At 62.1% G+C, this 57,671-nt stretch carries 50 protein-coding genes, 1 rRNA gene and 1 riboswitch (1 of these 52 running past the window's edge); of the genes, 30 read left to right on the top strand and 21 right to left on the bottom strand.

The window, feature by feature from the left end:
• Positions 1-8 precede the first annotated feature (8 nt).
• Positions 9-125 (top strand): 5S ribosomal RNA (gene rrf, locus G9U53_RS08030).
• A gap of 310 nt (positions 126-435) precedes the next feature.
• On the opposite strand, the gene G9U53_RS08035 is transcribed toward rrf, so the two are convergent.
• Complete coding sequence (locus G9U53_RS08035; RefSeq protein WP_082661499.1) at positions 436-1,830, bottom strand: PLP-dependent aminotransferase family protein; 1,395 nt, start codon at positions 1,828-1,830, stop codon at positions 436-438.
• A 47-nt stretch (positions 1,831-1,877) separates the two neighbouring features.
• Here G9U53_RS08035 and G9U53_RS08040 point away from each other — a divergent pair, with 47 nt between their 5' ends.
• The 4 genes from G9U53_RS08040 (at position 1,878) to G9U53_RS08055 (ending at position 6,114) form a co-directional block, all read left to right on the top strand.
• Positions 1,878-2,336: a carboxymuconolactone decarboxylase family protein gene (locus G9U53_RS08040; protein WP_007727180.1), complete on the top strand. Its 459-nt coding sequence runs from the start codon at positions 1,878-1,880 to the stop codon at positions 2,334-2,336.
• A 620-nt stretch (positions 2,337-2,956) separates the two neighbouring features.
• The gene (locus G9U53_RS08045; protein WP_242692479.1) at positions 2,957-4,411 is read left to right on the top strand and encodes a hypothetical protein; all 1,455 of its coding nucleotides are present in this window, start codon (positions 2,957-2,959) and stop codon (positions 4,409-4,411) included.
• A gap of 129 nt (positions 4,412-4,540) precedes the next feature.
• Complete coding sequence (locus tag G9U53_RS08050) at positions 4,541-5,239, top strand: class F sortase (RefSeq protein WP_165638570.1); 699 nt, start codon at positions 4,541-4,543, stop codon at positions 5,237-5,239.
• A gap of 77 nt (positions 5,240-5,316) precedes the next feature.
• Positions 5,317-6,114, top strand: coding sequence for an SDR family oxidoreductase (locus G9U53_RS08055; RefSeq protein ID WP_047269707.1), 798 nt, complete (start codon positions 5,317-5,319; stop codon positions 6,112-6,114).
• Between the two features lie 14 nt (positions 6,115-6,128).
• Here the strand turns inward: G9U53_RS08055 and G9U53_RS08060 are convergent, their stop codons facing one another.
• The gene (locus G9U53_RS08060; protein WP_058039321.1) at positions 6,129-7,250 is read right to left on the bottom strand and encodes a GGDEF domain-containing protein; all 1,122 of its coding nucleotides are present in this window, start codon (positions 7,248-7,250) and stop codon (positions 6,129-6,131) included.
• A 175-nt stretch (positions 7,251-7,425) separates the two neighbouring features.
• Here G9U53_RS08060 and G9U53_RS08065 point away from each other — a divergent pair, with 175 nt between their 5' ends.
• On the top strand, positions 7,426-8,070 hold the full coding sequence (locus G9U53_RS08065) for a GntR family transcriptional regulator (RefSeq protein WP_007727164.1): 645 nt from the start codon (positions 7,426-7,428) through the stop codon (positions 8,068-8,070).
• Positions 8,070-9,344 (top strand): MFS transporter, encoded by a 1,275-nt coding sequence (locus G9U53_RS08070; protein ID WP_052959811.1) that lies wholly within the window; start codon positions 8,070-8,072, stop codon positions 9,342-9,344. Before G9U53_RS08065 ends, G9U53_RS08070 begins: the two co-directional genes overlap by 1 nt.
• A gap of 45 nt (positions 9,345-9,389) precedes the next feature.
• Here the strand turns inward: G9U53_RS08070 and G9U53_RS08075 are convergent, their stop codons facing one another.
• The 6 genes from G9U53_RS08075 to G9U53_RS08100 form a co-directional block, all read right to left on the bottom strand.
• Positions 9,390-10,961: a flotillin family protein gene (locus G9U53_RS08075; RefSeq protein WP_050655914.1), complete on the bottom strand. Its 1,572-nt coding sequence runs from the start codon at positions 10,959-10,961 to the stop codon at positions 9,390-9,392.
• An 11-nt stretch (positions 10,962-10,972) separates the two neighbouring features.
• Positions 10,973-11,461: a hypothetical protein gene (locus tag G9U53_RS08080; protein WP_172827109.1), complete on the bottom strand. Its 489-nt coding sequence runs from the start codon at positions 11,459-11,461 to the stop codon at positions 10,973-10,975.
• 175 nt (positions 11,462-11,636) lie between these two features.
• Positions 11,637-12,938 (bottom strand): M1 family metallopeptidase, encoded by a 1,302-nt coding sequence (locus G9U53_RS08085; protein ID WP_050655931.1) that lies wholly within the window; start codon positions 12,936-12,938, stop codon positions 11,637-11,639.
• An 11-nt stretch (positions 12,939-12,949) separates the two neighbouring features.
• The gene (locus G9U53_RS08090; RefSeq protein ID WP_165638654.1) at positions 12,950-16,843 is read right to left on the bottom strand and encodes a Pls/PosA family non-ribosomal peptide synthetase; all 3,894 of its coding nucleotides are present in this window, start codon (positions 16,841-16,843) and stop codon (positions 12,950-12,952) included.
• Positions 16,844-16,965: 122 nt separating this feature from the next.
• Positions 16,966-18,819 carry a BCCT family transporter gene (locus tag G9U53_RS08095; protein WP_058039290.1) on the bottom strand — a complete coding sequence of 618 codons (1,854 nt, stop codon included), beginning with the start codon at positions 18,817-18,819 and terminating at the stop codon, positions 16,966-16,968.
• Between the two features lie 428 nt (positions 18,820-19,247).
• Positions 19,248-19,550, bottom strand: coding sequence for a ribosomal protein L7/L12 (locus G9U53_RS08100; protein ID WP_232329970.1), 303 nt, complete (start codon positions 19,548-19,550; stop codon positions 19,248-19,250).
• 141 nt (positions 19,551-19,691) lie between these two features.
• Between G9U53_RS08100 and G9U53_RS08105 the strand changes: the two genes are divergently transcribed.
• Positions 19,692-20,018 (top strand): hypothetical protein, encoded by a 327-nt coding sequence (locus tag G9U53_RS08105; RefSeq protein WP_058039289.1) that lies wholly within the window; start codon positions 19,692-19,694, stop codon positions 20,016-20,018.
• On the opposite strand, the gene G9U53_RS08110 is transcribed toward G9U53_RS08105, so the two are convergent.
• Positions 20,006-20,146, bottom strand: coding sequence for a hypothetical protein (locus G9U53_RS08110; RefSeq protein ID WP_003941170.1), 141 nt, complete (start codon positions 20,144-20,146; stop codon positions 20,006-20,008). The genes G9U53_RS08105 and G9U53_RS08110 overlap by 13 nt on opposite strands.
• Positions 20,147-20,390: 244 nt before the next feature.
• Here G9U53_RS08110 and G9U53_RS08115 point away from each other — a divergent pair, with 244 nt between their 5' ends.
• The 8 genes from G9U53_RS08115 to G9U53_RS08150 all read left to right on the top strand — a co-directional run bounded on the left by G9U53_RS08115 (position 20,391) and on the right by G9U53_RS08150 (position 30,334).
• On the top strand, positions 20,391-21,122 hold the full coding sequence (locus G9U53_RS08115; RefSeq protein ID WP_054828021.1) for an SDR family oxidoreductase: 732 nt from the start codon (positions 20,391-20,393) through the stop codon (positions 21,120-21,122).
• A 151-nt stretch (positions 21,123-21,273) separates the two neighbouring features.
• Positions 21,274-22,641, top strand: coding sequence for a cytosine permease (locus tag G9U53_RS08120; protein ID WP_007727143.1), 1,368 nt, complete (start codon positions 21,274-21,276; stop codon positions 22,639-22,641).
• Positions 22,642-22,671: 30 nt separating this feature from the next.
• Complete coding sequence (locus tag G9U53_RS08125; RefSeq protein WP_058039288.1) at positions 22,672-24,252, top strand: hydantoinase/oxoprolinase family protein; 1,581 nt, start codon at positions 22,672-22,674, stop codon at positions 24,250-24,252.
• Positions 24,249-25,358: a DUF917 domain-containing protein gene (locus tag G9U53_RS08130; protein WP_058039287.1), complete on the top strand. Its 1,110-nt coding sequence runs from the start codon at positions 24,249-24,251 to the stop codon at positions 25,356-25,358. Before G9U53_RS08125 ends, G9U53_RS08130 begins: the two co-directional genes overlap by 4 nt.
• Positions 25,359-25,364: 6 nt before the next feature.
• Positions 25,365-26,423 carry a DUF917 domain-containing protein gene (locus G9U53_RS08135; protein ID WP_058039286.1) on the top strand — a complete coding sequence of 353 codons (1,059 nt, stop codon included), beginning with the start codon at positions 25,365-25,367 and terminating at the stop codon, positions 26,421-26,423.
• Complete coding sequence (locus G9U53_RS08140) at positions 26,420-27,955, top strand: helix-turn-helix domain-containing protein (RefSeq protein WP_054187864.1); 1,536 nt, start codon at positions 26,420-26,422, stop codon at positions 27,953-27,955. The genes G9U53_RS08135 and G9U53_RS08140 overlap by 4 nt, the downstream gene beginning before the upstream one ends.
• Before the next feature lie 60 nt (positions 27,956-28,015).
• Positions 28,016-28,130: riboswitch (SAM riboswitch) on the top strand.
• A 53-nt stretch (positions 28,131-28,183) separates the two neighbouring features.
• Complete coding sequence (locus G9U53_RS08145) at positions 28,184-29,509, top strand: aminotransferase class V-fold PLP-dependent enzyme (RefSeq protein WP_003941108.1); 1,326 nt, start codon at positions 28,184-28,186, stop codon at positions 29,507-29,509.
• Positions 29,510-29,719: 210 nt separating this feature from the next.
• Positions 29,720-30,334 carry a hypothetical protein gene (locus G9U53_RS08150; protein ID WP_058039285.1) on the top strand — a complete coding sequence of 205 codons (615 nt, stop codon included), beginning with the start codon at positions 29,720-29,722 and terminating at the stop codon, positions 30,332-30,334.
• Here G9U53_RS08150 and G9U53_RS08155 read toward each other — a convergent pair.
• A complete protein-coding gene (locus G9U53_RS08155; protein WP_058039320.1) occupies positions 30,313-31,191 on the bottom strand; it encodes a DNA-binding transcriptional regulator in 879 nt (292 codons plus the stop codon). The genes G9U53_RS08150 and G9U53_RS08155 overlap by 22 nt on opposite strands.
• A gap of 143 nt (positions 31,192-31,334) precedes the next feature.
• Between G9U53_RS08155 and G9U53_RS08160 the strand changes: the two genes are divergently transcribed.
• Both G9U53_RS08160 and G9U53_RS08165 read left to right on the top strand, forming a co-directional pair.
• Complete coding sequence (locus G9U53_RS08160; RefSeq protein ID WP_058039319.1) at positions 31,335-32,333, top strand: alpha/beta hydrolase; 999 nt, start codon at positions 31,335-31,337, stop codon at positions 32,331-32,333.
• On the top strand, positions 32,326-33,537 hold the full coding sequence (locus G9U53_RS08165; RefSeq protein WP_058039284.1) for a saccharopine dehydrogenase NADP-binding domain-containing protein: 1,212 nt from the start codon (positions 32,326-32,328) through the stop codon (positions 33,535-33,537). Before G9U53_RS08160 ends, G9U53_RS08165 begins: the two co-directional genes overlap by 8 nt.
• Here the strand turns inward: G9U53_RS08165 and G9U53_RS08170 are convergent, their stop codons facing one another.
• A complete protein-coding gene (locus tag G9U53_RS08170; protein ID WP_042450522.1) occupies positions 33,538-33,882 on the bottom strand; it encodes a hypothetical protein in 345 nt (114 codons plus the stop codon).
• A 93-nt stretch (positions 33,883-33,975) separates the two neighbouring features.
• Positions 33,976-34,353, bottom strand: a complete 378-nt coding sequence (locus tag G9U53_RS08175; protein WP_042450525.1) for a hypothetical protein — start codon at positions 34,351-34,353, stop codon at positions 33,976-33,978.
• A 63-nt stretch (positions 34,354-34,416) separates the two neighbouring features.
• Here G9U53_RS08175 and G9U53_RS08180 point away from each other — a divergent pair, with 63 nt between their 5' ends.
• Together G9U53_RS08180 and G9U53_RS08185 are read left to right on the top strand one after the other, a co-directional pair.
• The gene (locus tag G9U53_RS08180; protein ID WP_058039283.1) at positions 34,417-34,995 is read left to right on the top strand and encodes a CGNR zinc finger domain-containing protein; all 579 of its coding nucleotides are present in this window, start codon (positions 34,417-34,419) and stop codon (positions 34,993-34,995) included.
• 134 nt (positions 34,996-35,129) lie between these two features.
• Complete coding sequence (locus tag G9U53_RS08185) at positions 35,130-36,737, top strand: ABC transporter substrate-binding protein (RefSeq protein WP_165638571.1); 1,608 nt, start codon at positions 35,130-35,132, stop codon at positions 36,735-36,737.
• Positions 36,738-37,078: 341 nt separating this feature from the next.
• On the opposite strand, the gene G9U53_RS08190 is transcribed toward G9U53_RS08185, so the two are convergent.
• Positions 37,079-38,581 carry an MFS transporter gene (locus G9U53_RS08190; protein ID WP_058039282.1) on the bottom strand — a complete coding sequence of 501 codons (1,503 nt, stop codon included), beginning with the start codon at positions 38,579-38,581 and terminating at the stop codon, positions 37,079-37,081.
• Positions 38,582-38,739: 158 nt separating this feature from the next.
• On the opposite strand from G9U53_RS08190, the gene G9U53_RS08195 reads away from it, so the two are divergent.
• Positions 38,740-39,414, top strand: coding sequence for a TetR/AcrR family transcriptional regulator (locus G9U53_RS08195; protein WP_042450572.1), 675 nt, complete (start codon positions 38,740-38,742; stop codon positions 39,412-39,414).
• Here G9U53_RS08195 and G9U53_RS08200 read toward each other — a convergent pair.
• Positions 39,404-40,363, bottom strand: coding sequence for a DMT family transporter (locus G9U53_RS08200; protein WP_058039281.1), 960 nt, complete (start codon positions 40,361-40,363; stop codon positions 39,404-39,406). The genes G9U53_RS08195 and G9U53_RS08200 overlap by 11 nt on opposite strands.
• Before the next feature lie 269 nt (positions 40,364-40,632).
• Here G9U53_RS08200 and G9U53_RS08205 point away from each other — a divergent pair, with 269 nt between their 5' ends.
• Positions 40,633-40,911 (top strand): YHS domain-containing protein, encoded by a 279-nt coding sequence (locus tag G9U53_RS08205; protein WP_003941173.1) that lies wholly within the window; start codon positions 40,633-40,635, stop codon positions 40,909-40,911.
• Positions 40,912-40,989: 78 nt separating this feature from the next.
• Here the strand turns inward: G9U53_RS08205 and G9U53_RS08210 are convergent, their stop codons facing one another.
• The 3 genes from G9U53_RS08210 to G9U53_RS08220 form a co-directional block, all read right to left on the bottom strand.
• Positions 40,990-42,312, bottom strand: a complete 1,323-nt coding sequence (locus G9U53_RS08210) for an MFS transporter (RefSeq protein ID WP_172827108.1) — start codon at positions 42,310-42,312, stop codon at positions 40,990-40,992.
• Positions 42,296-42,823, bottom strand: coding sequence for a carboxymuconolactone decarboxylase family protein (locus G9U53_RS08215; protein WP_020906029.1), 528 nt, complete (start codon positions 42,821-42,823; stop codon positions 42,296-42,298). The genes G9U53_RS08210 and G9U53_RS08215 overlap by 17 nt, the downstream gene beginning before the upstream one ends.
• Positions 42,824-42,896: 73 nt before the next feature.
• Positions 42,897-44,327, bottom strand: coding sequence for an MFS transporter (locus G9U53_RS08220; protein ID WP_058039280.1), 1,431 nt, complete (start codon positions 44,325-44,327; stop codon positions 42,897-42,899).
• A gap of 251 nt (positions 44,328-44,578) precedes the next feature.
• Here G9U53_RS08220 and G9U53_RS08225 point away from each other — a divergent pair, with 251 nt between their 5' ends.
• From G9U53_RS08225 to G9U53_RS08235, 3 genes are all read left to right on the top strand, one after another.
• Positions 44,579-45,385 (top strand): hypothetical protein, encoded by an 807-nt coding sequence (locus G9U53_RS08225; RefSeq protein WP_058039279.1) that lies wholly within the window; start codon positions 44,579-44,581, stop codon positions 45,383-45,385.
• Between the two features lie 198 nt (positions 45,386-45,583).
• Positions 45,584-45,961, top strand: coding sequence for a metal-sensitive transcriptional regulator (locus G9U53_RS08230; RefSeq protein WP_020906032.1), 378 nt, complete (start codon positions 45,584-45,586; stop codon positions 45,959-45,961).
• A 7-nt stretch (positions 45,962-45,968) separates the two neighbouring features.
• Positions 45,969-46,373: a 6-carboxytetrahydropterin synthase gene (locus tag G9U53_RS08235; RefSeq protein ID WP_054187872.1), complete on the top strand. Its 405-nt coding sequence runs from the start codon at positions 45,969-45,971 to the stop codon at positions 46,371-46,373.
• A 41-nt stretch (positions 46,374-46,414) separates the two neighbouring features.
• Here the strand turns inward: G9U53_RS08235 and G9U53_RS08240 are convergent, their stop codons facing one another.
• Positions 46,415-48,016: an ABC transporter substrate-binding protein gene (locus G9U53_RS08240; RefSeq protein WP_165638572.1), complete on the bottom strand. Its 1,602-nt coding sequence runs from the start codon at positions 48,014-48,016 to the stop codon at positions 46,415-46,417.
• A gap of 163 nt (positions 48,017-48,179) precedes the next feature.
• Positions 48,180-48,617, bottom strand: a complete 438-nt coding sequence (locus tag G9U53_RS08245; protein WP_165638655.1) for a hypothetical protein — start codon at positions 48,615-48,617, stop codon at positions 48,180-48,182.
• A gap of 109 nt (positions 48,618-48,726) precedes the next feature.
• Between G9U53_RS08245 and G9U53_RS08250 the strand changes: the two genes are divergently transcribed.
• Positions 48,727-49,401: a class I SAM-dependent methyltransferase gene (locus G9U53_RS08250; protein ID WP_065352843.1), complete on the top strand. Its 675-nt coding sequence runs from the start codon at positions 48,727-48,729 to the stop codon at positions 49,399-49,401.
• Here G9U53_RS08250 and speB read toward each other — a convergent pair.
• On the bottom strand, positions 49,365-50,321 hold the full coding sequence (gene speB / locus G9U53_RS08255) for an agmatinase (protein WP_165638573.1): 957 nt from the start codon (positions 50,319-50,321) through the stop codon (positions 49,365-49,367). The genes G9U53_RS08250 and speB overlap by 37 nt on opposite strands.
• Positions 50,322-50,467: 146 nt before the next feature.
• On the opposite strand from speB, the gene G9U53_RS08260 reads away from it, so the two are divergent.
• The 4 genes from G9U53_RS08260 to G9U53_RS08275 all read left to right on the top strand — a co-directional run bounded on the left by G9U53_RS08260 (position 50,468) and on the right by G9U53_RS08275 (position 57,101).
• Positions 50,468-51,103 (top strand): XRE family transcriptional regulator, encoded by a 636-nt coding sequence (locus G9U53_RS08260; protein ID WP_003941130.1) that lies wholly within the window; start codon positions 50,468-50,470, stop codon positions 51,101-51,103.
• A 133-nt stretch (positions 51,104-51,236) separates the two neighbouring features.
• Positions 51,237-52,082 carry a carbon-nitrogen hydrolase family protein gene (locus G9U53_RS08265; RefSeq protein WP_065456200.1) on the top strand — a complete coding sequence of 282 codons (846 nt, stop codon included), beginning with the start codon at positions 51,237-51,239 and terminating at the stop codon, positions 52,080-52,082.
• A complete protein-coding gene (locus tag G9U53_RS08270) occupies positions 52,079-53,767 on the top strand; it encodes an NAD(P)/FAD-dependent oxidoreductase (protein WP_042452042.1) in 1,689 nt (562 codons plus the stop codon). Before G9U53_RS08265 ends, G9U53_RS08270 begins: the two co-directional genes overlap by 4 nt.
• Before the next feature lie 127 nt (positions 53,768-53,894).
• Positions 53,895-57,101 (top strand): NAD-glutamate dehydrogenase domain-containing protein, encoded by a 3,207-nt coding sequence (locus tag G9U53_RS08275; RefSeq protein WP_165638574.1) that lies wholly within the window; start codon positions 53,895-53,897, stop codon positions 57,099-57,101.
• Here G9U53_RS08275 and G9U53_RS08280 read toward each other — a convergent pair.
• A protein-coding gene (locus tag G9U53_RS08280; RefSeq protein WP_007727079.1) for a PucR family transcriptional regulator crosses the window boundary here: on the bottom strand, positions 57,078-57,671 show its 3' end. The gene runs 924 nt beyond the window's last position; only the last 594 of its 1,518 coding nucleotides appear in the window; its start codon lies beyond the right edge, outside the window; its stop codon occupies positions 57,078-57,080. The genes G9U53_RS08275 and G9U53_RS08280 overlap by 24 nt on opposite strands.

A 57,671-nucleotide genomic window follows, 5' to 3' on the forward strand; every position in this document is an offset into this window, starting at 1 on the left:
CATAGAGTTACGGCGGTCATAGCGAAGGGGAAACGCCCGGTCCCATTCCGAACCCGGAAGCTAAGCCCTTCAGCGCCGATGGTACTGCACTCGACAGGGTGTGGGAGAGTAGGACACCGCCGAACACACATTAGAGAAGCCCCCCAACCAGTACTGGTTGGGGGGCTTTCTCGTACCCAAAACACCCCACCCCGCCAACACCCGAAAGCACCGCCGCCGGCACCCCCGACTTCGAGCGAACGGCACGTTCGTCGCCTCAGATCGACCCAACGTACCGTTCGCACCATCAAGGGCGGGCACGCCGCCGGCACCCCGGCATGGAGTGAACGGCACTCTCACCCTCTTGGACGAGGGGAACGGTACGCTCACACCATCAGGGCAGGGCAGGGCAGGGCAGGGCAGGGCAGGTGAGCGGATGGGCAGATCCGACAGGCGTTATCGCAGAGTCGCCTGCAGCACCTCGCAGAGCACATCCAGCGTCCTCGAGTACTGCGACTGCGTCGGCGTGCTGTAGCCGACGACGATGCCGTCACCGCCGACTGACGACACGTCGGGATGTCGGAAGACCGACAGCCCTTCGAGCCCGAGGTCGCGCGCCTGGGCCGCTGCAAGAACAGATTGTTCGGTGCCGGAGGGCAGACGGATCACAGCGTGAAGTCCCGCGGAGATCCCCTCGACCCTGACCTGGGGTACTTGCTGCGCAAGTGTCGCAACCAGTTGATCGCGTCGTCGTCGGTACGAGGTGCGCATCTTTCGAATATGGCTGTCGAATCTTCCGGATTCGATGAAGTCCGCCAAGGTCAATTGATCCGTTGAACTTACCCAGCGTTCGTAGGGTCCCTTTGTCGCGAGGACAGGTTCGATCAGCCTGTCCGGCAACACCATCCATCCGATGCGAATGGCCGGCGACAGTGTCTTGCTGACAGTGCCCAGGTACGCAACGTGCTGCGGTGCGATTCCTTGGAGTGCACCGACAGGTTTTCTGTCGTAACGGAATTCGCCGTCGTAATCGTCCTCGATGATGACGCCACCCGTAGTCGTGGCCCATTCGAGAGCGGTCGCGCGCCTCGCCGGTGTGAGGGGACCGCCGAGAGGGAACTGATGGGTCGGCGTCAGCAGAACACTCTCAGCAGAAGTAGACGCCAATTCGTCTGTGCAAGTGCCTGATTCGTCAACCGATATGGGAACTGTCAGCAGCCCTTCGTCGGCGAGCAACTGCCGGTGCAGGTGAAGGCAGAAAGCGTCGACCGCAATCGTTCCTCCGAGTGCGCGGGCAAGGAGGGAGATCCCGTGACCCGAGCTGGCACTGATCACAATGCAGTTCGGATCGACGCGAACGCCTCTGGTGCGGCTCAGGTATGTGGTGAGGGCGTTTCGGAGTTCGACTCGGCCTCTGGGATCAGTAGTCGCGAACGCGTCGGTCGGCGCGGTGGTCAAAGCACGTCTGGCGGACGAAATCCATGCAGCGCGGGGAAACGCCGACGCGTCGGGCGATCCAGGGAGAAGGCTGTAGGTCCAGCGTCGTCGAGTCGGTGATGGCTCGACCTCGCGGGTGTGTGTGCTGGCGAGCGTGGCGACCAGGGTCCCGGAACCAGGCCGTGTGACAAGCCACCCAGCTGCGGCGAGTTCGGCATAGCAGTCCGCAACGGTGTTTCGGGCAACTCCGAGGTCGAGCGCGAGGGTGCGGGAAGGTGGGAGTCTGGTGCCGGGCTTCAGCAGTCCACTGTCGATCGCGTCGCGAAGGGTCTGAAGCAGTGCAGCGCGAACCCCGATTCCCTGTGGCAGCTCGATATGTAGATCGAACCCAAGATTGGCCCACGAATTCACCACCGGATTGAACCATGTTTCCGGGTCTTTCCGGGATTACCGTTTGAGTTATGACTACAGCAACAGGACAAAGACTGGATATCGCAAAGCTGGCGCCCGAGGTCTACAAGGCGATGATTGCGTTGGATGCCGCTGCACGCAAGGGGCTGGAGCCGACGCTCGTCGAGCTGGTCCTCACGCGTGCGTCGCAGCTGAATCATTGCGCATGGTGCCTGGACATGCACACTCGCGACGCACGAAAGGTCGGCGTGACGGAGCAGAAGCTCTACCTACTGAACGCATGGGAAGAAGCGCGAGGGATGTACTCCGATCGTGAACGTGCCGCGCTCGCCTTGACCGAGGCCGTGACAGTCCTCACCGACGGTTTCGTTCCGGACGAGGTGTACAGCGAGGCTGCCGGCGAATTCTCGGACGTGGAACTGGCTCAGCTCATCAGCGTCATTTTGACGATCAATGCGTGGAATCGCATTGCGGTTACCACGAGGAAGGCGCCTCCGGTCCGAGACTGATCCGAGGCTCGTGCTCCGCTCTCCGGCAGGGCAGGGTTCCGCCGTCGGAGATCTGGGTAATCGGCGCAAAGAGGACCAAAAGATTGGTTCAGGGTGTGAACAAAACCAACAGATTCTTTGAATGTGAGGCAAATCACATAATGTGAGTGGAGATTGTTCTGGGTCATCTACAAGTTGCCCGAATCCCGACAAAGCAGTCTCGGTCGGAAGTTTCCGGCGAAGGGGTCCGCATAGCGGGCCCCTTCTTTTGCGCGCGAGCTGAAAACGCCCCTTCCTGTGAGTTTCCCCAGAATGTCCAAGTTACCGACTGGCTAGCGTTGGCGAAATGTCGGGAACGTCGCGGTTGGATGAGCAGATTTTGGGGGGATCGCGATTGTTGTGCGGTTGGACAAAGGTTCAGTCACCTTCATGGCTAACTCGTCATCCGAATGTCCAAGCTGCGCCCTGGGTGCTCGACGATTGGGTGATCTTTCTTGAAACATGCACTACATTGCCATTCAGTAACTGGCTGATTGCCAAAAGTGATCGGCTGATCCTCTCGGAAGTGAGCGCTGGGTGGCGTGGTATTGGGAATCCAGGCAACCGTCCCGCTACCGAAATGTCTTGAAAGGGAAGCTTTGATGACTGTGTCTGGTTCACGGCGTAGGCCGCTTGTTCTCCGGCTCTCGCTAACTGCAGCTATTGCCGTAACGGTCGCCGGTAGTAGCGTTGCTTTTGCTTCGCCAGCTGTGTCCGCGCCGATGCCGGTGCGAACCGCGACCGCTCCGGCGTTCACCGCCGGGTTGTGTGAGGGCACCGAGTACACGCCCTCGGAGCAGATGCTCGACATCTCCGGCATTCGGCTGGATCACTACAACGACGGCAACATCGTGCCGATGTACGGCACCACCGATCGGGGTACCTCGGCCGCGGTGGATGCTCCGGTCTGCGGTGTCCGCGACGTCGACGGAATTGCGAAGTCGGAATGGATGTACTGCACGGACTTCGATCTCGATCCGTGTGCCGGTGTCGACGAGAACGGTTTGCCGGTTGACAAGCACAACGACGAGATGGGTGCGACGGTGCCGTCTTCGGGCAATCCCGATCTGTCAGCCGACGATCTCGCTGTCATCAGTTGGTTGCTGCAGAATCCCGCCAAACTCGACGGTGTCGTTTCGGGAAATGGCAGCGAGGATGCACGTTCGGCGCGGCAGACGCTTGTGTGGTGTGTCTCGGACTACGACAATCCGCTGATGGCCGATTTCAAAAGCCTGTGCGACAGGAACATCGGTGACGACGAGCGAGCTCGCATCGTCGAGATCATGAACGTCACGCAGACGCTCGACCTCGTTCGCAAGACACCCGCGACGGGGACTCTGAAGGCCGGCGAGACTGCCGTTTTCACCCTGAATACGAATATGTACCGGAAGCCGATCACTGTTCAGTCCTCGGCGGGCACCGAACTGACCGTCTGTGGTGACAATGCCAAGGCGACGTTGACTGCAAACCAACTGACGGTCGACGGCCGCGGCGACGCACCGACTGCTGTTGATCTTTGCCTCACCGCTGCGGCCGGCGGGGACTACTCGGTGACTGCAAGCGTCATTCCGGATTCGGTCGAGAACCTGCACTGGAACACGGCAGGCGCACAGTGCCAGATCTTCGCGTCGTTCGACACCGTTCGGCCGGCTTCGATGAATGCATCTGCCAGCGTCGGATATGCAGCAGCACCCACGACGACACCGGCAACGAGCACACCGGCAACAACCACACCGGCAACGACCACACCGGCCACCACGACGCCTGCAACCCCGGTCGTTCCGATCGTGCCGATTGTTCCGATCGTGCCCATCGTGCCGATTGTGCCGGTCGTGCCTGTAGTTCCGGGTGCACCTGTTCCGTCGCAGCCGGTTGCAACTCCCGCAACTCCGGCGCCGTCGGCTCCGAAGCCGGCCACTGGCCCCCGCCCGGTTGCCATCGACGGTGGTGCTGCTGAACAGAATTCAGGCCGCAACGTCGCCGTCGCAGTGACGGGCCTCGGGCTTGTCGGAATGGCTGCTGCCGGAGCAGTTGCTCTCCGCCGCAAGCGATCCTGACACCAGGCACGTGTAGTAGACGTCGGCACCGATCACGCTTCGTGTGATCGGTGCCGACATTGATCAGACGCAGGGGGCGTCAATTCGCACGAGGTGCCGGGGGCGCCTCATCCCTCAGGAGACAGTTCGATGACCATGTACGAGTCGGATCCCAATCCATCCAATCCATACGACGATCCCAACCACGATCAGCCCGCGAGTCCAGGCAAAGGGCGTCGTGTCGCGTTCATTCTGGCTCTCATCGCGGTGTTGGTCGCCGGTGCTTCCATGGCCTTCGTCGGCCTGCGATCCTCCGATGACGATGCTGCGATCCCGCCGAGTCCGGGAGTTGTCATGTCGCACTCCGCGAATCCGGCAACGCCTACGGATGCGTTGATGACTCCCAACACCCTTTCGCTCGACCCGGTCGGTGTTCAGACGCCGATCGTGGACGCCACCGTGCCGGAAGGAGTTCTCACTCCGCCGGAGAACGTCAAGAACGTCGGAATCTGGCTCGACGGTGCATCTCTCGATTCCGCCACCGGCACGACCTTGATTGCCGGACACGTCAATCTGACCGGCCAGGGTAACGGCGCGCTGTTCGACCTGGGCACGATCGAGCCGGGTGAAGTGATCCGTACATCCGACGCGACGGGTAAGAGCACGTCGTGGAAGGTGACTGCGGTGACGACGCGCCCGAAGGCCGATGGTGTGGAGGAAAGCGTGCTGGCCGGCCCGGAGGGCCCTCGTAAGTTGGCAGTCGTAACCTGCGGCGGCGAACTGCAATTCGCGGACGGGGTGGGCAACTACGCCGACAACGTCTACCTGTACGCGGATCTGATGCTCTGAGACACAGGAATGATTCCGACGGTCCCCGATCCCTCTTCGTAGCGATCGGGGATCGCCTGTTGGATAGTGTCGCAGGTATGGATCTTCACTTGTCTGGAAAGCGTGCGATCGTTGCCGGTGGTAGCAAGGGGATCGGTCTGGCAATCGCCAGAGGTCTGGCCGCTGAAGGGGTCGACATCGCGATACTCGCGCGCACTGAGCGAACCGTCGTAAGCGTTGCACGAGATTTGGTTTCGGAGTTCGGAATTCGTGCGATCGGAGTCGTGACGGATACGCGAGACGACGACGCGGTTCAGGCGTCGGTGCGGCAAGTGGTAGAGGAGTTCGGCGGTGTCGACATTCTTGTCAATTCGGCAGCGACGCCGTTCAGCGCCGGAAAGCCGACGGATTTCGAGGCGACCACCGACGACGTCGTGCGAGACGAAGTCGAAGTGAAAGTGCTGGGGTACCTGCGAACTGCGCGCGCTGTAGCGCCGTATCTGATCGATCAGGGTTGGGGTCGGATCATCAACATCAGCGGTTTGGGTGCCAGACAGGCAACTTCGATCGCCCACACGATCCGCAACGTCAGTGTGTCTGCACTGACCAAGAATCTTGCAGACGAGCTGGGCCCCAAGGGAATCAACGTCACCGTCGTCCATCCGGGCGTGACGAGGACCGAGAGGTTGACCGCGCGGATTGCGCGCGAGTCGGAAGAATCCGGCCGCTCGCAGGCGGAGGTGGAGCGGGGTATCGCGACGAATTCGATACACCGGATCATCGACGCCGAAGAGGTGGCTGATGTCGTGACCTTCCTGGCATCGCCGCGAAGCATCGCGATCACCGGTGACGCAGTGGCAGCGGGTGGAGGAGTGCCAGGGCCGGTCTACTACTGAAATTGTGCGTACTGCTACCTGCCGGCGGTGGTGACGATCGTGTGAACGCGTCCGCCGCCGAGTCTCTTGCTTTCGTACATCGCCGAATCGGCGACTTTCTGCATGTCCGTGAACGCTGCTGCGCGGTCTTCTCCGGCGACGAATTTGTGGGTACGCACGGCGATTCCGATGCTCGAAGTCGACGGTATCTCGTCGGTATTCGAGTGCATTGCCGGTCCGATCGAGTTGAGCATCGGTCCGATGGCTGGCACGGAAAGTCTTTGAACGAGGATGAATTCGTCGCCGCCGACCCGCGCGACGACAGCATCGGCGTGTGCCCAGGCGGATAACCGCTGCGATACCCGGAGAATGATGCGATCGCCGACGTCGTGGCCGTGCACGTCGTTGATCGTCTTGAACCGGTCGATGTCGATCGCGATCACGAGTAGTGCCGCAGATTCTTGACGCTGGAACCCCCCGAGTACCTTCTCGACGTGGCGGTCGAGGCCACGACGGTTCAAGAGGCCGGTGAGAGGATCGAGGTCGGAACTGGAAGCATCCATGCTGAGCATCGTCAGCACGATCTGCGAGATGAATGCGCAGACCACCAACGCGGTGATGACGACCAGTACTTTCGAAACACCAAGGGCTGGATCGCGATCCGGCCCGAACAGAATTGGCTGCGCAGCCACCGCGATCACAAGAAGCGAAAAAGCTATGTGCGCGATCTGCAACTTCGGGTTGTGGAAGTAGGCGATGTAGATGCCGACCAGAGCAAAAATGACACAGGTGAGCAATCGTGCGAGCTGGGAGGAATCTCCAACGACGGAGATCGTGACCGCGATGTCGCAGAAGACCACGAAACCGAACGAGCGACGCTTTGTGGGGCCGAAGACCCACCATGAGACTCCGACTACGAAGCACGAGATCACGACAACAGTATTGAAGAACAGCGCAATCGTGCTTGTCGGACCGGCAGGGCTGAATCTGTTCAGTAGTGCGCACACTCCCAGTCCGATGACAATGATGCCAAGTAATAGCCGGGTGGCGGTCGTGAGGCCGTTGTCGCGGAGATAGCGAGTGAAGCGGTCGTATTGATCGGGAAGAATCAACCACTCGCGGGTCAGCGTCCTCATCGACTTCATCTGCGATGTCATGAGTGCATCAGTCCTCGAAGGCTGGAGCGTGCGCCATTCATCGCGAACTGATTCCTCTTCTGTCTGGCACATTGCAATGCTAACTGGATCGATGCCGCATCGGACCGAGATGTTCGGATCGGCGACCCGGATGTCTGCGTTGCGCCAGCATGGAGTATAAATACATCTTGTGTCTATGTTGTATTCCGCTTCCGAAACCGTCTTCCGCGAAGTCAAGGAGCTGATCCTTTCCGGCGAGCTCGCCGGCGGGGAGCTGATCAGTGAGGGTGACATCGCTGCACGGACCAATGTGAGCCGAACGCCGGTGCGTGAGGCGTTTCTGCGTCTCGAATCGGAAGGTTGGATGCGCCTCTATCCGAAGAAGGGGGCGCTGATCGTCCCGGTCGCGGATGGGGAAGCGGAACACGTAGTCAGTGCCAGACAGCTCGTCGAGACTCAGAGCGTTCGAGTGGTGTCGGTCCGACCGCACGCACGGGAAGCGCTTGTCGCAGCGTTGCGCGCGAATCTGATCGAGCAACGTGAGATTGCTGATCGCGGGGACGTGGCCGCGTTCAGCGCAATCGATGCAGACTTCCACAAGATGATCGTTGCCGCCGGTGGGAACCCTTTGCTCGACTCGTTCTACGCGAGTCTGCGCGACAGGCAACGACGGATGACAGCCCGGTCGATCTCACGCGACCCCGGCCAACTCTCGCGCATCCTTGCCGATCACACCGCGCTTACCGACCTCGTCGACACAGGCGATGCCGACGGATACAACACTGCCGTCCTCACACACATGCGCCAGGTCCACGGCCTCGGCTTCGAAGGAACTCTGTGATGAGCACCCAAACGATCGGCGCTGGGACCGCGGCCGAAACTCGTCTCGAGGGTGAACGCCTCTCCGGCGGAAAGTGGCTGTGGCTGACCGTTGCCGCCAGTATGTTCGCCGCTGCCTGGGGCGGAAACGAATTCACCCCACTGCTGGTGATGTACCGACTCGACCACGGCTATTCGCCGGTGATGGTCGATTTCTTCCTCTTCGCCTACGTCGTCGGAATTGTGCCGGCCCTGCTGCTCGGCGGCCCGCTGTCCGATCGATTGGGTCGACGCCCGATCATGCTCCCCGCGCCGATCATCGCGATCGCCGGTTCGACGCTGCTCGCTTTCGGGGCGGACTCCGCCGCTGCTCTCATCCTGGGAAGAATCCTCTGTGGCATTGCCTTGGGGATCGGTATGGCCGTCGGCGGCTCCTGGGTCAAGGAGTTGTCCACGCAACCTTGGGACCCGACGGCGTCGGAAGGCGCAGGTGCTCGGCGAGCAGCGATGAGTCTGACCGCGGGCTTCGCCTTGGGAGCGGGTGCTGCGGGAATCTTGGCGCAGTGGGCGCCCATGCCGAGTGTGTTGGCGTACGTGCTGCACATCGCGATCACCGTCCTCGCCGCCATGGCGCTGTGGCGTGCGCCCGAAACACGACCGGCACAGGCGAAATCCGACCGTCGCAGGTTGATCGACGACCTCAAGATCCCCTCGGCAGGTCACCGCAGATTCCTCTACGTCGTCGTTCCGTTGGCGCCGTGGGTGTTCGGTGCCGCCAGTGTCGCGTATGCAGTTATTCCGGCGCTCATGACCGGGCACAGTGGCGATGCGCCCGTGGCCTTTTCGGCTCTGCTGTGCATGGTCGCGCTGACATGCGGATTCGCGATTCAGTCGTTGGGGCGCAAGATCGACACCGACCGCAGTGCTCGTGGCGCCGTTGTGGCTCTGGTGTTTCTGGTGGTCGGTATGGCCGGTGCTGCTCTGGTTGCGTCGACGCTGACCGTGGCGATCGCGATCGTGGCTGCAGCGATCCTCGGTTGCGGGTACGGCATGGCACTGGTGTCCGGGTTGCTGGAGATCCAGCGAATCGCGGGGCCGGACGATCTGGCAGGATTGACCGCGGTGTTCTACTCGATCACCTACATCGGGTTCGCGGTGCCTGCGTTGCTGGCGATGCTGTCGGAAAGCATTCCGGCACTGAGCTACACGGTGACTCTGCTGTTCGGATCAGCCGCCGCCGCTGCCTGCTTGATTCTGATTCTCTTCAAGTCGCGTTCACATCTTCCGAGCGCGTGAAGCCGGCCCGCCGACTCCTGCGAGAGTCGGCGGACCGGGGCGAAATCACGCGTCCACGGTTGCGGAACCGTTTTCCGAATTGTGGACCGAATTGTGTACCGAACCAGCCGGAACCGATGCGGTCTTGTTCAGGCCGTTGAGCAAACCGGTGATATCGACGCCTGAGCTTTCGAGAGTTTCGATGACACCGGCAATCACCTGGGGACTGATGCCCAGGATCGAGCCGATCGAACCCTGCGCCCCGTCGCTTCCGCCGACGATGGAGATCCGATCGATGTCGCCGACCGGCTTCGCTGCTGCTGCGGTGGCGTCGACCAGTGCTGCCAGAACGTCAGGCAGAGTGAGCAACTGCGCGGCCTGCGGGGTGTAGGAATTGAGCGCCTCGGCGATCTGACGCTTACCGGCAGCCTCGGCTTCGAGCTTGGCGCGCAAACCATCCGCTTCGGCCTGCTGTTCGGCGCGAACGGCGTCGGCCGCTACCTTGCGGCCGTCAGCTTCGGCTTCCAGACGTGCTCGAAGGCCGTCGGCATCAGCCTGCTGCTCGGAGCGAACAGCGTCGGCGACGAGCTTTCGTGCATCGGCCTGAGCCCCGCCGGCCTGCCTTGCTGACTCGGCCTGTGCCTGGGCGCGGAGGATCGCGGCCTGTCGCTCACCCTCTGCGCGTGCGATGGAGGCTTGGCGTTCGGCCTCGGCCGGTGCAATGACATCTGCCTGCAATGCCGCTTCCGATTGCTGGGCGCGACGACGCTCGACCTCGGTGCGAGCTTCGACGCGGGCCGCCTCGGCCTGCTCACGTGCGATGCCGACGGCCTTCTCGGCCGTTGCCTGCGCGAGTGGTCCGGCCTGGTCGGCTTCGGCGTTCTCGGCTTCGGTCTGTGCTCGAAGGCGAGCGAGTTCGACGTCGCGCTTCTGATTTGCACTCGCGATCGCAGTGTCGGCCTCGGCCTGTGCGACGGAGCCTGCCTGTCGCGCCTTTGCCGACTGGATCTGCGAATCACGCTCTGCTTCAGCAGTTCCGATCGCGGCATCACGTTTGACCTCGGCGATGCGGCGCTGACCGAGCGATTCGAGGTAGCCGTTGAAGTCGGAGATTCCCGCGATCTTGATGACATCGACTTCCATGCCGATGCGTGCGAGGTCGCCGCCTGCCTCCTCGACCACGCTGCGTGCGAGCGAATCGCGGTTGGAGTTCAGATCCTCGACCGTCATGGTCGCGGTGATTCCGCGCAGGCTGCCTGCGAGGATTTCGTTGATCTGCTGCTGGAGTTCGTCCAGGTCGGAGGTCAGGAATCGTTGCACCGCTGTCTGAACCGCTTCGTCGGCGGAACCGATTCGTACCAGGCCGACTGCCTCGACGTTGACCGGAACACCGTCGTTGGAGAGCGCATTCTTGAGATTGATGCTGACGTTGAACGGCTCGAGCGACATGATGTCGACGCGTTCGATTCCCGGAATCTTGAACCGGGCTCCGCCGCGGACGACTTTCGGCTTGCCTCGTCCGGTGAAAACCGCCACTTCGTTCGGCGGGACCTTGACGTAGTTCTTCACGTAGATCGCGGGGAGAACGATGAAGATGATTACTGCGACTACAACCGCAATGATGATGATTGGCAGCATGTATCGAGTCCTTAGATCGCGTCGTCAACCGTGACGACGTGAAGGTATTGATCGTCTACATCGGCGATGTAGACGGTGGTGCCGGTGGTGAGCGCCATCGGCTGTGCACTGACGGCCTTGGCCTGCACGCGATTGCCTTCGGCGTCGACGAACGAGACTTCTCCCCAACCTTCGGCTGCAATGGTGAGAGTGACGGTGCCCAACAGCCCGGAGTACGAAGCTCGTCCGATGTGCGAATTATCTTGTTGTTCAAGGAGATAGGGGAGAAGTAGGCCGCGCGTGACGACAACGAGAACGGCGGCGAGTGCGAGTGCTGCAATCGCCGCTACCAATGTCGGAGCGTCCGCGAGAGTGGCAGCTACGCCGCCGGCGCCGAAGCCGAAAAGTGCTGTGGCCAAGGTTGTCAGGCTCAGAAATGGCAGCCCGTCTGCGTGGCCGCCGCCCAGATCTGCAACCTCGCCGACGGCAAAGGCTCCGACCAGGGCCACGACCCCGGTCACGAAACATATTGTGAATACAACGAACATCGATCCCCCGATCTACCTGTCGAGGAAGCGCGCCCTGAGAATTGTGTTGTCGGGGTCGTCCCTCGGCCCACCTCTATAGTAAAGGTAAGACAAAGATAATCGGCGCATTCGGAATGTTTCGGCGTGGTGATATCGCGGTGAGAGAGCGTCAGAGACGAGGCAGGGAGCGCTGATTCAGCCATGCATCCCACAGTGGGCGCAATGGAGTGTCGGTGAAACGTGAAGCGAGATCGGTGAATTGCTCGGTACTGACCGTGCTGTGTCGATGCTTCGTGGTCCACTGACGGATCAGTTCGAAGAACTTCTCGTCTCCGAGAACGCCGCGCAGGGCGTGCAGAGTCAATGCGCCCCGCTTGTAGATTCGATCGTCGAACATCAGGGCAGGACCGGGATTGGCGACGATCAAGTCCTGAGATTTACGCCCGAGCCCTTGATAGGCGTTTGTCGCGAGTTGGTTCGAGGACGGGCCACCGGAATTCTCGGACCAGATCCACTCCGCGTAACAGGCAAAGCCTTCGTGCAGCCAGATGTCGCACCACTGCCCGAGAGTGAGGCTGTTGCCGAACCATTGATGGGCAAGCTCGTGTGCGACAAGACGTTCGGAACCGCGCCTGCCCGTGCAATGGTTGGCTCCGAAGATCGAGAGTCCCTGCGCTTCGATGGGGATTTCGAGTTCGTCGTCGGTGACCACAGCGGTGTAGTCGGCAAAGGGATACGGCCCGAACAGCTTTCCGAAGACCTCCAACATCTGGGGTTGGCGCCCGAAGTCGACGTCGAACGCTGCTCGCAGCCGAGGTGGGTGAACGGCGAAGACCGGTACCGGCCCGGCGCTCACCTGCCGGTGCTCGTACTGACCGATCTGAATGGTTGCCAGGTAGGTTGCCATCGGTTCGGTCTGCTCGTAGACCCACGTCGTCTGACTCGCACGGGTCTGCTTGCGGATCAGCTTGCCGTTGGCGAGGGCATAGAACGGGGAATCGGTGGTGATCGAGATTCGGTACGATGCTTTGGAAATCGGATGGTCGTCGCACGGGAACCAGGACGCCGCGCCGTTGGGCTGACTTGCGACCAAAGTTCCTTCGTCGAGTTCCTCCCAGCCGACTTCGCCCCACAGGCTCTTGATCGGCTCGGGGTTGCCGCTGTACGCGATGGTGACCGACAGGGCACCGCCCGCGGGGATCTTGGTAGACGGCGTGAGGATCAGCTTGTTGTTCAAGTGCGCGTACTTGGTGCCGCGGGCACCGTTGACGGACACCTTGGACACCTGCAGGTTCTGTGCGAGGTCGAAGCTGAACTTGGATCGGCTCTCGGTGGTGACAGCGGTGATGACAGCTTTGCCGGCGAGACGGTTGCTGAAGACCTTGTACGTCAGTTCCAGTTCGTACCGGGACACGCGGTACCCGCGGTTGCCGTTGAGCGGCAGGTACGGATCGATCGGCTCCTCGAGCATTCGGTTCGGCTTCACGACGCCACCCACGGTGCAATCGGGTTGCCCTGCCAGCGGGTGGAGGGCGGAACGGTGTCACCTCGCATCACCAGAGATGCAGGCCCTACCGTCGCTCCCGCGCCGATGCCGGCTGCGGGTAGCGCGACACAGTGCGGTCCCAGCGTTGCTCCTGCTCCCAAAGTGACGGTGTCCATGGACATGATCCGATCATGGAAGAGATGAGTTTGCACGACGCACCCCCGTTCCACTGTCGCTCCGTCGCCCAAAGTCACAAGATCTGCCTCGGGTAGCCAGTACGACTCACACCAAACGCCCTTACCGATCTTGGCCCCGAGTCCACGCAAGAAGATGTTCAGTACGGCCGTACCAGTCGCTGCGCGAGCGAACCACGGCGCCGCGACGGTTTCGACGAACGCGTCGGCTACCTCGTTGCGCCAGACGAACGAACTCCACAGCGGATGCTCGACCTTGGCGATGCGCCCGACGACGATCCACTTGGCGGCGATGGTGATCGCGCCCGCCACTGCTCCGGCGACGAGCAGAATTACGCCGCTCAACAGAGCCGCGAACCAGAATCCGACGGCGCCGACCAGTGCTTCGAGTGCAAACAGAACACCGAGACCTATGCCGAACGTGACCATCACGGGGATCAGTCGGCAGGTTTCGACCACTCCGCGGGCGATCTTGAGTCGCATCGGCGGATTGAACGTGCGGGCGGCGTCGGTGTCTCCGGCAGCCCTTCTCAGACGTACCGGTGGACTACCCAGCCACGATGATCCGGACTTGGCCTTGGACGGGGTAGCCGACAGAACCGCCACCAGACCGTTCTTGGGGACGCGTCGACCGGGGGCGGTCATACCGGAGTTGCCGAGGAACGCGCGCTTGCCGATCTTGGCCTGTTCGATGTGCATCCAGCCGCCGCCGAGGCCGTAGCTCGCAACCATGGTGTCGTCAGCGAGGAATGCACCGTCGGCGACCGTCGTGAACTTGGGAAGGAGGAGCACGGTGGATGCTTCGACGTTCTTGCCGATCTTGGCGCCGAGAAGGCGGAGCCATCCCGGCGTCAGCAGGCTCGCGTAGAGCGGGAAGAGGAAGGTTCTGGCCGAGTCGAGCAGGCGTTCGGTCGCCCACACCTGCCAGCCGATGCGGCTGCGGACAGGGTGGTAACCGGGGGTCAGCCCGATCGAGAGAAGACGAACGGCCACAAGGGTGACGACTGCGAAGACGAGCAAACTCAGGATGGTCGCGACGGGAAGCATGATCAGCGATTGGAGCACTGCGCTCGCGAGCGTGTCGGTGTCGCGAATCCACCAACCGATCAATGCGATCCCGGCCATCAGCGCGAAGATCGGCATACCGGCCAGGAAGACCGAGGTGACGCCGTATACCGGCACCCAGCCGGGTGCACGCTTCGGATGTTCGGCAGGCCAAGGATGATTCGCTTTCCCGACCTTGGTGGCGGGGGAGCCGGCCCACTGCTGGTTTGCCTTCACTCGGCCGAACACCGCAGATCCGGGTTCGACGACGGCGTCGCGACCGATACGCGCGCCGGGCAGAAGCGTCGAGCGTGAACCGACGGAGGCGCCGTCACCGATCTTGATCTCGCCGATGTGGATGACGTCGCCGTCGATCCAGTGGCCCGAGAGGTCGACTTCGGGTTCGACGGAGCAGCCGTCACCGAGTTCGAGCATGCCGGTGATGGGAGGAAGTGTGTGGAGATCGACGCCGCTGCCGATGTCGGCGCCGAGGGCGCGGGCGTAGTAGAGCATCCACGGTGCGCCCGAAAGGTTGGCTGCGCCACTGGCTTCGGTGAGTCGCAGCGCTATCCACAGACGCAGGTGTTCACTACCGCCTCGCGGATACGTGCCCGGTTCCAGCTTGCGTAGGAGCAGGCGCGCCCCGACGACGGCGATGGTCATACGGCCGATCGGTGTGATGAACAGGATGAACGCCAACAGGATCCACCACCACGAGACCGTGGGCGCCCAGCTGACGTCGACGAACCAGCCGAGGACGTTGTTCGCGATCGCCAGCCACGTCACCCACTGCAGTCCGGTGAGCGTCGTGAGTGGAACGGTGACGGCGATCTGCGCCAGCTGAGTTTTCAAGGGTGTCGGAGCGACGATGCGCGGCTCCACAGTTTCGGTGGGTGCCAATTCGTCGAGATATTCGGCGAGCGATCCCAACCGCGGATGGTCGTAGAGTTGTGCGACGGTCACTTCTGGGAACCGCTCGCGCAGGGCGGTCACCAACTGAGCAGCAGAGAGGGATCCGCCGCCCACTTCGAAGAAGTCGTCGTCGAGTCCGGTGATCTGGGCTCCCAGGATCGATCCCCACAGGCCGGCAACCCAGGCAGCGGTGCCGTCGAGGCCCAACGCGGCCCCGGCATCTTCACCGGCGCCGGGCAACGGCCACGGCAGCGCATTGCGGTCGACCTTGCCTGACGTACGCGTCGGAAGTTCGTCCATCAACGCCAGACGCGGCACGAGGGCTGCTGGTAGCTGCTCGCTGAGCAGTGCATGAGCGGCCTTGAGATCGAAGTCGGGATCCGTGCTGGCGACGTATCCGACGAGGAGCTGGTTGCCGGCTGCCGTCTTCTTCACGGCTGCGGCAGCGCCGCTCACACCCGGCAGGTTCTGCAAGGCGTTGTCGACCTCACCGAGTTCGATGCGCCTGCCGCCGAGCTTGACCTGATCGTCCGCGCGGCCCTGGAACATCAGGCCGGTGGTCTCGAGCCGGACTAGGTCGCCGCTTCGGTAGGCGCGATCCCACCCGAGCGAGGGCATCGACGCGTACTTCTCGGCGTCCTTCGCGGGATCGAGGTAACGGGCGAGGCCGACGCCGCCGATCACCAGCTCGCCCACCTCACCGACCGCGACGGGATTGCTCTGGGCGTCGACGACGGCAAGGTCCCAGCCGTCGAGGGGGAGGCCGATGCTGACGGGGCTCTTGCCGTCCATCAGTGCGCCGCAGGCGACGACGGTTGCCTCGGTGGGGCCGTAAGTGTTCCAGACCTCGCGGCCCTCGACGGCCAGGCGTTCGGCCAGTTCGGGTGGGCAGGCTTCGCCGCCGAAGATCAGGAGTCGAACGGCTTCGAGGGCCTCGGCCGGCCACAGAGACGCAAGCGTCGGCACAGTGGAGACGATGCTGACGTCACGCGAGACCAGCCACGGGCCGAGGTCCATGCCGCTGCGAACCAGCGAACGAGGAGCCGGGACGAGGCAGGCGCCGTGGCGCCACGCGAGCCACATCTCCTCGCAGGACGCGTCGAATGCCACGGAGAGTCCCGCGAGGACGCGGTCACCAGGCCCGATGGGCTCGTCCTGGAGGAACATGCGCGCCTCGGCGTCGACGAAGGCAGCGGCATTGAGGTGAGTGACCGCGACGCCCTTGGGGGTGCCCGTGGATCCTGAGGTGAAGATGATCCAGGCGTCGTCCTCGGGTTCGGGTTCGCGAACCGGTGGATGTTCGAGCCGCTTCGGCGCCGTCCCCGGCTGGATTCCGTCGCCGGTGATGATCGCCGCTACCTGCGCCTCGCCGAACACCAACTCGGCGCGCTCTTCCGGATCGTCGGCGTCGACGGGAACGTAGGCGGCGCCCGCCGCGAGGATCGACAGGATCGCGACGTACAGCGAACGCGAACCTGACGGCATCCTGATTCCGACGCGGTCACCTGCGCCGACGCCGGCATCACCGAGCCAGCGCGCACCGAGCTCGATCTCGTCGAGCAACTCCGAGTACGACAGTGTGGTGTCGCCGTCGTCGATGGCAGGTGCTTCCGGGTTGGCCTCGGCTGAGGCCCGCACGATGTCGATGAGCGTGCGCGGCGCAGGTGCATGCGCCGACCGTAGGAATACGGACGGAATCCCGAAAGATTGTTCCGTCTCCGACTGCGACTGGAGTGGCAAACCCGTTGGTCCTGTTCTACTCACGAAACTTAGAGTCCTGCGAACTGTCGAGTTGAAAGTCTCATGACAAGTTTGCGAGTTGGTGAACAGATATGCCTAATGCAACATGCCGAACGTGCCGGTCAGTCCGTACTGGCAGCTTGCGCGTGGCCTTCTGCCGAGTCGGCGAACTCGGGTGTGTCGAACACCTCTCCGCCCAGTGGATCGACGACCTTCGATTCCTCGGAGAAGTCGACGGCGCCGGTATCCGGGTCGATGTTGACCGCATGGGCGGGAACTTCGTGGACCGCGACGAGCATGTGGGCGTCGGAGGGATCCGTCATGATTCCGCTTTGTGACGGGGTCAGCCCGGCGAAGGTCGACGAGATCTTCAGATCGCGGAGCCGCTTTTCGGTGGGTTGCGGAACGTCGGTCGATGCCGAGGCATTTGTAGAAACCCGCAGGTAGCGTGGTGCTGAAGCGACCTCGTATCGGAACGCCTTCAGCATCGACAGACATGCCAGCACCATGATGACCGAGAACGGTACCGCCGTGGCGATGGCAACGGTTTGCAGCGCCGTGAGCGATCCACTGCCACCCACGATGAGGAGAACTGCGGCCGCGGCACCGGAGAGGAACGTCCAGTAGACACGCGTGATCTTGGAGGTCTCCAAGCTGCCACCGGTCGCGAGGATGTCGATGACGATCGAGCCGGAGTCCGCGGACGTGACGAAGAAGAACACGATCACGACGATCGCGAGAACACTCGAAATCGTTCCGAGCGGAAGTCCGTCGAGAAGCGTGAACAATGACGTGTTGGTGTCCACTGCGCCGGATGCGTCGAGCATCGTGCCCTCGTTGCGCTGACGCAGAATGCCGGAGTTACCGAAGATCGTGAACCACAACGAACCGACCAGCGTCGGGGCCAGCAGCACACCGAAGACGAATTCGCGGATGGTGCGGCCGCGTGAGATGCGCGCGATGAACATGCCGACGAACGGTGCCCAACTCATCCACCAACCCCAGTAGAAGATGGTCCATGCACCCTGCCAGCCGTCTTCGGCGAACGGGGACGTGCGCAGCATCAGCTCGGGCAAGGCCTGGACGTATCCGCCGAGGTTCTGCACCCACGACTGCATCAGGAACAATGTCGGTCCTAGAATCAGGACGAACAGGGCCAGCGCGGCAGCAAGCATCATGTTGATGTTGGAGAGCCACTTGAGGCCCTTCGTGACGCCGGAGACGACCGAGAAGGTGGCCATGCCCGTCACGATGACGATGATGGTGATGACCAACCAGTTGTCGGTCTCCACCCAGCCGAGGTAGTCGAGGCCGGCCGAGATCTGCTGGACACCGAAGCCCAGCGACGTCGCGACACCGAACAGCGTGCCGACGATGGCGACGACGTCGATGGCGTGGCCGATCTTTCCTTCGATGCGAGCCCGTCCGAGGAGCGGCTCGAGCAGCCACCGGATCGACAGCGGGCGACCCTTTCGGTAGGTCATGTACGCCAGACCAAGGCCGACGACGACGTAGATCGCCCATGCATGAAGGCCCCAGTGGAACAGCGTCAGTTCCATCGCTTGATTGGCTGCGGCGTCCGTGGATCCGGCGATCTGCCCGGCGACGGGTGGGGTCACGTAGTGCGAAAGGGGTTCGGCTACTCCGTAGAACACGAGGCCGATGCCCATCCCGGCGCTGAAGAGCATCGCGAACCACGAGAGCATGCCGAACTCGGGCTGCTCGTCGTCACGTCCCAATCGGATGTTGCCGATGCGGCTGATTCCGCAGTACAGCGCAAAGATCACGAAACCGGTAGCCGAGAGGATGTACCACCAGCCGACGCCGTCGCTGATCGCGTTGTTGAGAGTTTCGAAAGCATCCGCAGCGGTTCCCGCATAGATCACGGCAAAGGCGATCAGGGCAAAGATCACTATCGACGCGGGGATGAACACGGGTTTCCGTAGTTCACGCCACGCAGTTTTGACCGCAGTCATTCCACTCCTCGAACGTTCAGGCATTCACAGCGCCCATACGGGCAGCCACGTGTCACGCGTAGGTGGGCGTTGCGCTCACACCATCGCAGGTCAAGACCGGGCTATTGCTTTGAAATTCAACGTAACGTCAAGTTTCGGTCAACTCAACTGGACGAAAGATGCTGCACTGTCGCGAAAGTTCTCACTGGATACCGTAGTTCCGGTTGTAAATCGTTGGGTAATAGTGGCATTGGGCCATGAGTGGAATGCTGAACGGCGAATTCGATTGGTACGGTGAGTTGAATCGGTCGAGTCGACGCTCACCGATTGACCACATTTGTCAAACTCGGCGAAACAGCCTGTCTGTCAGGTGGTTAACTCCTGGTGTGCTTGCCCGATCGTGGCGGTCAGGTGTCGATACCTAACTGTGATTGTGATGGTCGCAACTATCAGTGATGCGGGCCCTGTTCGCCCCGCTGAGCGTCGATCAGATCCATCGCATCCTTCAGACCCAAGCCCGGATGCAGTTCGCGTAGTGCCTTGATTGCCGGAATACGGTCGTCAGTCGACGCGAGTGCGCTACGGACGTCGTCGGCGGGTATTTCGGTGGGGGCAGTCGTCCCTTCCCACCACACCGACTGAGGTTTGTTCCTGTTTCGCCAGGCTTGGACGGTGCCGTAGGCAAATCCGGCCGTCGCGAAAAGCCAGATTGCCAGGCGAACCCAATTACCGGTTGTCGGTTCCGTGGTCACTGTATGGATGGTGCTCGGACCGATTACGACTACGAGCAGGACGAGGCCAATCGTCTGCCACCATCGCTCGACGCGCCTGCTCGGATTCCACCACTCGGCCATCGATCGATACTCGCACAGGGCTGCTGTTTCGGTGCGACGATGGAGATCATGGAGATTCGTGATGCGGTGGAGCGACTTCGGGCGGATTCCGGGACCTCGATGATCTTCGGAGAACCGCACCAGACCAGCGACGGATCGACGATCATCACGGTTTCGCGTCTACACCGGCGGTGGCGGGGCGACCCGATACCGGTGCCAGTGGGAGTGTTCTCGATCCACGAGGGTGAGCCGTCGTGGTCACCGGCCGTCGATCACACCAGGGCGGCTTTGATGGGGGAGTTCATCGGGCTGGCGGCCGCGGTGATCGCAACCCTGGCAGTTCTACGTCGACCGCCCTGGCCTGATGTGACGATTCAGAAGGGGTGACCCAGAATTACGCCGATCAGTTGGAACGGCATCGCGAGGAACATCGATCCGACGTAGAGCGGATAGCGAATCGGATCGCCGGCGAGGTAACCCTCGGCGAGCCAGGCCATGACGTCTGCTGATCCCATAGTCGTTACTTCCCTTCGCTGTTGTGGTTCACCGACATTTTCGGTCGTGGGAGTTGTTTTGTTACAAGCGAACTCGAAGGAGGAGTACATGTGAAGGCAGTTTCGACGCAGCAAACGTCGTCAAGCGAGATCCCCGGGGGCGGTGTCCTCTACCAGCTAAGTCTCGATACTTAGCACTGTTCCGTAGTGAAATCTGTGCGTTCTGCACATGTCGGGACAATTCGGTGAGCCCTACAGTCGCTGCATGACAACGACACCTTCTCCTCTCTCAGGCAAGACCGTCGTACTGATCGGCGGCGGAACAGGCATCGGGCTGCGAGTGGCGCAGCTTGCCGTCGACGCCGGCGCGCAGGTAGTTCTCGGTGGCCGAACCGCATCCAAGCTCGAAGCAGCGGCCGCGCAGCTGGGTGAGGCTGCGCACTGGTTCACCGTCGACACCTCCGACGACGACTCGGTGAAAGAGTTCTTCACCAACATCCCCAGCGTCGATGCTCTCTTCACCACGGCTGCCGATTACCAGGTCGGCTCGTTCCGTGAACAGAGCGTCGAGGAAGCGGCGTCGCCGTTCACCTCCAAGTTCTGGGGGCAGTACCGCGTCGTGCACGCTGCGCTCGACAAGCTGACACCCACCGCATCGGTGGTCCTCATGTCCGGCGCTGCCAGTGTGCGGCCACCCGCAGCTGCCGCGGCATACGTTGCAGCCAACGCGGCAATCGAGGGGCTCGGGCGGGGGCTGGCGGTCGAACTGTCGCCGATCCGCGTCAACACTGTCGCTCCCGGAACCATCGACGGGCATCTGTGGGCTCAGCGCCCGGCGGAGGTTCGGGAGGCCGCGTTCACCTGGAGCGCCGAGAACAACGTGCTCGGCCGCGTCGGGAACGAAGACGAGATTGCACAAGCGGTGTTCTATCTCTTCACCAACACGTACACAACGGGTTCCACGCTGTACCCCGACGGCGGATACGCGTTGCGTTAGACCCGTGCCATTTGGCGACTGTGTGAAATGACGACTGTGCGAAATGCATTGTCGTAACACGAAGAAACGCCAATTCGCCCATAGGCGTGACCCTGGCCACATTCGTACCGTCTTCTCCGAGAACACTTCCCAACTATTCGAGGAGTCCGTCATGAAAAACACGTCAACGACCGCCGCCGGCGGTGAAGTGTCCGACGGTGACGACTACGCGCTCACCCGCGTTCCCGACGAAGCACGATATTCGTGGTTCTCGGTGGCAGTACAGCGATTCGGTCAGGTATCGGCACTCGCACAGTTCTTGCTCGGTGCGACGCTCGGCTACGGTATGACGTTCTGGAATGCCTTCTGGGCATTGACAGTCGGGGCGGTGATTCTCGAGGTCGTCTGTATTTTCATCGGCATCATCGGGGTTCGTGAAGGGCTCAACACATCGGTGGTCGCACGCTGGTGTGGATTCGGGCACGCAGGTTCCGCGGTGATCGGTTTGGTGATCGGGGTCAGCCTGATCGGTTGGTTCGGCATTCAATCTGCTGTCTCTGCATCAGGTTTGCACGGAATCATGCCGTTTCTGCCGCAGTGGGCGTGGGCTTTGGCCTTCGGTCTCCTGATCACCGCGATAGTCCTTCGCGGGTTCGGATCCATGCAACTGATCGCCAATATCACCGTTCCGCTGTTCCTGATCCTGGTCGGTTGGGCCGTCATCGCCGAACTGCGTAATCACTCGCTGTCAGATCTGATGACATCTGCTCCAGCCGGGCCGGAGCTCAGCTTCCTCGCCGGAACTACCATCGTCGCAGGCGGTTTCATTGCCGGAGCAGTGATCACACCTGACATGACGCGCTTCAACCGCACGGCAGGCGATGTCGTGAAGCAGACGCTCGTCGGAATAACGTTGGGCGAATACGTGATCGGGCTGACCGGTGTTCTCCTTGCCCATGCCGTTCGCAGTTCCGACATCGCCACGATCATTCTCTCGTCGGTCGGTTGGGTCGGCGTTCTGATCATCGTTCTCGGCACCTTCAAGATCAACGACTGGAACCTGTACAGCTCGGGGCTCGGCGTCGTGAACTTCATCGACGTCGTGTTCGGTCGACGGATCAATCGCGCAGTTGTCACAGCAGTTGTCGGCATCACCGGTTCGGTCCTCGCGGCAGCCGGAATCCTGAACTCGTTCACCGACTTCCTGATCCTGTTGGGCGTCGGATTCCCGCCGATCGCCGGGATCATGGTGGCGGAATACTTCATCGTCAAGACATGGCGCAAGGATCTGGAGGAGAGTCGAGCTGCGGGTACCCTCCCGAACTCGGCACCCACTTGGGTACCGGCCACGCTGGTGATCTGGATCGTCTCGGCGCTGATCGGTCATTACAGCACCTTCGGCCTGCCGTCGATCAACGCGGTGGCCTCGGCCTTCGTTCTCTACGTCGTCGCGGGTCGACTCGGCCTGATTCGCGGAGTCGGACGCACCGCAACCGAAGCGCCGCAAGAGACTTCGGGAAAATCTGCGCTCACGCACTAGCACGGCACACACTGTAGAAGGGAGTTCGCGATGCGAATCGGAATCGACGTCGGTGGTACGAACACCGATGCGGTCCTGATGGACGGGACCACCGTCATCGGGCATGTCAAACACTCGACCAGCAAGGACATCACCGGCGGAATCGGCGGAGCTCTGGCGGCGCTGCAGCAGCAGTACTCGTTCTCTCCCAGCGCTGTTCAAGCAGTGATGATCGGCACGACGCACTTTCTCAACGCTCTCATCGAGCAACGCGGACTTGCACCGACAGCGGCTCTGCGATTGGGGCTTCCGGCGACCGCCGCGCTTCCGCCGATGGTGGGGTGGCCGCGAGACCTGGTCTCCGCTGTGCAAGGAAGGCACTACCTCGCTCACGGTGGGCACGAGTTCGACGGTCGTCGTATCTCGCCGCTGGACCCCGACGAGATTCGCCGCCATGCCGCCGATATGGCTCGCAGCGGTACTCGTTCGGTCGCAATATCTTCGGTGTTCTCTCCGGTCAATCTCGAATGCGAAGCGGCCGCCGCGGAGATCGTGCGTGAGGAACTCGGCCCGGACGTCGCAATTTCGCTCTCGCACGAGATCGGTCGAGTGGGTCTACTCCAGCGGGAGAACGCGACCATCATCAATGCTGCGCTGCGCGAGCTCGCCGATCACATCGTCGACGGTCTTGCCCGATCTTTGGTCGAGCACGGCATTGTCGCGCCGCTGTACCTGAGCCAGAACGACGGAACCTTGATGGACATCGAGTACGCGAGGCGTTATCCGGTGGCGACTTTCGCTTCGGGGCCGACCAACTCCATGCGAGGCGCCGCTGTTCTGTCCGGTCTGGCCAGCTGTGCGGTGATCGACATCGGGGGCACCACTACCGACGTGGGCGTATTGACCAACGGTTTCCCCAGAGAAGCCACCACGGAGGTGACGGTCGCGGGGGTACGGACCAATTTCCGTATGCCGGACGTCTTCTCGATCGGTATCGGTGGTGGTTCGGTGGTGGATGCAGACGGACTCACAGTCGGACCCGAATCTGTGGGATACGAATTGGGTTCACGGGCACTCGTATTCGGCGGTGACACGTTGACGGCCACCGACATAGCCGTCGCGGCAGGCTTGGTCGACGTCGGAGATCGCAGTGCGGTGGCGCACCTCGACCGCGGCCTGGTGTCGACGGCACTCGACCGGATCTCGCGCCGAGTCGCCGACGCCGTGGAACAGATGCGGACCACGTCGGATCCACTTCCCGTTGTGGCGGTTGGCGGGGGATCGGTACTGCTGGAGCGTGAACTCCCGGGCCTGGGAACGGTGATTCGTCCTGAGCGCTTCGATGTTGCCAATGCGATCGGCGCTGCGATCGCGCAGGTCAGTGGTGAGGTAGATCGAGTCGAAGCGGTGCGGGACGGGCACCGGCAGGTTTTTGCCGACGATGCTCGCCAGGAGGCGATCGATCGGGCAGTCGCCGCAGGCGCACGGCCCGAGTCGGTGCAGATCGTGGAGTTCGACGAGGTCCCGATTCCGTATCTGCCGGGCAACGCAACACGTATTCGAGTGAAGGCAGTCGGTGACTTGGCACTGCACAGTGGTTTGGTCTCCACCGGTCAGGAGGGCTCACGATGAGTTGGACACTACGAACGGCGGATCTCGACGACCTCGCCAGGGGCGCAGCCTTGTTGGGCACCGGCGGCGGGGGAGATCCGTTCGTCGGCAAGATGTTGGTCACGCAGGCGCTCGGTGAGGCCGGTGAAATCACAATTCTCGATCCGGAGGAGCTTGACGACGACGCGTGGGTGATTCCCGTCGCGCAGATGGGTGCCCCGACCGTCGTGGTCGAAAAGATGCCGCGCGGAACCGAACCCGAGCTGGCGCTGATCACGTTGGAGAAGCACACGGGTCGAACTGCAGATGCCACGATGCCGATGGAGTGCGGCGGAATCAATTCGATGATTCCGTTGCTGGTGGCCGCACGGCGCGGCCTGCCGGTTGTCGACGCCGACGGGATGGGACGAGCCTTTCCTCAGCTCGAGATGGAAACCTTCTCGGTGTACGGGATTTCGGCGAGTCCGCTCGCCATGGCGAACGAGCACGACGAGGTGGCGATCTTCGACACCGGAAGTGACAACAGCAGATTGGAGGGCCTCGCCCGCGGGGTGACGTCGAGGTTCGGTGGGATGGCGCACATCGCGCAGTACTCGATGACGGGTGCAGATGTGAAGCGGACGGCGATCCCACGGACTCTGTCGTTGGCCATGACCATCGGCCGGTCCATCAGACTTTCACGTGAGCAGCGGGTGGACCCGGTGCAGGCGCTTGTCGACAGTCTCGCCGACACGCTCTACGGATACGGGCGAGTTCTCTTTCACGGCAAGGTGATCGATGTCGACCGGCGAACCGATGAGGGGTTCGCTCGGGGTTCGGTGCGGATCGCCGGCGTCGGAGACGAAGAGCTGGAAGTTCAGTTCCAGAACGAAAATCTGATCGCCGTCCAATCCGGAGTGATGGTGGCGATCGTGCCAGACCTGATCTGCATCGTCGAGGCCGATACCGCCGAACCCGTCACCACCGAGGGCTTGCGGTACGGGCAGCGCGTTGCGGTCATCGGGATCGCGACCCCACCCATCATGAGAACCCCGGAGGCACTGGCGGTCTTCGGCCCGGCTAGCTTCGGGCTCGATCGCCCGTTCCTGCCGGTGGAGACACTCGAGCAACCTGTACTGGCAGAATAGCGAGCCGTGAGCAGGCTGCACGCGGTCCGGGAGGCCGACCTCGACGCGATCGCAGCGGGGGCGGTGGTCCTGGGCTGCGGCGGGGGCGGCGATCCACGCTTGTTCGTGGAATTGCTGCGTCCACTGATGACGTCTACTTCGGTGGAGGTCATCGCGCCGGACCAGTTGCCGGAGGAGGCATTGGTGATGCCGGTGGGAATCGTCGGATCGGCCCTGGCCTTGGAGGAGCAATTGCCCTCCGGGCGTGAGTTTGCAGATACTGCAGCAGCTTTGACGCGCTGGACCGGGAAGCGTCCGACCGCGGTGATGACTTTCGAAGGCGGTGGACTCAACGCTCTCTCCGGCATTGCTGCGGCGTTGGCGTTGGGAATTCCCGTGGTCGACGCGGACCTGCTGGGTCGAGCGATGCCGCGGCTCGATCACTTCTCTCTCGCCGCAGCCGGGTTGGAATTGTGCCCGGTCACACTCGCCCAGCCCGGCGGCCTCATTACCGTCGTCGACGGAGTGGATGTGCTCGGCGCCGAGGTAGCAGTGCGGTCGTTGATCGGGAGAACCAGCGGTTGGGGTGCTCTGGCGATCGCGTCGATCGATGCGCGGACGGTGCAGGAGGCGTGCATTCCGGGAACTCTGTCTCGGGCGCACGAACTGGGTCAGCACATCGGGGCACTGGGCAGCTGGCGGCAGATCGCGGAAAGCTCCGGGGCTCGAGTACTGGGGGCAGGCCGGGTGCGTGCGGTGCGTCGTAGTCGTCCGGACACCGGAGATCGTCGGGGCAGCGTGATTCTCGAGCACGGTTCTGCGGTGATACGAGTCGAATTCGAGAGTGAGTTCCTGACCGTCGCGTTGGACGGCGAGATGATTGCAACGTGCCCGGACATCGTGACGTTGCTCGACGTGCGGACCGGCGCCTTCGTCTCGTGTGAATCCGTGCACCAGGGGCACGATGTGGCCGTGTTGGTTCTTCCCGGTCCACAGTGGTGGGCGGAAGAAGTGGGCAGATTGAAAGTTGTCGGCCCGCGGGCATTCGGGATCGACCACGACGCAGTGCTGATGGAGGCGCGATGAGCGCGAGTGTTTCGGCGTTGCTGAACAACCCGGCCTTTGTCGGGCTGTATCGACTGGCCGGGGAGGGTGATCCCGTCGTGACGACAGTGGGAGCACTCACCGGGGAATCGGCACAGTCGGCCGAGGCCGTGTCGGATGCGGCGAGTTCAGGATCAGTTCTGGTGATTCTCGATCGAATCGACATCGGGGAGTGGAGATTCGACGCTCTCCTTCGGCGCACAGCGGCGACCGGCTGCCAGGTGGTCGCTGTGCACAGCACTGCGGCGGAGGATGCGAATCTCTCGTTGCTTGCCGATCGGCTCGGACTGGTGGTGCTCGGAGTATCCGACCCGTGGCAGTTCAGCGTGGATCTTCGTGATCTTCTCTCGAATTCGCGGGCGGTGATGGCCGACGCAGTACTGCGGGCGACACACGCGGGCCAACGAGCCGGAGGAAGCGTCGAGAATCTTCTGTCGGTGCTACTGAACACTTTTCAGCGTTCATTCTTTCTCCTGGACTCGTCCGGACGTCCGATGACCGGCGCCGACCTGTTGTCAGACACTGATCGAGCAGCCGCCGGTATGTTGTCGGGTCGCGGGGCGCCCACCACGGTCGAATTGGACTCCGGCGGGGTCCTGATTGCGTGCCCGGTGATGTCCGGCGCAGCCCGAGAGCCCTGGCTGGCGGTGCTACTCCCGGTGCGTCAAAGCGTCGAAGAGGCTTCTCTCTCAGTGGTTCTCGACGTGGCCTCGTTGGCTGCCGGGCACCGACTGGCCGTTGCGCGCATGGTCGACGAGCGTGAAGCGCGCCGGCGTAGCGCGTTGCTCGGTGAACTGATCGACACGTCAGCAGACGCCACACCCGGACTGCTCCGGCGCGCACTCGACGCGGGTTGGATGCTGGACGGATGGCACATCGGCATCAAAGTCCTGGCGGTCGGTGAGGTCGACCTGGTGGCAAGACGCAGCGAGGTTGCAGATGCTCTCGCCGCCGAGGGAATCGACGCCAATGTCGTGGAACAGGCTGACGGCTGGGCGGCGTGGACGACTCTGCCAGGCGAGCCGCGACCGGAGGCGATCACCAGGATCGCCGAGTGCATCCGTGCAGCTCAGGCCAGGTTGGAACCCACGATGGAGACCTGGGTAGGTGTGGGACGCGCACACGACGGTCCGGCCGGAATCGGTTCGTCCCTGTCGGAGGCCGGGGATGCCGCTCGGCTCGCCGGTTCCCGATCTCAAACAGGTCGATTCCTGCACGTGGACCGCCTCGGGCTGGCGCAGTTGCTGCTGGCGTGGACGCGAACCGACACCTTCCAGCCTGCGGCCGCAGCATTGCTCGCACCGCTACGCGATTCCAATGGAGAGTTGCTCGAGACTCTGTCGACGTACCTCGACGAAGAATCGTCTCTGGCTCACACCGCAACCCGAATGGGGTTGCACCGCAACACCGTATCGAGTCGGATCGATAGAATTCAGCGCCTTCTCTCGGTGGATCTCGCAGATCCGGAAACGAGACTCGCGCTCCACCTTGCTTGCCGGACCATCGCGCCCTGACGGAGATCTTCGCGGCTTCGTCTTGACAAGCACGGGAGGTTCCTGCCATCCTCGTTGCCAGGTCACGAGTACCAGTGTTCAGCCCCGGCTTGCTGGTCGGCAACCCTCCTCCGCGGTGGGGTGCTCCGGGTGACGACCCGGCTGCGTTCGAAAACGAATGCGGCAAGCGCGGACTCTTCCGGGGCCATCTCCCGACGAACGAGTCCTTGAACGTGAGGATTGTCTTCGATGACTGCTGTATTGAGTGCCGACACCTGCTGCACCACCGCGATTGCCAAGGTTTCGGGTGCCGACCTGCAGGTTCCATTGGTTCAGGGTGGCGAATGCTCCTACGCCAACTTCGACTACGCCGCGAGTGCGCCGGCATTGGCCCAGGTCACCGACCGTATCGCCGAGTTGCTGCCGACATACGCCAGCGTCCACCGCGGTGCCGGCTACGCGTCCCGGATCTCCACGCTCACCTACGAGAACGCTCGTGAATCCGTTGCTCGTTTCGTGAACTGTGCCGACGATCAGGTTGTCGTCTTCACCCGGAACACCACCGATTCGCTGAACCTGCTTGCGCAGTGCGTCCCCGGCAGCACCGTCGTCCTCGACGTCGAGCATCACGCAAACCTGTTGCCGTGGAACGACGCTCGTATCGTCACCGCCGCAGACACCATCGAAGAAACGATCGAGCGTCTGATCGGTGAACTGTGCACCAAGCCTGCCGCGCTGCTCGCAATCACCGGGGCCTCCAACGTGACCGGTGAGATCCTGCCGATTGCACGTTTGGCTGACATCGCTCACCGTTGCGGCGCACGTATCCTCGTCGACGCTGCTCAGTTGGCTCCCCACCGTCGCATCGACCTGCAGGAATGCGGCGTCGACTACGTAGCGTTCTCGGGCCACAAGCTGTACGCGCCCTTCGGCGCCGGCGTTCTCGTCGGCCGCCGTGACTGGCTCGACGAAGCTCAGCCGTACCTCGCCGGCGGCGGCGCCGTGCGTGAGGTGACCATCGAATCCACCGAGTGGGCTTGCGCGCCCGCACGCCACGAGGCGGGTTCCCCCAACGTGCTCGGTGCGGCTGCCATCGCGACCGCCTGCGAAACCCTGCACGCCCTGGACTTCGACGTGATCGCCGAGCATGAGAAGGCGCTCACCGCCCAGCTCACTGACGGCTTGTCCGCCATCGAGGGCGTCTCACTCGTGCGACTGTGGAACGACGCTCCTGACGCCGTCGGAATCGTCACCTTCACCGTTGACGGATTCGAAGCGGGCGAGATCGCCGCATTCCTCTCCGCCGAGCACGGCATCGGAGTTCGCGACGGTCGCTTCTGCGCACATCCGGTTCTCGCGCGCCTCGGCCTCTCCGGCGGTGCAGTTCGCGCCAGCCTCGGCCTCGGTAGCAGCTCGGACGACGTGACGCGGTTGGTCGACGCCGTGAACATCCTGGTTTCGAATCAGCGTGATTGGAAGTACGCGAAGACGGCAGGTGCGTGGAACCCTGTGCCCGAGACCCGCCCCTTCCTCGGAGCCGCAGACGACAATGCCGGCGCAGCCGAGTGCGTCTGAGCTGAGCTCGGTCCCCGAAAACTCGAACGGACAACTAGCATGGCAGCCATGGCACCAGCGGATTTTCCCGCCACCCCTTCGAGAGTGAGCATCACTCTCGGTCAGTGGTGCCGTCGCCATGTCGATCTGTGCCGCACCTCTTCAGGAATGTGTTCGAGCTGACGATTCGTCTCGCTCATCCCATACTTTTCTGATTTTCGGAGGTCTCACATGTCTTCACTCGCTTCGCATTCTCTGCACGTAGCGGTCGAGTTGACCGGATTCGGTCACCATCCGGCCGCTGAGGGCGCACCCGGCAACCTGCCCATCATCGGCGGCGACTACTGGGTGGACCTCACCGAGGGTGAAAAGGCTCTCGATTTGGCTTCATTCCCTACCAATGTGGTTCGGATTCGCGCTGCGGATCTGCGTGAGGCACAGCTCGAACGCGCACGTATACGCGCTGCCGTCGCCGAAGAAGGACGCGATCCCGACAGCGTCGCAGTGCTGGTCGATCTCGAGATTCTGATCGCGCCGGAGGCTCGCTCCGCTCGTAAGGAGCTTGCGCAGTTGGACAGCGCGTTGACCTCGCCGCGGGTTCCCGTTTCGCTTCATTACGTCGGAACGCCTTCCGGTCTCGGCAGTTTGATCGCCGATATCCGAGCTGCGGAGGTCGCCGACGGCGTTACGTTGCTGCCTCTCGCATTGCCTCGATCGCTCGAGCATCTGGTGGACAGCACCATTCCGTGGCTTCAGGATCGCGGACTTGTCACACCGTCCACCGCAGTCGACGAGGTTCTCGGGCGTTTCGGACTGCCGCCCCGTCAGCGCACGCTTGCATCCTGATCGTCACCGATTGCATCTGCGTACAGGTGGAACAGCGACGGTAATTCGTCGGCACCGTCCACCTGTGCCAGAAGCGTCCAGCACTGCGCAGTGATCGACCGAGCCCTCGTGCCGATCCAGTTGGTGGGCAGTAGTTCCGGCGGCAACAGCGGATCCGGTTCCATGGCTCGCGTGAATTCCGCCGCGAGTTCGATGGTCATCGTGACAGCATCGGTACCCGGACTGTTCTGCAGTTTGTGCAGGCGTGCGGTCGCTACGTCGAGTAGCCGTTCGTATCCGTCAGCGATCTGGTCCAGTGGCCACAACTGCGCGGCAATCTTCACGGGGTCTTCGAGAGTGCCCACTTTCAGATCTCGAGTGGTGAGAGAAGACAGGTGCTGTTCGACGTCGAGTTCGGCGGCCGCATCGCGAATATACGGTTCCCAGGCGTGCGGCGAGACGTACAGACCGCCCTGGACGAGCGCGCCGCCGAGGTAAACGACCTTGGTGCGCAGCGCATCTCGCCCTTTCCGTGACGACTCCGGAATTGCGAATCCGGCCAGGTGCCAGTACCCGTCCCACGGCGTCACAGTGTCGCGGTCTTGTCGATAGGCCAGCCGAACGAATTCGACGTCGGGTTCCATCTCGCGCAGGGCTTTCGGCGTTGCTCGTAGCGTGGCCTGCCGCCCGCGACCTTCCTGAGTGAACTTCCCCTCGGTGACCAACCGCTTGATGCACAGCCGAACCTGTTGATCAGTTTTGCCGAGGGCGTCGGCGGTGGCATAGAGGGTGCGTCCGTCGACAGTTCCGTCCGTGCGCAGTAGTCCCTCGATCAAGATCCTCGTGGGTACATCGACGTCCCTGTCGGTCATCGCCATGTCCTTTCCTCGCTTCTCGACATCTTCGCCCACAACTGTACTATCGAATGCAATACGATCGTTTCAAATTCGTACGTTAGGGCGGGAAGATGGCAGCGGAATCGATGAGCGAGGGCAAGAGTAAGCCTCGTTTACGCAGGTGGATGGTTACTTCCCTGGCGGTGGTCGTTGTTCTGATCGCGACTCTGGTGGGCTGGACGCTGTACCAGAACACCTATGACATCCGTGAGGAAAAAGTGACGATCACCGGGGGATCGGTGCCGCTCCAGGGAGTCCTTGCACTGCCCGAACACGGTGACGGTCCCTTCGGGCTCGTGGTTTTGGTCCACGGAGACGGCCCGGTCGATGCAACACATGAGACGTTCTATCGACCGGTGTGGGAGGCGTTCGCAAAGGCGGGGTACGCGTCACTCTCCTGGGACAAGCCGGGGGTGAATGGGGCACCGGGCAATTGGCTCGACCAGAGCATGGACGATCGCGCGGCAGAAACGGAAGCGGCAATCGAGTGGGCGCGGGGACGTTCGGATATCGATCCGTCTCGGATCGGTCTGTGGGGTGCAAGCCAGGCAGGGTGGGTGATGCCCAAGGTGGTGAACCTCGACCCGGACGTAGCGTTCGTCATTGCCGTGGGTCCCGCGATCAACTGGCTCCAACAAGGCGAATTCAATACCCTAGCCGAACTTTCCGAGAGAAATGCGTCGGCCGACGAGTTCGAGAAAGCGCGGGTCGATCGTGCGAAGAACTTAAATCAGTTGGCCCGTGATGCATCGTTCGACGATCTCGTGGCCTCCGGCGAGGCCGACGGTCTCACCGAAGACCGGTGGAACTTCATCCGAAAGAACTACCTCTCGGATGCGCGAGCCGATCTCGAAACCGTGAAGGTTCCGGTGCTCTTGATCATCGGCGGACAAGACGTCAACGTCGACGTGGCTGATACCGAAAGGGTGTACCGCGAATTACTCGACTCGCCAGGGCAGCTGGTGGTCAAGAAGTACCCCGACGCCACTCACTCGATTGTGGAGAAGGACCTCGAAGACTCGGAATTGATGTCGGCTCTGGTGGCCGTTCTTGCTCCCCGTTCGATCTTCGCTCCCGGCTATCTAGCGGATCAGACTGCATTTTTGGAGGGAATTCATGGCTGACGGAATCACGGTTGTCGCACTGGGTGGTGCCGGTGCCATGGGCTCGGCAGCAGTGCGTCTGGCCGCAACATTGCCGGGAATCGGCAAGGTAGTAGTCGCGGATCGCGATATCGATGCTGCGAAGCGTCTTTCAGTTGAACTGGCGCAGGCCTCAGCGGAGGTCGAGGCGCGCAGCATCGACGTCACGGACGGTCGCACGCTACGTGAATTGCTTGACGGCGCAGACGTGGTCGTCAATACGGTCGGACCGTTTTTCCGTTTCGGCGTCGGCATTCTCCAGGCAGCGATCGGGACCGGGACTCACTATCTCGACATCTGCGACGACTGGGAGCCGGCCGTCGACATGCTGGAATTGGACTGTGCCGCGAGGGGAGCCGGAATCTGTGCGGTAGTCGGCATGGGCGCAAGTCCCGGGATGAGTAACCTCCTGGCCGCGATGGCAGTCTCGCGATTGGACGTGGTCGACGATCTGTATACAGCCTGGCCGGTTGATGTCGAGGGCGAGGACGAGTCGGTGGACACATTGAGTGCAGCCGCCGTTCACTGGATGCAGCAGATCAGCGGCCAGGTTCCGGTGGTTCGTGCGGGGCGAATCGTCAACGAAGAACCGTTGCGTTCCATCGCACTCGAACTGCCCGGCGGACGTCGGGGGAACGCTTACGTGGTCGGGCATCCGGAGCCGGTGATGTTTCATCGGACCATCAATCCTGCGGGGCATTCGGCAAATCTGATGGTCATCACACCGGAAACCGTGGCGTTTCTCGACGTTCTCCGCGCCGACATCGACAAGGGGAGAATCGATCTCGACTCGGCCGCCGAAGAATTGGGCAAGCCTTCGCTCGGACGGATGATCCGCGCTGCGCCTCGAATGCTCACGCGCGCCGGCCACGGATCCCTGCCGTTGTTCTTCGCCTCGGCGACAGGGGCGCTCGAAGGTCGAAAGATGCGCGTCGTGGCCCGGATTGCAGACGATTCACCGGTGTCGGAGTTGCTGTCGGACATGGCCGGTGCAACCGGAATCCCCTTGGCGCTCGGCCTTGCTCAGGTGGTGTCCCGGCTCGCCGACGGAACGATTTCGGATCGGATCGGTGTGCACTCACCCGAGAGCGTCGTCGACCCGGAAGTTCTGTTCACTGCGCTGGCGCGGTTGTTCGATCGAACCGACTGGAGTGAGATCGTCACCGTCGAATCCGAGTTCCGCTAGTCAGTTCGCGGCGTGTGATCCGATGCGACTGCGGATTTCGGTCTCGACGCGATCGGCGTCCTTGGGGCTGAACGAAGGCGATCCGTGGCCGGCGAGAGTGAGTACCACCGCGGTCTCCTTCCACGGGCGTGAAAGATCCAGGCTGTACCACGAGCTGAAATCTGTTGTTCCCCAGATTCGTAGGCGTCCGCTCAGCCATGACATGACTCCGAGGTCGACGGATTCGATCTGCGAGTACAGGACGAACTTGCTGACAAACGGAAAGTAGTAGTGGCGGATCGTGACGCCCTGATCGTCGATCCGGACGGTTCGGTCCTCGTAGATTGTCGATGTTCCTGCACTCACAGTGATAACCCGGTTCCTGCTGGTCGATGCTCTCGATGGCTGCCTGAAAACCAACCATACAGTCTCTATTGGGACAGGCTGCGAGCGCGGGCGTCAAGCGCTGGTGGGCCTTGAGACGACGAGATCACTCACCGCGATCTGAGCGTTGCCGATTGCCGCCTGAACCGGTTCGCAACTACTCGATGCTCTGGCGAGCGCAAGAACTGCGGTGAGTAGGGCGGCGTCGGGCTCTCCTTCGAACGGTCCGCTCTGGACGTCGAACTTTCCAGCGCGCAACTGCTTTCGGGCATTGATTCCAAGTTGTGAAATGACCTCGTCCATCGCGGTCAGGCACTGGGCGAGCGCGCCGATCGACCAGTAGAGATCGGCAGCGACGACGGGTGTCTGCGATGCCACGGTACCGGCGCGGCGCAATCGGTGGTGAGTGTCTCGGAGTATCTCGGGCAGCCTGTGGTCTGCGCAATGTTCCATCCCGCCGCCTCCGTAAGGTGTAAAGTTAGGTTATTCAATTACGGTAGGGCAGGACGGTAAGGGATGCAAGTAGTTTTAGACGATTACGTCGTCGGTGCGTCGTTCGCGACCGACCTGGTCAACACCTCGCCCCGGGTCTGGGTGGAGGCAGGTGACGCGTTGGCTGACCCCCAGGCGCTTCACGATCTACTGGATGAACATGGACTCTCGCCGGATGCGCTCCGCAACGGGCGTCGGCTTACCAGCGGTGAACTTGCCGACGTGCAGGCACTCAGAGAGGAGATTCGTTCGATTCTCGATGCTCCGACTTCTGATGAGCTCGTTGATCGCACTGATCAATTCCTGCAGACTGTCCCGCATCACGTTCGACTCGTGCCTGATGCCCAGTACGGCTATCGATGGAATGCGGTACCGGACAGCAGAATCGATCTCGCGGGTGAGCTTGCGTTGTTGATCGGCTACTCGTTGCTGGGGACTCTGCGCACATTGGGGTACGAACGATTCCGTCCATGCGCATCGCCGACGTGCAACGGGGTGTTTGTCGATACGAGCAGGGGAGGGCGACGCCGATACTGCATGCCGGCGTTGTGCGGCAACCGAATCAACGTCGCGAATCACCGTCAACGGCAGCGTCGTACTTAGCGTCTGCGCTTGCCCGGTCGATAGTGACAATCGAACAGAGTACGGCCGACTGTATGGGGAACTTCAACGAGATACAGACCACGTCAGTCCCGCACGATTGTCGCCATGGCAACTCCTAGTAGATGGCGGCTCGTATGAAAGCCCGTTCTGTCTCCGCGACAGCAGTTATCAGCGTTGGCGTTTTCACCCTGGCCGGGTGTGGCGGCGCATCCAGTCCCGAAGGTTCAGTCGGTGAGTATGCAAAGGACGGCAGTTTCACGACTGTCATCAACGCCGATCCCGGAAATCTGCACCCTCTGATCACCAACCTTACGTCGACTCAGATCGTGAACGCGTACTCGTACGATTCGTTGATCGACATCGACGCGCAAACACGCACTGTGCGTCCCTATCTGGCGGAGAGCTGGAGTGAAGAAGGGAACGCGCTGAAGTTCGTGCTCAAGAAGGGCATCACTTGTGCTGACGGCACTTCCTTCACCGCACAGACCGCGGCCGATGACATCAACTGGGTCATGGATCCTGAAAACGCTTCACCGCTACGCGGATCCACTGTGCCGATGTCGACTTCGGCCTCAGCGGACGGTGACGAACTGACGGTGACTACCGCCGAGCCAGCGCCCTTCCTGCTCTCTCGAATCGGCGCGTTGCGGCTTCCGTGCGCTGCGACGCTCGAAGACCCGGCCAGCATCCGTTCGAGTAGCAACGGAACGGGTCTGTTCAAGGTCACCGAAGTTGTTCCGAACGATCACATCACGATGGAACGCCGCGACGGTTACACCTGGAGTCCGAACGGCGAGACCACTTCAGACACTCTCGGAGTGCCGAAGACAGTGACGATAAAGATTGTCACCGATCCCAGTACGACGGCGAATCTTGTTCTCACCGGCGGAGTGAATGCCGCAGCGGTCACCGGTTCGGACGAGGAACGAGTCTTGGCCGCGGGTCTGGATTCGAAGACCTACACCACGTTGTCCGGCGAGTTCATCTTCAATCATTTCGCGGCCCTACCCACGGCAGACCGTGCTGTACGGCAGGCCCTCGTGCAGGCAGTAGACCTGGACGACTACACCGAGATCACCACCGGCGGTAAAGGAACCCGCGCACGCGCCCTCGCGGTTTCGGAACCCCTTGCCTGCGACTACAACAGTGTCGAAGGGACGATCCCCGATTTCGACGTCGATGCAGCAAAGAAAACGCTGTCCGACGCAGGTTGGAAGGCGGGTCCCGACGGCATCCTGACGAAGGACGGGCGACCGCTTGCCCTCAACGTGATTTTCAACAACTCACGCGATACGAACTCTGCCGCCGCGGAATACGTGGCAACACAGTGGGAAGGACTGGGCGCGAGAGTGAAACTGACCGGCGGCGACTACAGTTTTGTCATCGCCAACACATTCAGCACCACCGACCTGTCGTCGTGGGACGTTTCCATCGGTTTGACGCTGGGGAGTGATACGCCGAGCATCTTTGCCAAGTACTTCACCGGCCCGCCCAAACCTGAAGGAGTGAACTTCGCTTCCCTCGACAACAAGAAGTACATCGAATTGTCCACTGAGGCTTCGCTTCTTCCCGGTGACGAGTCCTGCAAGGTCTGGGAGGAAAGTGAGCGGGCATTGTTCAAGGACGTCGACCTGCTGCCGGTATCCACGACTCCCGCTCACATGTTCTTCAACGGGGCAACGTCGATCTATCCGCCATCGAGCGGAATCCTTCCGGGCTCGGCGATCCGTGTCCTGAAGTAGGACCCTCGGCAAACGCTCACTTTCGGGTATTGATCATCCGAAGAGCAAACCGAAATACCACTGCAGCACCCGCACCTGCAGCCAGGCCGGCGACGACATCGGCAAGAAGGACACCGACGCCTATGCCCAGGACGGCAGCGGCGGCGACAGCAAGGGCTACGTCAGCACGAGGAGCGGCGATCGCGGCATCCTTTCCCCGAGTATCGAACGAGCACCCATCTCAACGGAGCATGTCACGAAACTGTCGTCTGCAGGTGTATCAACCGCAAAATGTGTGAAACGCGTCGGCCCCGGCGGAGTTGGACTCCGCCGGGGCCGTGCTGTGTGTGTTGCGCACTTGCTCAGTGCGTCGGGACGGATTCCTTCGACGTGGTCGGGGACGTATCGGTGTGTTCGCTACCAATCTCCTTGCGGGAGTTGGAGCCGTCGAACCGAGGGAGGAAACCGGCCAGGACGAGTGCGATGACGGCGGATCCGGCAGCGAGGGCCATGACGACGCGGAAAGCGTTCTCCGACGGCAGCGTTGCCCCACCGATGGACATGGTCATCTGGGCGATGACGACACCCGCGATGGCGCTGGCGAATGATGTACCGAGGGAGCGCATCAGGGTGTTGAAGCTGTTGGCTGCACCGGTCTCGGACGGAGGAACAGCCCCCATGATGAGAGCGGGCATCGCGCCGTAAGCCATACCGGTACCGGCGCCGATGATCACGGCGATCACGATCAGTTCCCAAATCGAGTGCATGGCGAAAATGCCGATGCCGTAACCGATTGCGACGACAACGGCGCCGAGCATGAGCGTCACCTTGGGGCCGTGCGAATTGGTGATGCGTGAGGACAGCGGAGAGATCAGCATCATGATGATGCCGGAGGGAGCCATGACCAGACCTGCGGTGAGCATCGAACCGCCTAGGCCGTAACCAGTGACTTCAGGCAACTGGACTACCTGGGGAAAGACCATGCTGGCGGCGAACATCGCGAATCCGAACACGATCGATGCGAGGTTGGTGAAGAGCACCTGGCGGCGGATGGATACGCGTAGATCCACCAGCGGCTTGGGGGTGCGTAGTTCCCACCAAGCCCAGAATCCGAATATCAGGATCGCGGCGCCGAACAAGGAAAGCGTGAGCGTGCTCGTCCAACCCCAGTCGCCACCCTTGGAAATGGCCAGTAGTAGAGCGATGAGGGCGGCTGAGAGCGAGATTGCCCCGCCGAAGTCGAACGTGCCACCTGTGCGAACCGTCGATTCGGGGACCAGGACGACAACAAGAACGGCCGCAAGAGCGCCGAGCACGGCTGACGCCCAGAACAGGACGTGCCAGTCGGCGTACTCGGCGATCAAAGCCGCGATCGGAAGACCTAGAGCGCCACCGACTCCCAGTGAAGCGCTCATCATCGCAACAGCGCCGGCGAGCTTCTTGGGCGGAAGCACGTCGCGCATCACACTGATGCCCAGCGGAATGACGCCGGCAGCAAGGCCCTGCAGGATTCGGCCGGCAACGAGGGGGATAACGCTCGAACTGAGTGCTCCGACCACCGAACCGGTTACCAACAGCGCCATGCTGATCAGGAGTAGACGCCGTTTGCCGAACATGTCGCCCAAGCGGCCCATGGTCGGGACGGCGACGGCAGCTGCGAGCAGCGTGGCGGTCACAGCCCACGCGGTATCGGACGCCGGCGCGTTCAAGTACTCGGGCAGATGCGGGATGATCGGGATGACCAGCGTCTGCATGAGGGAGACGACGATGCCGGAAAACGCCAGAACAGCCACCACTGCGGTGGTGGATGGCGACTTCGTTGTCTGTGGCGGCGTTGTCGGTGGTGGAGAAGTGGTTGACGACATTGCGGTAACTCCATCGGAGGAAGAACGAATAATGGTTTAAGTCACTTGATTGAACTAAAGTTAAATCAAGTGACTGACTTAACGGAAGGGTGCGCCTCCGATCGTGACGAATATCTCCGGTGCCGAGCAGCTTCGGATGGTCGAGGATGATGGTGTCCATGACTACGAGGACTGAGGACGCGTCGGCCGATGTCGGCGGCGCCGCAAATTCCGCGCGCTCTGCTGCAACCCGAGACCGCATTCTCGCCGTCGCCGAGCAGTTGTTCGCAGAACATGGAGTCTTCGCGGTTTCGAACCGTCAGGTGAGCGACGCGGCAGGTCAGGGCAACAATGCTGCCGTCGGATATCACTTCGGAACCAAGACCGATCTGGTCCGCGCGATCGTGAACAAGCATTCCCAGCAGGTCGAGAAGAACCGTGGCGAACTGCTGCGTGAGATCGAAGGGTCCACAAATGTTCGTGACTGGATTTCGTGTCTGGTTCGGGCGTCGACCGATCACTACGCCGAAATGGGTGGCCCGACCTGGTATGCGCGGTTCAGCGCGCAGATTCTCACCGACCCGGTCCTGCGGAAAATCGTTTACGACGAGGTGCTGGCCTCGCCTACTCTGCAGGAGACGCTACGCGGACTTTCAGCCTGTCTGACTGACATGCCGATGAGTGTTCGACGCGCCCGCGCGGACATCGGGCGTAATGCGATCGTGCACATGTTCGCCGAACGCGAGCGCACGCTTGCCGAAGAGGGGCCGGACGCGGTCACGTCATGGGAGGACTTCACGACCGATCTCGTCGACGCGCTGGTCGGACTTTGGACTGCTCCGATCAGCCGCTGACCGGCCGTTTGTCCGCGCTAGCCGCCCGCCCCGGGGCAACCCTGCGGGATGGATCTCGCGTCGGTGGAAGATCCAGGAGCAAGCCGACTCCGGCAAGAATGACGACGAGCCCGCCGACGAGCGCGAAGGTGACAGGTTCGTTCAACCACAGCACTCCGATAGCTGATGCCGAAATCGGAACGAGAAGCGTGACGGCCGATGCCGCGACTGGACCCGCCTGACGAATTATCCAGAAGTAGACCAGGTAGCCACCGGCCGTAGCCCCCAGCCCCAGGGCTACCACGGCGATTAGAGGGCCGACGGTTATGGGCCCCGGTGGGGGAGCGACGGCGGACACCGGCACCAAGAGGGCGACCGCGGCAAGTTGCTGGCCGAGGGCCAGAGTCAGGGGTGGAGTGTCCTGGAACGACTTTCGTGCGTAGACACCTCCGACTGCGTACAGCAGCGCCGCGGTCAAAGATGCGCCAATGGCCAGCATTGCGCGACTGTCGATCGCTGACGGAATTCCGCCGACAAGCACCGAGACACCGACGATGCCGATCGCGACCCCCGAGAGTTTTCGCCAGGTGATCTTTTGTCGAAGCCAGAAAGCGGCGACGAATACGCTGAACATCGGAGTCGTGGCATTCAGGATCGACGCCGTCGACGAGTTGAGGCCGACGATCGCAGTTGCGACAAGTGTCAGGGGCCCAGCGACGTTGAGGGCAGCCAGCAGTAGGAATGCAGGAAACCGATGACGGACCGCGCGCCAGGTCGATCTGCTGGAAGCAGTTATCAGCGCGAGAACCAACGCTGCAACAATGAAGCGGCCGTGCGTCGTGCCGACGGCGCCGAGAGTTGGTGCTGCCACAGCAACCAGAGGGAACGAGCTTCCCCAAAGCATGCCGACCAACAGCAAAGCTCCAACTACGGCGAATCGGCTGCTGCCGATTGCTTTCCAGTTCTTCATTGCTCCTCTTCGTCGACGACCACGCGGACATGGATGGTCGATGCCAGACCTACCCTATACCCCCCGTAGGTATAAGGTTGAGTGTGTCATGATGCTGTAGGTGATCCGAGACTGGGGACGCATTATTCGTTCTCCTGCAATGGTTTATGTGCTGAGATGCTGTACGCGCAGACCTTCAAGTTATCTCCAATATACCTATAGGGGGTATATTGATTGTGTCGGGCTCGCTTTCCGGGCCGCATCCGTCCAGCAAAAGAACAGGAATCCCAATGAGCAGTTGTGGCTGTGGCAACACCCCGAAGTCTGACGCCAAAGGCGATGTCGGCGCTGTCGGTTCGGCGATGCCGACCGGTGGGAAAGACCTACTCACCGCTGGCAGTAGTGAACTCGTCGAATGTCGGGTCATGCCGGGCAGCGTGATCGAGAAGGTGCGTGCCGAAGCGGAAGGCCTGTTTCGTGACTTCGAAGGAAATCGGTACTGGTTCTGCTGCAAGGGATGTGGTCCTCGGTTCGACGCAAATCCCAGGAAGTATGCCGACGTGAGCTGAGCGAAAAGTGGTGGTGCAGGCGATGGCTGCACCACCACTTTCGTTGTAGCCCTGTCGGGGGCAGTCGGACCGTCGACATCAGACGGCGCGAGCGCACGCGCACTGGGCAGCCGTCAAGGTGCATTCGCCTCGCGTGGTTTCGTACGTCGCCTGTCCGGGCAATTCAGCAACTGTCTCCCGAGGCCAAAGTGCAAATCCTGCAACGGTTCCCACTGCGGCAAGCGCTGCAAGGATGCTCCAGGTGACCGCAAATCCCGCGCTCGAACCAACCCATCCGGCGATCGGATAGGTGACAAGCCAGGCAAGGTGCGACAGGGAGAACTGGGCTGCGAACACCTCCGGTATACCTGCGGGTTCGACGGAGCGCCGAAGTACTTTTCCGGTCGGAGTGACGATCATGGCCATCCCGGCGCCGACGAGTGCCCACACTACGGCAGTGAGTATCCACGTGAATACACCGGCCACAGCGAGGGCTGCTGTCGCGCCGGCGCTGACGACCAGGACAACGGAACCTGCTGTCATCACAGTACGTTCAGCGGTTCTGTCGAGAACGCGTGGAAGAAGAAGCGCGGTCACCAACGTGCCGGTGCCTGACGCGGCAAGCATCCACGCCACGTCGGATTGGGTTCCACCGAGCTCGTCGCGGACGTAGTTGACGGTGTTGACCACCACGATCGATCCGGCTGCTGCCACCACGAGATTGAGTGCCATGATGCCGCGCAGTCGCGGCGTGGTCACGAAGATCTGCACCCCCGACGCGATCCGATCCCACGCCTTGCGGTGAGTACTTCGGCGAGCGTTGGGGATTCGGGTGGCTAGCACGAGCAGTGCCGAGACGGCAAAGCCCACGGAGGTGGCGACGAACAACAGGTTGAATGTCATGAAGGACAGAGCGACTGCGGCAAGAACAGGGCTGAGCAGACTTTCCATCGTGTAAGCGACCTGCGATGCCGACAGCGCGCGGGTGAAATCGGCCTCGTCGGTCACGATGTCAGGGATGACCGCTTGGAACGTGGGAGTGAACGCTGCCGACGCAGCTTGGAGAACGCCCACCAGCACGTAGATGTGCCAGATCTCGCTGACGAAGGGCAATGCGATCACGACCGCTGCGCGAATGGCGTCGAGGGCAACGAGGAAAGCCCGTCTCGGCAACCGGTCTACGTACGCCGCCGCGAGTGGAGCGATCACGACGTACAGGGACATCTTGATCGTCAGCGCGGTGGCCAGCACGGCTCCGGCGCTCGGTCCGGCGAGTTCGTAGGCGAGTAGACCCAGCGCAACCGTCGCCAACCCGGTGCCGAACAGCGCGATGATCTGGGCGCTGAAGAGCAGGCGATAGTCGCGAATCAAGAACAGACGCAGGCTGTTCCGTTCCAGTGCGGAGTTAGCGATCCGGTTCATTTGGTTTCACTCCCGCGACAAGATTGAAAGCTCCGGTCAGGACATTGAGGGCGACGATTCCGACTACGTCGGCGATCTCGCGATCACCGTAGCCGTGCGCTCGAAGGCCCGTGATGTGTTCGTCTGAAATCGAGGCAGGCTCCCGATAGACGCGAAGCCCGAGGTCGATCATTGCCGCGATGGCGGGATCGGCCGAGGTGCCCGCGCGGGCACGCTCGATCTCGTCCGCCTCGACGCCGTTGGCGTGCGCGGCGGCCACGTGGGCTTCGAGGCAAACAGCGCAACCTTGCTGGACCTGCACAGCGATAGAGATTCGCTCGGTGATCTTGCGGCTCAGTTTCGCTCGCTTCATTGCTCGGCTGAGTTGCAGATAGCCGCCCAGCACAGCGGGCGAATGAGCCATCGCCGCGACCATGTCACCGACCTGTCCGTGACGGTTCACGAGTTCGGCGAGAAGGTCTTTCGATGCACCGACAGCGGTGGTGGGCGTGAGAGAAGCAAGGCGCGACATAACGAGTCCTAAGTGGTTCCGCCGGTGGTGGGTTCGGCTGGTGACAGCCGGCCGAACCCACCACCGGAGTTGGTCAAGAATTGACGGTGGATTGAACGGTTCTAGGATCGTCGACCTTGGTCGACCGCATCACGACCGCGGTGATTGCTGCGCCAACCACTGCGATGGCGGCTGCTCCGAGGAACACGGCGGAGAAACCGTTCGTCAACTCCGTCAGGTCACCGAGTTGATCAGCGCCGAACACTGCTGCGATCGCGGTCATCACCGCGAGGCCGACAGCCGAGCCGACCTGGTAGCTGACGTTGACGATGCCGGAAGCCAATCCGCCCTCTTCCGGGCGTGCAGCCGAAATCGCCGTACCGAGTGAGGGAATGAACGCCAGCGTCATACCTGCCGCAGCCACGAGCGACGCCGGCAGTACGTCGACCCAGAAGTTGCCGGTGGGCCGGATCAACGACATCCAACCCAAACCGATTCCCAGTACCAGCAATCCGGTCACGATCATCGCTTTTGCACCGAAGCGTGCCATGGCCCGTGGTGCCACGACGACCATGCCGAGCATGACGAAGATCGTCATCGGCAGCAGCGCCGCACCGGCCGGGAAGGAGCTGTATCCGAGCACTTGCTGCAGGTACAGGTTCAGGAAGAACCACATCGGTATCCAGGCGGCGCCGAGCACGAGCTGAGCGATGTTCGCGGCACCGAGGTTGGGCGCCTTGAAGATTCCCAGACGCACCAGAGGTTCCCGACGCTTCGACTGGATCAATACGAATGCACCCAACAGAGCGGCCGAAACGGCGAGCGCCAGCCACGTCTGCCCGGATCCCCATCCGACATCAGGTGCTCTGACGATGCCGAAGACTCCGACAGCAAGACCTGCGGTGACAGCGAGTGCGCCGAGGAAGTCGATCGACCCGGTACGTGCCGGTGCGTTCGGCATCAGGAGGGGAGTAGCGATCAGCGCGATGACAGCGATGGGAATGTTGAGGTAGAACACCCAAGGCCAGCTGGTGTATTCGGTGATGACGCCGCCGAGGAACACGCCGGCCGTACCGCCGGCCGGGGCGGCAGCGCCGTAGATGGACAGCGCCTTGGTCATCTCTTTCTGCGTGCTGCCGAACAGCATCATCAGCAAGGTGAGCGCCGACGGCGCGATGAGTGCGGCGCCTGCGCCCTGGACTGCACGGCCCGCAAGTTCGACGGCGACGTTACCGGCGGCACCGGCGACAACGGAACCGATCAGCAGGATCAGCCAACCAGCGGAGAACACTCTGCGGGCGCCGAACAGGTCGGACAGGCGGCCGCCGAGGAGGAGTAGCCCGCCGAACGCGATGACGTACGCATTGAAGACCCAGGTCAGGCCTTCTTGGGAAAAGCCGAGATCGCTCTGCATCTGGGGGAGAGCGACGCCGATGATGGAGGTGTCCATGATGACCATGAACTGAGCGGCGGCGATCAACGCCAACGCCCACCACTTACGGGTGGATTTCGGTTGTGTGGACATTCTGAGTTCCTTACCTGTACGGGGTATAGGTGATGCTCGTGTGGTCGGGGGGTGTCGAAAGCGAGCCGGGGCGACATCGGCGCAGCGCTTCGTTGAGGTGCGCGGGGAAATGCTGTTCTTGGAACTCATTCGGCCGGCGCTCTGCGTAGATGCGCATCGGATCTCCTTCGAGTGAATTCAGGGTGTTCGAGTAGTTCGTACCATACCCTAGGGGGGTATGGTACAAATTGCAACAGGTTCGATGTCAAGGAGTGCAGAACCTGACGCAGACGGCAACGAGAGTGCTGCCGACCCAAACTTTGGAGGGCAAGATGTTCAGCGACAACGGCTACACACTGGAATTGGCAACGTCGGAGGCGACCGTCGGCAACCATGTCCCTTTGCAGTTCCGGATCCTGGATCCGGTTGGAACTCCCTTGATCCGGTACACGGACACCCACGACAAGCAGTTGCATCTGATCGTGGTCGGTCTGGACCTGACCGGATTCCAGCACGTGCATCCCGAATTGGACGAGAACGGAAACTGGCATGTGTCAGTCGATTTCGATCATGCGGGAGACTATCGAGTGTTCGCTGATTTCACTCCGGACGGTGGTGACGGAATCACGCTCAGTGCGGATGTGCGCGTCGCCGGACCCTATGATCCTCGGCCGTTGCCCGCTGCTGCTGCCGCCACGACGGTCGACGGCTATACCGTCTCCCTCGAAGGCGCGGCCCATGCCGGCCAGACATCGAAGCTCACGCTCTCGGTCAGTCGTGACGGAATCCCGGTCACGGACTTGCAGCCCTACCTTGCCGCATACGGGCATCTGGTCGCGTTGCGTGCCTCCGACCTCGCCTATCTCCATGTCCATCCGGACGGCTACCCCGGTGACGGTGTCACGCCGGCTGGACCGGCAATCACCTTCTACGCCAACATGCCGAGCGCCGAGGATTACCGGTTGTTTTTGGACTTCAAGCACGGCGGAGTGGTGCGTACGGCGGAATTCACGCTGACGGCCGACAATGCGACCACGCCTGGGGCCGAACACTCGAGCCACGCGCACCACGGGCACTGAAACCGAATGCGTTTCGCAGCAACGGGAAAACGGGCATGGGCAATCGCCATGCATCCATCTGTTCGTGCCGTAGCGAAATGCGTGGCGATGTGCGCAGTGATTGCTCTGCAAGACAACGGAAGTCGAAGAGTCTCCGCACATCGCCCCGGTAACGAGAATTGTTGCGAAGTCACGCGTTGACGAACAGGAGGACATCGAATGTCGGAAGCGACAGAAGTGGGCAGTGCGCCAAGCAGTGCTCCAAACAGTGCCCAAGGCAGTGATGCGACCGGCGATGCATGCTGCACGAGTGATTCGCACGGCTACATCACCGCCAAGGGCGACTACCTGGCGCGTCTGCGTCGCATAGAAGGTCAAGCTCGCGGCCTGCAGCGCATGGTCGACGAGGACAAGTACTGTATCGACATCCTGACGCAGGTGTCGGCGATGACCAAGGGCCTCCAGGCGGTGGCCATGGGCCTGCTCGAGGACCACATCGGCCACTGCGTCGTCAAAGCCGCTGTTGCCGGTGGGCCCGAGGCGGACGCGAAGATCAAAGAAGCGAACGACGCGATTGCGCGATTGGTCCGCTCATAGAATTGTGATGAACATTGATACCTTGGTGCGCATGTTCAGTATCGAGATCCGTCGTACATTCGCTGTGAGGCAGGGGCTTCCGGCACCGGTGCGGGACGCGAAGAACTTGCCGCCGCTGATGCCTGCCGACGGATTTCGCGTGACGATGCGAGTGGCGTTCTCGTTCGAGGACGACCAACTCGGAGAACGTGGATGGTTTGTCGACACGGACGCTCTGGACGAGTCCGTCGATCGATGTGCCGAGCAATTGGCGAGCGGTGCCTGGCCGGAGATTTTCGATTTCCGTCCGTCATTCGAGAATGTCGCGAAGTGGGCTTTCAGTGAACTTGCGTCCAGCATTCCTCAGCTGACCTACGTCGAACTCGACAACGAGACGATCGGTGTGGCAACAAGATACGTCAGATCACAATGATCTGACGTATCTCGTTGACGCACCGCGTTCGGTCGACCGGCCTACTGGTAGAGGCGCAACGCAGAACCGATGAAGGTCTTACCGAATGCGAGTCCGGCCTTGTTGAAGTAGAAGCTCAAGACCGTATCTGCAAACGGGACTGCGGACACCGTTTTGGTGATCTGTGACTCGGCGTCTGCCCACTCCGCGCACGCTGCTTCGCCGGTCAAGCCGGATGCCTTGGCAACGGCTGCTTCGTAGGCGGGGTTGTTGATCGAAGAGAAGTTCTTACCTGCTGCCGGAGCAGGACCGGAGAAGAACGGGACGAACCCGCTGGGTACCGAATTGTTGATCTGGATCCACGCGATGTCCCACTGGTTGTTGTCCTTGCCACTGAGCATGACGTCGACAACCTTGGTCTGGTCGGCTCCTGTCACCTCGACGGTCGCACCGAGGTCGGACCATGCCGACTGGGTGAGCTCGGCTGCCGCGCTGCGCGCATCTTCGCCAGCAGCGTAGAAGAGGCGGAGGGTCAGCGGCTTTCCGTCCTTGCTTCGTTTGCCGTCGGAGCCGGCGGTCCAACCTGCAGCGTCCAGTGTTGCCTTTGCTGCGCTGAGGTCGAAGTCCGGAATGTTGCCTGTGACAGAGTCGTACACACAGGCTCGGGGCTCGACGGAGACAAGACTTGTTGCACGGGTGCCCTGGCCGCCCGTGATGACTTCAGCGAGATCGTCGAGATTGACAGCCTGGACGAGAGCTTTTCGAACGGCGGGATCGCTGGTCGGATTGTCCGCAATCTGATTGAAGTACATCTGACCGGCGGGAAGTGGGCGCTGGACCGAGTCGAAATTGGCGGCATCGATGCGATCCTTGTCCGGACCGGCGATCGGAGATGCGCTCAGTTCGCCTGAGAGAAGCTGGTTTGCTGCGGTGCTGACATTGGGTGCCATGACAGCAATGACTGTCTTGGGGACACCCGGTGTGTCGGAGGTGGTGTCGTCGGGCCCCCAGCTGTAACCGTCACGACGCTCGAACGTGTAGTGGTCATTGGCCGAGACTTCGGTGACTTTGAACATGCCGGAGCCCAGCGACTTGTTGTTCGAGGCGGTCGGATCTTCGAGACCGGCATCGCACATGATCGGGAGGCGACTGATGGTGAGGAGGAGGAACGGGGTCGGCGCCGGAGTGGTTACCGTGATGGTGCGGGTGGCGAGATCGGCAGTGGCCGAAGCGCCGATGGGAACTGTGGTGCCGCGTTGTTGTGAACCCTTGGCTGGATCGGCTACGAAGTTGATGTTGTTCGCGACGGTCTGCGCAGTCAGCGTCGACCCGTCGGTACAGGTCACGCCTTCACGAATGGTGAAGGACGCGGAGGTCGGCGTTTCTTCCCACTTCTCGGCCAACCATGGTTTGAATTCACTGGTTTCAGGATCCTGGTAGACCAAGGAGTCGTACGCCAGCTTCGAAATTTCCGCGGTTGCCGCAGAGCCGGACATGATCGGGTTGAGTGCACCCGGATCGCCTTGCAATGCGTACCGGAAGGTTCCGTCAGTCAGAGGCTCACCGCCGCCGGAGCCCGAGGACGTGCCTCCCGAGCTGCAAGCCGACAATACGAGCGCGAGCCCCGCGGTCGCGGCAAGCGTCGAATAGGAGCGGTGTTTCATTGTGCCTCCGTGAAGGAGCCGGGGCCCGGGAGTGAATCGTGAGGGCGCAGTCGAGTGTGACCGCTAAATCTTGGCGTAGGACGTGACGGGCATCTCGGTCGATCCTCACGAAAATCGGGCGGATTTTTGTTCGATTTCACGAAGGTTGGAGTTCTGGTTCAGTTCACGGGGAGTCGAGGTCACTTCGGCGTGGCCACCCGGTCTCCGTGAGCACGGTTGCTGGAACTGACCTCAACGGGGAGGTGGGGCCGGGACCGTGGAGGTCTGCGTCGTCGTCGATTTCGGACCAGAATTCGTCCGCCGAAACATCAAGGCCGAGAACGATCCACGGCGGTCCGGCTTCTTGGAACGCGTATGAGACGGTTCCGGTACGCGGAACTGTCGTATCGAACAGTCGGTCTCCGACGGGATAGCCCTGCTGCTCGCCGACCAAAGTCAAGGTAGTCGGTTCGAAGGATGCATCGCGCAGAATCTTCTCGACTGCGCGGTCGAAGCTCTGCCGGACGCTGAACTCTTCGTCCGAGTTCGAACCGGTGAACTCGGGGAAATGCGCACAACACAAAACGTATGGGCCTGCTGAGTTGCAGTAGAGACGAAACACGGGAAATCCACCGGCCACGACGTGACGTTAGCAGGGCGTCGAAATGGAGAAGTTGCTGTTTCAGCAAAGATGGTTGCGTGAGTTGTGGAAGGTCGTTCATCCTGGGTGCATGAGCCACGAACACCACAATCACCACGAAAACTCCGATACCACCGAGAATCCGTACGCCAAGGCGGACGCACAGTTCTGGAACTCGCTGTACGAGGAACGCCCCGCGCGCTGGAGCGGAAATCCCAACCCACAGTTGATTGCCGAAGCCTCCGACCTGGAACCGGGCACGGCACTCGACGTCGGTTGCGGCGAAGGTGCCGACGCTTTGTGGTTGGCGCGTCGCGGGTGGAAGGTCACCGGCACCGACATCTCGTCGGTTGCGCTCGGCCGCGCCCAGGCTCATGTCGAGGGCGAGGGCGTCGACATCGAATGGCTGGAAGCCGACCTGACGAAGTGGGATCCGCAGGGGCGCTCGTTCGATCTGGTGTCCGCGCAGTACTTCCACATGCTCGAACCCGCGCGCGGGGAATTGTTCCGTGCTCTCGGAGATCTGGTCGCGCCCGGCGGGCATTTGCTGATCGTGGGCCACTCACCTCACGAGTCGCCGACCGAGCACCATCGGGCCATGCTCCATACACCCGAATACGTGGAGTCGCTGTTCACCGATGGTTGGAAGGTGTTGGTCTCGGAGTCGCGGGAACGTGATCTTCCCGCGAACCCCGAGATGCATCACACGACGGATACCGTTGTGCTGCTTCAGCGATTGAGTGCGAGTACCGACAGCAACTCGTAAGCGACGTGAGCCGCTGCGATACCGGTGATCTCGGCGTGGTCGTACGCCGGCGCTACCTCGACGATGTCGGCGCCGACCACGTTGAGTCCCACCAACCCACGCAGTGTGTTCAACAATTCGCGAGAGGTCATGCCGCCCGCTTCGGGTGTTCCGGTGCCCGGAGCGTGGGCGGGATCGAGTACGTCGATGTCGACGGAGACGTACACCGGGCCACCGTCGAGGCGCTTACGCATGCGCTCGACGATGCTGGCGACGCCGTCGACCTCGTAGTCGTCACTGCGGATTACCTGGAAACCGAGGACGCGGTCGTCTTCGAGGTCTTTCTCGCTGTAGAGCGGTCCACGGATGCCGATGTGCTGCGAGCGCTCCATGTCGATCAGGCCCTCTTCGCTGGCGCGGCGGAAGGGGGTGCCGTGGGTGAAAGGCTGACCGAAGTAGGTGTCCCAGGTGTCGAGATGAGCGTCGAAGTGCAGGACGGCGATCGGGCCGTGATCGCGGGCCAGTGAGCGCAGGATCGGCAGTGCGATGGTGTGGTCGCCGCCGAGCGTGAGCACGGAGGAACCGTCGGCGCGCAGGTCGGTAAGGGCGGACTGAACCGTCGTGAGAGCTTCCTGGATGTCGAAGGGGTTGACGCCGATGTCGCCGAAATCGGCTACCTGCTGGTTGGCGAAGGGCGAGACCTTCAGCGCTGGGTTGTACGGACGCAGCAGCTTCGACGCAGCGCGGATGTGGCCCGGACCGAACCGGGCACCGGGGCGGTAGCTGACACCCGAATCGAAGGGGATGCCGAGGATTGTCACGTCGGCGCGCGAGACCTCGTCCAGGCGCGGGAGACGCGCAAAGGTGGTCGGCTCGGCGTAGCGGGGGACGCGCGTGGCGTCGACGGGTCCGATGAACGATCCGGGGTTGTTGGTAGCCATGTGCAGAGGTCCCTGCTCTCGATTCGGCGCACACCGGGCGCCCTTCAGTGATGTAGCTCTCTGAGCAAGTATGGTTTCTTCAAGAGGCTCGGTTGTCAACCCCTGTTTCCTGAAAGGGACACGGCGGTCGTGAAGGAGTGGGTTCAGTGGCCAAGGCGAAGGAAGCGGTCGAGCCGGTCGGACCGCGCATCGGGGCGAGGCTCAAGGCGGCACGTCAATCGAAGCGGTTGACCCTCGACGACCTGGCCGAGGCCTGTGGTGTGACCAAGGGGTATCTCTCGAAACTCGAGCGCGATCACGTCAACGCGTCGGTGGCGACCCTGATAAAGGTGTGCGCGGTGCTCGAGATCCCCGTCGGATCCCTGTTCGAGAATGCGTCCGCCGGTGAAGTAGTCCGCGCCGACGCCATGCCGCAAATCAGCTTCGGTGGCGAAAAGATGACGGAGTACCTGCTCACGCCTACCAACGAGCGTCGAATTCAGGTGCTGCTCGGCGAGCTGGAACCAGGCGGCGGAAGTGGTCGGGAGTTCTACAGTCTGCCGATCGACGTGAACTTCGTACACGTGCTCGAGGGCGGCTTGCGGGTTTCGTTCGAGGGTGGTCGGACGGATCCGAACGGTGAGGCCGTCGATGCCGAGGACGTCGTGCTTGCGGCGGGCGATTCCTTCACGTTCACGCCGACGCACAACCATAGTTTTCAGGCCGAAGGCTCGGTTCCGGCGAAGGTTCTGTGGGTCTTGAATCCGGCATTGCCGGAAGGGCCCCGCGCGTCGCCTTCGTGAGACTCGAATCCGTGAATGTTGATTCTTAGGAAACAAGAGTTGACATGATTGGCGGCACCCGTCACGCTGGTAGTTGTCCCCGTCACACACACCGTCGAAAATTGGCGTCACGGAACTCCTGAAGGAGCGCACCATGCATGTCGATTCAGTTCGAGTTGGCCTGTTCCAAGGTCCGCTCACCACCCCGGACACCTTTGCGTCGGTGGAGTTCAACCTCGCTGCAATCGACACTGCTGCCCGCGAGGCTGCAGCATCCGGTGCGAAGATCCTGCTGACGCCGGAGATGTCCGCAACCGGCTACGACATCGGCGAACTGGTGTCGCTACGCGCGGAACCGGCCGACGGCCCGATCTTCGATTCCGTCGCCGCGATTGCTCGAAGTGCAGGCATCGCAGTCGTCTACGGCTACCCCGAACTCGACGGGGGAGATGTCTACAACAGTGTGCAGGTGGTGGACCGCGACGGCACTTCGCTTGCGCACTACCGCAAGACGCACCTGTTCGGCACGCTCGACCGCGAACATTTCCGGCCAGGTGAGACCCTGGTGGTCGGGTTCGATTTCGAGGGCATCCGCTGCGGGTTGTTGATCTGCTACGACGTGGAATTTCCCGAAGCGGTTCGGGCCCATGCCGACGCCGGTACCGAATGGCTCATCGTGCCGACAGGGTTGATGACTCCGTACGAACACATTGCGCAGCAAGTGGTTCCGGCCCGCGCATACGAGAGTCAGATGTTCGTCACCTACGTCAATCGCTGCGGCGCCGAAACCGAGCTGACCTACTGCGGTCTCTCGTGCGCCATCGCGCCCGACGGTGCCGAGTTGGCGAGGGCCGGGGTCGGCCAGGAATTGCTCCTCGCCGATATCGCCGCCGCCACCGTCTCGCAATCGCGCACCCTCAACACGCATCTCGACGATCGACGCCTCGATCTGTATCCAGACCTTTCTGTCACGACTGTCTCCAAGGAGAACCGTAGATGACCATCCCAGTAGCTCCGGACAGTTCCTCGGAACCCGGCAAGCAGCCGCCCCTCACGATGTTCGGGCCGGATTTTCCGTTCCCGTACGACGACTACGTTTCCAGTCCGGCGGGACTCGGCTCGGTGCCCGATCTGGCACTGGGTACAGAAGTTGCCGTGATCGGTGGCGGACTCTCCGGCATGATCGCGGCCTACGAGTTGCTCAAGGTCGGTCTCAAACCGATTGTCTACGAAGCTGATCAGATCGGTGGCCGGATGCGGTCGGTCGAGTTCGACGGGCACCCCGGGGTGGTCGCCGAGATGGGCGCAATGCGTTTCCCACCGTCGTCGACGACGTTGTTCCACTACCTGAACGAACTGGGTCTGCAGACCGAAGAGTTCCCCAATCCCCTTGCCGAGGTCACGCCGAGCACCGTCATCGATCTCAAGGGCGAGAGCCACTACGCGCACACTCTCGAGGATCTGCCGCCGATCTACACCGAGGTGGCGCAGGCCTGGCAGCGCACTCTCGAAGAGCATGCCGATCTGATTCCGTTGCAGCAGGCCATTCGTGACCGCGACACCGCAGAAATCAAGCGGATCTGGAACGACCTCGTGGTGCGCTACGACGACCAGACGTTCTACGGATTCCTCGCCGCGTCGAAGCACTTCAAGTCCTTCCACATGCGGGAAGTGTTCGGACAGGTCGGATTCGGTACGGGCGGTTGGGATACCGACTACCCCAATTCGATCCTCGAAATCCTTCGTGTGGTCATCACGGCCGCCGACGACGACCACCGCGGCATCGTCGGTGGATCGCAGCAGCTGCCGATGCGGTTGTGGAACCGCGCCCCGGCGCACATGGCGCATTGGCCTGCCGGTACTACGGTCGCTTCGCTCAACGACGGTGAGACGCGTCCCCGCGTCACCGAACTCCGGCGTACCGAGCCCGGCAACATCACGGTCACCGACTCCGAAGGTTTCATTCGCACCTATGCGAGTGCCGTTGTGACAGTGCAGAGTTGGATGCTGCTGAACAATATCAGGTGTGACGACGATCTGTTCCCGATCGACCACTGGACTGCGATCGAGCGAACTCACTACATGGGTTCGACCAAGGTGTTCGTTCTCGTCGACCGCCCGTTCTGGAAGGACAAGGACCCCGTGACCGGCCGTGATTCGGTGTCGATGACACTGACCGACCGTATGAGTCGCGGCACCTACCTGCTCGATCAAGGCGAGGGCAAGCCAGGCCTGATCTGCTTGTCGTACACCTGGTCGGACGATTCGCTGAAGCTGCTGGCGCTCGACGCCACCGAGCGCATGAACATCATGCTGCGCTCTCTCGAAGAGATCTACCCCGGCGTTGACTTCCGCAGCCACATCATCTCGAGCCCGGTGACGCTGTCGTGGGAAACCGAGCGCGACTTCATGGGCGCATTCAAGGCGAACCTTCCAGGGCACTACCGCTACCAGGAGCGCCTGTTCTCCCACTTCGTGCAGAATGATCTCGAACCGCGTCATCGGGGAATCTTCCTCGCCGGTGACGACGTGTCGTGGACCGCCGGCTGGGCTGAGGGCGCGATCCAGACCGCGATCAACGCGGTATGGGGCGTCGTCAACCATCTCGGCGGCGCTGCGCCTGCCGAGAATCCCGGACCCGGCGACGTGTTCGAGGAGCTTGCTCCGATCAGGTTGGGCGACTGAGCTCACCGCAACTGCCGAAATGTCGTGCCCGATGGGGGTTGGTACTCCTATCGGGCACGACCTCTTTCCGGTGATCCACGCAACACTGGAAAGTGTTCGGATCCAATAATTTCCAGGAGGGTGTTCAATGGCGAGCACATCATCGGCGACCAAGACCGCAGCTGCAGAATCGAGACCGGCAGGCGGTGATCGATCCGGTGACCCGGCGCTCGAACTGGTCGCCGAATTGGCAGCAGCGGGCCAGCGACTCGTCTTCCGTCAGGGCGACGACTTGAACAGCGATGCCCTGAGCAGTGACGATCTGACCTGTGTGGTGCTGTGGCCGTCCGGAGAGCCCTCCCTCTCCGATCTGTGCGAGAACTTCGAGTCCCTCGGACTCCGAGTTTCGACGCACCGCCCCCTTCCGACCGTTCTGGGTTCGGCGCACTACTTCACCTTCGAGCCGAGCACCTTCGACGGCAGTGCGCTGGAGAAGATGGCGGACGCCTTCGAAGCCGTCATCGCCGGACAGACCCGGATGGACGCATTCTCCAGTCTGATCGGACGAGCAGACATCACGTGGCGCGACGCAGAGTTGCTGCGCGCTGCGTGCCGTTTCCTCGCTCAGGCTCGTATCGGGCTGTCCGAGAGCTACATCGTCGGAGTGTTGGCAGCGAAGCCACTCTTCGTACGGCAGGCAATCGAACTCTTCACCGCGCGTTTCGATCCCGCCGTAGCAGGATTGCGGGAGACAGCAGTGGCCACCGCGGCGGCGGCCATCGACGAATCAGTCGACGGTGCAGACACTCTCGACGAGGATCGCGTCTTGCGCGGCGTTCGTTCGTTCCTGCAGGCGACTCTGCGCACCAACTGGTACCTGCGTGGTGAGTCCGGCGACCCGCTGCCGTACGCGTCGTTCAAGATCGACTCGCAGTTGCTCTCCACCCCGCAGAAGACCGTTCCCTTCCGCGAGATCTACGTCAGCGCACCTAATGTCGAAGGCGTTCATCTGCGTAGTTCCTCCGTCGCCCGTGGCGGCCTGCGTTGGTCGGATCGATACGAGGACTACCGCACCGAGGCCCTGAGCCTCATGAAGACCCAGAGCGTGAAGAATTCCCCGATCGTTCCTTCGGGTGCCAAGGGCGCGTTCGTGGTTCGGGGCACGTCGTCACCAACCCCGGCGCAGGTGCAGGAGTCGTACAGCACCTTCATTCGCGGCTTGCTGGACGTGGTGGACAACATCGTCGACGGCGCTGCGGTACACCCGGCAGAAGTAATCGAGTACGACGGTGAAGACTCCTATCTCGTCGTGGCAGCAGACAAGGGGACCGCACGGTTCTCGGACGTCGCGAACGGCATCGCCGTCGAGCGTGGTTTCTGGCTCGGCGACGCTTTTGCTTCCGGCGGTTCGGCCGGCTACGACCACAAGGCGATGGGCATCACCGCTCGCGGCGCCTGGGTGGCGGTACGACGGCACTTCGCCGAGCGCGACCTCGATGTCGACACCGATCCGTTCACCGTCGCGGGTATCGGGGACATGTCCGGCGACGTGTTCGGCAACGGAATGTTGCTCTCGCACAAGATCCGTCTGGTCGCGGCATTCGATCACCGCCACATCTTCATCGACCCGAACCCCGACACCGAGACGAGCTTTGCCGAACGCGCTCGCCTCTTCACCGTGCCGCGCTCGTCCTGGGACGACTTCGATCGCACCGTGATGTCGCCGGGCGGTGGCGTCTGGCCGCGGAGCGCGAAGTCGATCCGCCTTCCGCTCGAGGCGCGTGCGGCCCTCGGAATCACCGAGGAGAAGCTGACCCCGCAGGAACTGATCCGAGCGATCCTGTGTGCTCCGGTGGACCTGTTGTGGAACGGCGGCGTCGGTACCTACGTGAAAGCGTCGACCGAAAGCAACGTCGACGCGGCCGATCCCTCCAACGACGCAGTTCGCGTCAGCGCTGACGAGTTGCGTGCGACGGTGGTGGGTGAGGGCGGCAACCTCGGCTTCACCCAGCGTGCCCGCATCGAATATGCCGCTGGCGGTGGCCGAATCAACGCCGACTTCATCGACAACGCGGCCGGCGTGGCTACCTCGGACCGTGAGGTCAACATCAAGATCGCACTCGCGGCGTTGGACTCGACCTCGCGCAATGAACTACTCGCGGCGGCCCAGGACGAGGTGGCCGGATCGGTGCTCGAGGCCAGTGAAGATCAGACCCTCGCGATCAGCCTGGCCGAGCACCGCGCACCGGCCCTGCTCGATCAGCACGAGCGGTTGATCGAGAACCTCGTCTCGGCGGGCGCCATGAAGCGACTGGAAGAATCTCTGCCCGACGCCAAGGCGCTGGCGGTCAGGGCGCGTGCCGGGCAGGGTCTCCTGCGGCCGGAACTTGCTGTGCTGGTGGCGCAGTCGAAGAACGTACTGACGGCGGAACTGGGCGCATCGACGGTCCCGGACAATCAGATCTTCGCCGATCGTCTCCCGCAGTACTTCCCGCTCTCCGTCGTCGAGGCCGCACCGGACGCAGTCCGCGCACATCGGTTGGGCCGCGACATCATCATCACCTCGGTTGTCGACGAACTGGTCAACCGCGTCGGCCCCGGCGTGCTGTTCCGGCTCGAGGAACACCTCGGAGTTCGCAGTCCGGAAGCGGCTCTGGCCTACGCAGTAGTCAGCGAAGTGCTCGGCACCGAGGAACTTCGGCGTGAAATCCTGAACTCCGATCTCAGTGCCACCGAGCAGTTGCAGGCTCTCGATCGCTTGCAGCAGTTGTTGGAATCCGAGATGAGCTGGGTGTTGCGCCGCCCGGGTGCTGCCGGCCGGTTCACCGTGAACCCGCGAGCCGACATCGATCGGTGGGCAGCCCCGGTGCGGGAACTCACCGACGGTTTGTCGGCAAGCGAGCGCATCGAGGCGTCTTTCGGGGCGCTCGCCCTGGCTGACATTGCACTGCAGGAGAATACGACGGCCGCGGCCGCGGCTGCGATCTACCGGGAACTCTCCGACGCTCTCGACCTGGGTGATGTTCTCGGGGGCGTCGACGTTGCCGTCGGTGCCTCGCATTGGGAGGTCATGGGCAGCGCTGCCGTCCACGCCAGGTTGACGGCGCGTTTCGCAGACCTCGTGTCCGGAGCACTCGGAGAAGGTATTCCGGAGGTCGTCGAGCTGTGGACCGCCGCCAATCCGCAAGCGGTGCGCCGGTTCACGGCTTTGATGTCGAGTGTGAGCCGCAGTGGAGCGCTGGACACCGCCCGTCTCTGCACGGTCGACGCCGAACTCGAACTACTCGTTCGCGGTGCGTCCAGTTTCGCTTCGGTACACGCCGCGGAGCGTTCAGCGACCCTCCCAGGCGAGTAGCGATAGCAGCAGTTCGGCTCTGACCCTGGCCTGTCCGAGGTCGCATTGCAGCAGTTCCTCGATGCGTGCGATGCGGCCTCGGAGGGTGTGCCGATGAACACCGAGTTCGGCTGCGGCCGATTCCCATTGGCCGTTTGCCTCGAGATAGGCGCGCAAAGACGCGGCCAGTGCGGTTCCGTGTGCCTGGTCGTGTTCCGTCAGCACCGGGATGGTGTCCGCAGCCATGGCGATCAATGCCTCACGGGCAGACTCGGATGCCAGAATCGTCGAACCACTCAGAGCGTCGAACTCGAGAATACGCGCCGTAGCCGTCGTGAGGTTGGCCGCGGCGCGGGCCTGGACGAGTGCGCGGGGTGCGTCGAGAAGACGGTGAGGGGTGCTGATTCCGGCACGCACGGCTTTCGCTTCGGTGGGGGAGAGCTGCGCCAGTAGTGTTTTGGCGGTGTCGATTGTGTCGGTTCCGCGGAGGAGGACGGTCAGCGAACCGTCCTCGGATTGCGCGAACAACGGCCGGCCTGCTCGCGCGAGAGCGTTGTCGAGTTCGCGAAGAACTGGGCCGAGTCCGGATCC

This window comes from Rhodococcus sp. D-46 (assembly GCF_011290655.1).
Taxonomy (GTDB): domain Bacteria; phylum Actinomycetota; class Actinomycetes; order Mycobacteriales; family Mycobacteriaceae; genus Rhodococcus_F; species Rhodococcus_F qingshengii.

Excerpts from the sequence above, each read along its gene's own strand:
- G9U53_RS08130 (WP_058039287.1), top strand. The coding sequence starts at position 24,249 with ATGAGTTGGACACTACGAACGGCGGATCTCGACGACCTCGCCAGGGGC.
- G9U53_RS08200 (WP_058039281.1), bottom strand. The coding sequence starts at position 40,363 with ATGAAGAACTGGAAAGCAATCGGCAGCAGCCGATTCGCCGTAGTTGGA.
- G9U53_RS08045 (WP_242692479.1), top strand. The coding sequence starts at position 2,957 with ATGACTGTGTCTGGTTCACGGCGTAGGCCGCTTGTTCTCCGGCTCTCG.
- G9U53_RS08240 (WP_165638572.1), bottom strand. The coding sequence starts at position 48,016 with ATGAAACACCGCTCCTATTCGACGCTTGCCGCGACCGCGGGGCTCGCG.
- G9U53_RS08070 (WP_052959811.1), top strand. The coding sequence starts at position 8,070 with ATGAGCACCCAAACGATCGGCGCTGGGACCGCGGCCGAAACTCGTCTC.
- G9U53_RS08095 (WP_058039290.1), bottom strand. The coding sequence starts at position 18,819 with ATGACTGCGGTCAAAACTGCGTGGCGTGAACTACGGAAACCCGTGTTC.
- speB (WP_165638573.1), bottom strand. The coding sequence starts at position 50,321 with ATGGCTACCAACAACCCCGGATCGTTCATCGGACCCGTCGACGCCACG.
- G9U53_RS08205 (WP_003941173.1), top strand. The coding sequence starts at position 40,633 with ATGAGCAGTTGTGGCTGTGGCAACACCCCGAAGTCTGACGCCAAAGGC.
- G9U53_RS08040 (WP_007727180.1), top strand. The coding sequence starts at position 1,878 with ATGACTACAGCAACAGGACAAAGACTGGATATCGCAAAGCTGGCGCCC.
- G9U53_RS08155 (WP_058039320.1), bottom strand. The coding sequence starts at position 31,191 with ATGGCGATGACCGACAGGGACGTCGATGTACCCACGAGGATCTTGATC.
- G9U53_RS08195 (WP_042450572.1), top strand. The coding sequence starts at position 38,740 with ATGACTACGAGGACTGAGGACGCGTCGGCCGATGTCGGCGGCGCCGCA.
- G9U53_RS08085 (WP_050655931.1), bottom strand. The coding sequence starts at position 12,938 with ATGCTCGAGGAGCCGATCGATCCGTACCTGCCGCTCAACGGCAACCGC.
- G9U53_RS08220 (WP_058039280.1), bottom strand. The coding sequence starts at position 44,327 with ATGTCCACACAACCGAAATCCACCCGTAAGTGGTGGGCGTTGGCGTTG.
- G9U53_RS08270 (WP_042452042.1), top strand. The coding sequence starts at position 52,079 with ATGACCATCCCAGTAGCTCCGGACAGTTCCTCGGAACCCGGCAAGCAG.
- G9U53_RS08150 (WP_058039285.1), top strand. The coding sequence starts at position 29,720 with ATGTCTTCACTCGCTTCGCATTCTCTGCACGTAGCGGTCGAGTTGACC.
- G9U53_RS08265 (WP_065456200.1), top strand. The coding sequence starts at position 51,237 with ATGCATGTCGATTCAGTTCGAGTTGGCCTGTTCCAAGGTCCGCTCACC.
- G9U53_RS08110 (WP_003941170.1), bottom strand. The coding sequence starts at position 20,146 with ATGGGATCAGCAGACGTCATGGCCTGGCTCGCCGAGGGTTACCTCGCC.
- G9U53_RS08160 (WP_058039319.1), top strand. The coding sequence starts at position 31,335 with ATGGTTACTTCCCTGGCGGTGGTCGTTGTTCTGATCGCGACTCTGGTG.
- G9U53_RS08075 (WP_050655914.1), bottom strand. The coding sequence starts at position 10,961 with ATGCTGCCAATCATCATCATTGCGGTTGTAGTCGCAGTAATCATCTTC.
- G9U53_RS08215 (WP_020906029.1), bottom strand. The coding sequence starts at position 42,823 with ATGTCGCGCCTTGCTTCTCTCACGCCCACCACCGCTGTCGGTGCATCG.
- G9U53_RS08230 (WP_020906032.1), top strand. The coding sequence starts at position 45,584 with ATGTCGGAAGCGACAGAAGTGGGCAGTGCGCCAAGCAGTGCTCCAAAC.
- G9U53_RS08065 (WP_007727164.1), top strand. The coding sequence starts at position 7,426 with ATGTTGTATTCCGCTTCCGAAACCGTCTTCCGCGAAGTCAAGGAGCTG.
- G9U53_RS08210 (WP_172827108.1), bottom strand. The coding sequence starts at position 42,312 with ATGAACCGGATCGCTAACTCCGCACTGGAACGGAACAGCCTGCGTCTG.
- G9U53_RS08145 (WP_003941108.1), top strand. The coding sequence starts at position 28,184 with ATGACTGCTGTATTGAGTGCCGACACCTGCTGCACCACCGCGATTGCC.
- G9U53_RS08275 (WP_165638574.1), top strand. The coding sequence starts at position 53,895 with ATGGCGAGCACATCATCGGCGACCAAGACCGCAGCTGCAGAATCGAGA.
- G9U53_RS08185 (WP_165638571.1), top strand. The coding sequence starts at position 35,130 with ATGAAAGCCCGTTCTGTCTCCGCGACAGCAGTTATCAGCGTTGGCGTT.
- G9U53_RS08250 (WP_065352843.1), top strand. The coding sequence starts at position 48,727 with ATGAGCCACGAACACCACAATCACCACGAAAACTCCGATACCACCGAG.
- G9U53_RS08140 (WP_054187864.1), top strand. The coding sequence starts at position 26,420 with ATGAGCGCGAGTGTTTCGGCGTTGCTGAACAACCCGGCCTTTGTCGGG.
- G9U53_RS08050 (WP_165638570.1), top strand. The coding sequence starts at position 4,541 with ATGACCATGTACGAGTCGGATCCCAATCCATCCAATCCATACGACGAT.
- G9U53_RS08055 (WP_047269707.1), top strand. The coding sequence starts at position 5,317 with ATGGATCTTCACTTGTCTGGAAAGCGTGCGATCGTTGCCGGTGGTAGC.
- G9U53_RS08180 (WP_058039283.1), top strand. The coding sequence starts at position 34,417 with ATGCAAGTAGTTTTAGACGATTACGTCGTCGGTGCGTCGTTCGCGACC.
- G9U53_RS08175 (WP_042450525.1), bottom strand. The coding sequence starts at position 34,353 with ATGGAACATTGCGCAGACCACAGGCTGCCCGAGATACTCCGAGACACT.
- G9U53_RS08165 (WP_058039284.1), top strand. The coding sequence starts at position 32,326 with ATGGCTGACGGAATCACGGTTGTCGCACTGGGTGGTGCCGGTGCCATG.
- G9U53_RS08125 (WP_058039288.1), top strand. The coding sequence starts at position 22,672 with ATGCGAATCGGAATCGACGTCGGTGGTACGAACACCGATGCGGTCCTG.
- G9U53_RS08120 (WP_007727143.1), top strand. The coding sequence starts at position 21,274 with ATGAAAAACACGTCAACGACCGCCGCCGGCGGTGAAGTGTCCGACGGT.
- G9U53_RS08115 (WP_054828021.1), top strand. The coding sequence starts at position 20,391 with ATGACAACGACACCTTCTCCTCTCTCAGGCAAGACCGTCGTACTGATC.
- G9U53_RS08060 (WP_058039321.1), bottom strand. The coding sequence starts at position 7,250 with ATGACATCGCAGATGAAGTCGATGAGGACGCTGACCCGCGAGTGGTTG.
- G9U53_RS08105 (WP_058039289.1), top strand. The coding sequence starts at position 19,692 with ATGGAGATCATGGAGATTCGTGATGCGGTGGAGCGACTTCGGGCGGAT.
- G9U53_RS08235 (WP_054187872.1), top strand. The coding sequence starts at position 45,969 with ATGAACATTGATACCTTGGTGCGCATGTTCAGTATCGAGATCCGTCGT.
- G9U53_RS08190 (WP_058039282.1), bottom strand. The coding sequence starts at position 38,581 with ATGTCGTCAACCACTTCTCCACCACCGACAACGCCGCCACAGACAACG.